This is a genomic window from Streptomyces sp. WM6378 (assembly GCF_001279695.1).
In the GTDB taxonomy this organism is placed as follows: domain Bacteria; phylum Actinomycetota; class Actinomycetes; order Streptomycetales; family Streptomycetaceae; genus Streptomyces.
Genome location: NZ_LGDD01000070.1, coordinates 57,672 through 115,342, shown reverse-complemented (window position 1 = coordinate 115,342; position 57,671 = coordinate 57,672). Strand labels below are relative to the sequence as shown.

Here is a 57,671-nt window from a genome sequence, read left to right as displayed (position 1 = left end):
CATCGGCACCGACAAGCGCACCGGCGCGGGCAACGAGGGCTACGGCGACGCGGGCAGCGAGGGCCACGCCGACACCAACATCCTCTTCCACGTCTCGGCGGACCGGACCAACGCGACCGCGATGTCCATCCCGCGCGACATGGTGATCGACATCCCCGCCTGCCCGACCAAGCAGAAGGACGGCACCACCAAGACGGTGCCGGCGGAGAAGAAGGTGCGGTTCAACACGAGCCTGGGCCAGGAGGGCCGCGACCCGGGCTGCACGATGCGTACGGTCAAGCAGATCACCGGGCTCAACGTCGACCACTTCATGATGGCCGACTTCAACGCCGTCAAGGAGCTGTCCACGGCCGTCGGCGGCGTCAAGGTCTGCCTCACCAAGGCGGTGGACGACCCGAAGTCGCATCTGAAGCTCCCGGCCGGCGAGAGCGTCGTCAAGGGCGAGCAGGCCCTCGCGTTCGTACGGACCCGGCACAGCTTCGCCGGCGAGAGCGACCTCTCGCGCATCAAGCAGCAGCAGCAGTTCCTCGGCTCGATGATCCGGCAGATGAAGTCGGACGACACCCTCGGCAGCCCGACCAAGATGTACGGGCTCGCGGACGCCGCGACCAAGGCGCTCACGGTCGACTCCGGAATAGGCAGCATCAAGAAGCTGACCGACCTCGCCCAGGTCATCGGCAAGATCGACGCGAAGAACATCACCTTCACCACGCTGCCGGTCATAGACAATCCGGCCGAGGGGAAGAAGCACATCACCGTCGTGCCCGACCCGACGAAGGCCGACGCGCTGTTCGCGATGATGCGCGCCGACACCTCGCTCACCGAGGTGAAGAAGAAGGAGGCGGACGCCCAGAGCTCGGCCGCCGCCGAGGAGGCCGCCCGCCTCAACGGCCCCCGCGCCAAGGCCTCCGACGTACGGGTCACCGTGCTCAACGGCGGCGCGGCGGCGGGCTCCGCCGGGGACGTGGTGACCTGGATGCAGAACCAGGAGGGCGTGCTCAAGTCGAGCAACGGCTCGAACGCGCCGGCGAAGGTGCCCGCCACGGTCCTGGCCTACGCGCCGAACCAGGCCGACCAGGCCCGCAAGCTCGCGGATCTGCTCGGCCTGTCCGCCTCGGCCCTGAAGCCGGGCACGAAGGACGCCGTGGGCAAGGAGCCCATGGTGCTGACCCTCGGCCCCGACTTCAAGCAGGCGGGAACACCCATAGCCGCTCCGGCCAAGGCACCGGAGGGCATTCAGAAGGTCGAAGCCGACAAGTCGGTGTGCGCCAAGTAGACGGACTCACGGCCCATCCGGGGCCTCAGGGGGAGTCGATACAACAGGGGGTAGTGGGGTGGGCAAGAACAGCGTGCGCGGGGAGGGGACGCAGGGACGCGTCGAACGCGCGGGCGAACTCGGCTGGGACGAGAGCCTGTACGAGGACGACGCGTCCGGTGGGCCCAAGTCGCCGACGGATTCCGGCAGTTCAGGCCCGCCGGGCGAGTCCGGCGCGGCCGAGGGCACAAGCCTGCCCGAGGACCCCGCCGCGGCCGGCCGCGGGCACCGCAGGGGCGGCAGCCGCAAGCGGGGCAGACGCAAGCACCGAATACTGAGATGGACCGCGATCACACTCGCGGTCCTCATACTCGGGACGGCCACCGCCGGTTACCTGTACTACCAGCACCTGAACAACAGCATCCGCAAGGGCGAGCGCAGCGCGGGCGGCAGCGACGCCAAGAAGACCGCGCCGAACGCCGACGGCCAGACGCCGCTGAACATCCTGCTGATCGGCTCGGACAGCCGGGCCTCGGACGACAACGTCAAGCTCGGCGGCGGCAAGGACATCCGGGACGGCGACGCGCACGCGGACGTACAGATGTTGCTGCACGTCGCGGCCGACCGCAAGAACGCCTCGGTCGTCAGCATCCCGCGCGACACCCGGGTGGACATGCCGCAGTGCAAGGACACCGAGAAGAACAAGACCTACCCGGCCACGAACGCCATCATCAACGAGGCGCTCGGACGCGGCGGGGCGGGCTGTGTCCTGGACACCTGGGAGAAGCTGACCGGCATCTACATCGACCACTGGATGATGGTCGACTTCGCCGGTGTCGTGGCCATCTCGGACGCCGTGGGCGGCGCCGACGTCTGCGTGAAGCAGAACATCGACGACCACTCCACGAAGCTCCAGAAGGGCGGCTCGGGTCTGCACCTCACCGCGGGCAACCACACGGTGAAGGGCGAGCAGGCCCTCCAGTGGCTGCGCACCCGGCACGCCTTCGGCAGCGACATCGGCCGCTCCCAGGCCCAGCACATGTACATGAACTCGGTGATCCGCAACCTCAAGGACCAGGACGCGTTCAGCGACACCGGCCGCCTGATGGGCATCGCCGACGCCGCGATCAAGACGCTCAAGGTCTCCTCGGAGCTCGGCACCGTCAAGAAGCTGTTCGACCTGGGTATGGAGCTCAAGGACATCCCCATGGACCGCATCAACATGCTGACCATGCCGCGCCTGCCCGACCCCAAGGACCCGGATGCCCACGTGGTGCCGGACAGGGCGAAGGCCGACGCGCTGTGGGCGATGCTGCGGGACGACAAGCCGCTGGACGGCAAGAGCGACGGCAAGCCCGCCGCCCCGCCTTCCAAGGGCCCGGCCGCCGCGGCCCCCGACTCGCTCGCGGTGAGCGTGGTCAACGGCACCGGCACGGGCGGCCGCGTCGCCGCCAAGGGCCGGGCCACCGAGGTGGTCACCGCCCTCAAGGCCAAGGGCTTCAAGAAGGCCGAGACGGGTTCCAGCAACCCCGCCTCCACCAGTGAGGTCGACTACCCCAAGGCCGCGGGCGAGCAGGGCAAGGCGGACGCGGAGTCGATCGCCACGGCGCTCGGCCTGCCCGCCTCCGCGGTCAAGGCCGCCGACGTCAAGGGCCTGACCCTGGTGGTCGGCGGCGACTGGCGCACCGGCGACAGCTACCCGAAGCAGGACGCCAAGGCGAGCGACCCGCTCAAGGACGCCGAGACGGTCAACGGAGCCGACAAGGGCGCCTGCATGGAGGTGTATGCGCCCTACCGCTTCTAGCCCGCGTACGTAGCCGAAAGGGGGCGCCCGGTGCCGCAAAGCACCGGGCGCCCCCTGTTGCGTACGTTCAGACAGACGTGGTCCGCACGGCCGGGCGGCGGCTCGCGATGACCTTCTTGGCCAGCGCCTTCGGGCTGGTGAGGAAGCCGAAGCCCCACGACATGTGCATCGTGGCGAGCGCCACCGGGATCTGGGCGCGGGCCCTGAGCGAGAGCCCCTTGCCGGCCGGCAGCGAGCCCGCGGCGATCGCGGCCAGGTATCCGGCCGGAACCACGAACCCCCAGGGCGTGACGAGCGCGCCCACCACGACGCCCGCGGCGATCGCGCAGACGGCGGTCGGCGGCGCCAGATAGCGCAGGTTGATGGAGCCCTCGTGGTAGCGGGCCACCACATGGCGCCAACGGCCGTAGTCCTTGTACTGCTTGGCCAGTGCCTTCACCGACGGCCGGGGCCAGTACTGGACCTTGAGCTCGGGCGAGAACCAGATGAGGCCGCCGGCCTCCCTGATCCGGAAGTTCAGCTCCCAGTCCTGGGCACGGATGAACTCCTCGTTGTAGCCGCCCTGTTGCTCAAGGGCCTCACGGCGGAAGACACCCAGATACACGGTTTCGGCGGGCCCGGCCGCGCCTCCCGTGTGGAAAACCGCGTTGCCGACGCCGATCTTCGAGGTCATCGCGGCGGCGACCGCGTCCTCCCAGGCGTTCTCGCCCTCGGCGTGCATGATGCCGCCGACGTTCTGCGCGCCGGTCTCCTCCAGGAGCCGTACGGCGGTCGCGATGTAGTTCGGCGACAGCATGCCGTGGCCGTCGACGCGTACCACGATCGGGTGGCGGGAGGCCTTGATGGCGGCGTTCAGGGCCGCGGGCGTGCGCCCGGTGGGATTGGGGACCGTATGGACCCGGGGGTCGTCGGCCACCAGCTCGGCGGCGATCTCGTCGGTGCGGTCCGTGGACGGGCCGAGCGCGATCACCACCTCCATCTCGCCCGCGTACTCCTGCTCCAGGATGTGACGGACCGAGTTGCGCAGATGCCGCTCCTCATTGAGGACCGGCATGATCACGGAAACAGCAGGCGTGGCGTTCATCGGTGGTCACGTTACCGCGAATGGGGGACACGGTCGCGCGGCGGCCGGGGCGGTGCACGGGGTAGCTGATCGTATGGGCCTACGGTGCTCAAGATCCCCCTGTCACCCGCGGAGGTCCCCGTGCCCACGCCGCCCCGCCCGCGCCCCGTACGACCCGGTCAGCCCCGCAGCAGACAGCACGACGAGCGCCCCCGCTGGGGCTTGCGGCTCGCGACCACGCTGTCCGTCCTGGTGCTCGGCGCGGGCGGGGTCGGGCATGCGGTGGTGACCAGCCTGGACGGCGGGATCGGCCGGGTCGACCCGTTCCGGGACATGAAGAACCGGCCGCAGGGCAGCCGGGGCACGAACATCCTGCTCGTCGGCACCGACGGGCGGGACAAGATCACGTCGGAGGAGAAGCGGAAGTACCGGCTCGGCGGGGCCCCCTGCCACTGCACGGACACGATCATGATGGTGCACGTGTCGGCGGAGCGGGACCGGGTCAGCGTCGTGAGCCTGCCGCGCGACTCCTACGCCGAGGTCCCCGAGCACACCGACGAGGCCGGCCAGCACCACGTCAAGCACCCCGTGAAGCTGAACGCGGCCTACGCCGAGGGCGGGCCCGCGCTCTCCGTGCGCACCATCGAGAACGCGACGGGGCTGAAGATCGACCACTACCTGGAGGTCGACTTCACCAGCTTCATGAAGACGGTCGACGTGGTCGGCGGGGTGCAGATCTGCACGGCCCGCCCCCTGAAGGACTCCTTCACCGGCCTCGACCTCACCGCTGGCACCCACCAGCTGAACGGCGGCGAAGCCCTCCAGTACGTGCGCTCCCGGCACACCGACGGCTCCGCCGACCTCGGCCGGATGCAGCGCCAGCAGCGCTTCCTGGCCGCCCTGATCGCGAAGGCGACGAGCAACGGGGTGCTCCTGAACCCGGTGAAGTTCCGCGAGGTCGCCTCGTCCCTGCTCTCCTCGGTACGCGCCGACGAGGGCTTCGGGGTGGAGGAGATGCTGAACTTCGCCTCCGCGATGAAGGGGTTCTCGCCCTCCTCGTCGGACTTCACCACGGTGCCGCTCGGGCAGCTCAACATCCAGGTCAAGGGCGTCGGCTCGACCGTGAAGTGGGACGACGCGAAGGCGAAGAAGCTGTTCCAGCTGCTCCGCGACGACAAGCCGCTGGCCCCGCACGCACCCCCGCCGAAGGCGGCCCCCAAGGACGCGAAGCCGCCGCGCAAGAACCCTGGCTCGATCGTCGAGGTCGACCCCGCGCGGATCAAGGTGCAGGTCTACAACGGGACCCGCACCGACGGGCTCGGCCAGCGCGTCGACGACGCCCTGCAGGCCACCGGCTTCAAGACCACCGGCTCCCCCCGGCCGAGCGCCAACCTGGCCATGCGCCGCACCTTGATCGAGTACGACCCGCGCTGGGACCGCTCCGCCGGGTCCCTGGCGATCGCCCTGCCGGGCAGCGAGCTGCGCCCGGTGAAGGGGCTCGGCGCCATGATGAAGGTGACGGCGGGCGCCGACTTCAAGGACGTGGTCCCGGTCCGGGCGGAGGAACAGCCGCAGGGCGACTTCGGAACGGTGACGGGGGACAAGGTGGTCTGTCCCTGAGCCCCTGATGGGGGCTAGTCGTCCAGGCCCTCCGCCGCCCTCTTCTCCCGGAGCTCCATGATCGCGCGGCGCCGCGCGAGCCGGTGGGTGCGGCGGATCTGGGCCTCCTGGTAGCGGCGCTCGTCGCGCTCGGTCTCGGGGACCACCGGGGGCACCGGGCGGGGCTTGCCGTCGGCGTCGACCGCCGCGAAGACGAGGTAGGCGGAGCCCACCTGCTGGGCCGGCGTCGACTCGTTCCAGCGCTCGGCGAGGACCCGTACGCCGACCTCCATCGAGGACCGGCCCGTCCAGTTGACCTGCGCCTTCACATGCACCAGGTCGCCGACCCTGACCGGCATCAAGAACACCATCTCGTCCATGGAGGCGGTGACGGCCGGGCCGCCCGAGTGGCGTCCGGCCACCGCGCCCGCGGCGTCGTCCACCAGCTTCATGATCACGCCGCCGTGCACCGTGCCGAGGAGGTTGGTGTCGTGGGTCGTCATGATGTGGCTCAGGGTGGTTCGGGAGGCCGAGGTCGGCTTGCCCGGAAGATCAGTCATGCGTTCCACTTTAGGCGGCGGCGCGCCGAAGCTCTTTGCATCAGCCTTGCAACAGCCCTGCCCCGAATTCCCCCCTGCCCTGTCAGCGGCCCGGGGCCGCCGTGCATGCTGGTCGGCATGAACGAATGGCCCGACGCCCGCAATGGCAACGCCCGCGGTAACGGCGAGGACGCCTACGGCCGCGGCAGCTCCGCCGCGCGGCCCGAGGGCGCGCGCCGGATGCGGCACGTCCAGCGGCCCGCCCCCGTCCCTCCCCCGCAGCGTCCCGTCCCGCAGCAGCAGCCCGGGTACGACGACGGCTACGGGCAGCCGCAGTACGGCCAGGGCACGGTGCCCGGGCAGGGCTCCTACGACAGCGGGTACAGCGAGGGCCATGTCTACGGCAGCCCGGCGGGCCGGGGTCCGGCCGGGCCCGGCGGCCCCGAGGGCCCGCGCCGGGGCGGCGGGCGCAGGCCCGGGGCGGCGCCGAACTGGCGCAAGAGGATCACCATCGGGGTGCTGTCCCTGGTCGTCGTGCTCCTGGTCACCTCGGTCGCCACGTACTTCTGGGCGGACGGCAAGGTGCGCCGCGAGGTCGACCTGTCCAAGGTCATCGACCGGCCCGCCGAGGGCAAGGGCACCAATTACCTGATCGTCGGCTCCGACTCCCGCGACGGCATGTCCGACGCGGAGAAGAAGAAGCTGCACACCGGCTCGGCCGAGGGCAAGCGGACCGACTCGATGATCCTGCTGCACGTCGGCGACAACGGGAACACGATGGTCTCGCTGCCCCGCGACTCCTGGGTGACGATCCCCAGCTTCAAGGGCTCCGACTCCGGAAAGTCGTTCCCGTCCAAGGGCAAGGACAAGCTGAACGCGGCGTTCTCCATCGACGGCCCCGAGCTGCTCGTGCGTACCGTCGAGGCGAATACCGGACTGCACATCGACCATTACGCGGAGATCGGCTTCGCGGGATTCGCGAACATCGTGGACGCGGTCGGCGGCGTGGAACTCGATATTCCGCAGGACATCAAGGACAAGGACTCCGGCGCGGACTTCAAGAAGGGCAAGCAGACCCTCGACGGACAGCAGGCCCTGGCGTTCGTCCGCAACCGGCACGGTTACGCGGCCGGCGACCTGGAGCGCACGAAGAACCAGCAGAAGTTCCTGTCCGCCCTGGCCAGCCAGACGGCGACGCCGACCACGATCCTCAACCCGTTCAAGCTGTACCCGGTGATGGGCGCGGGCCTGGACACCCTGATCGTCGACAAGGACATGAGCCTGTTCGACCTGGGCTCCATGTTCTGGGCGATGAAGGGCATCACCGGCGGCAACGGCATCTCGATGAACATGCCGGTCGCGGGCGACGGTCCGCAGACCTCGCTCCTGTGGGACAAGCCGAAGGTCACGCAGCTGGTGAACGAGCTGAAGAACGACGAGACGGTCACCGTCAAGTAGCCGCCGGGGCGCGGGCGTTGGCCGGTGCCGCATGACATGAGTCACAGAGAAACCACAGCAACCGTGGGCAACTGCCCCCAGTTGCTGTGATTTGCCCGCCGCCGGGCGCCTGACGGGCGCCCGGCGGCGGGCGTTTTTCCGCTTCCCCCGCACCGCATTGCGGCCCTACGATCACGGCCTATTTCTTTTGCGTTCTTTTGGACCGTTCTTTTGGACTCACAAAGGGCCCCAGTGAAGATAAGCCGTACTCTCGCGACGGCCGTCGCCGCCGCCGTCACCACCCCCGCCCTGCTGCTTTCCGTGACCCCGGCATTCGCCGACGGAAAACCCGCGGCACATACCGAGAAGAAGCCCACGATCGCCGAGCTCGAAAAGGCGGCGGCCGACGCCCAGAAGGCGTACGACAAGGCCGTCACGGACGAGAGCGGCGCCCGCAAGGCGCTCGACGACCTGGACTCGGCGCCGGCCGTGGTCGCGCTGAAGAACGCCCAGAAGGACGCCGACGAGGCAGCCCGCGTGAAGGCCGCCGCCGACCAGGAGCTCACCGACGCGAAGACCTGGCAGAACGCGCTGCCCGCCACCGCCGGCCCGGTCGACAAGGACCTCGCGGCCCAGCGCGTCGCCAAGGCCGAGGCGGCCGTCACGGCCGCGGACACGGCGAACGCCACCGCGGCCGGCAAGCTCGCCACCGCCAAGAAGGCGGCCGACCAGGTGCAGAACGCGGCGAAGGCCGAGCTGGAGCGCACCAAGGGCGCCAAGGCCAAGGCACTCGCCGACAAGCAGGCCGCCGACAAGGCGCTCGCCGACGCGAAGGCGGCCGGCGGCGGGGGCGGCACCGGCGGCCAGGGCGGCAAGTGCTCGCAGGACATGGCCCTCACGGCGGTCCTGAACGGCTTCCCGTCCCAGATCGCGGCGGGTTCCAGCGCCGACTTCTCGGTACGGGTGACCAACGGGACCGGCAAGCAGCTGGACCGGCTGTGGCCGTTCGTCTACGCGTACGTCAACGGCAAGGGCGGCGGCAAGGACATCGACAAGCTGGTGCACCTCCAGTGGTCCGACGCCGGCTCGAACGGCTGGAAGGACCTGCCGCTCAACCAGGCGGGCCCCGTGACCAACCTCGCGGCCGGCAAGAGCGCCGATGTGAAGCTGCGCCTGAAGGTCGACGGCTCCACGCCCGTCGGCCGGGCCGACCTGTTCGTGGCCGCCGACTACCGCAACGCGGACGGCACCTGCGGCGGGACGCCGAGCCAGGCCAGGTACGAGTTCGACGTCCTGGCCGTCGGCGCCAAGCCCACGAAGACCGGCGAGTCGAAGCCGACCACGGCCCCCCGCCCCCAGGGCGGCGCCGCGGCGACCCCGCTGTCGGCCACCGCCACCGCCCCCAAGAGCGGCGCCCTCGCGGAGACGGGCTCCTCCTCGGCACTCCCGCAGCTCGCCCTGTCCGGCGGCGCGGTGGTGCTCGGCGCCGGAGCGATCGCGCTCGTACGCCGCCGCAAGGCCGCGCAGCACTGACGCACAGCACAGCACGCCACAGCGCGGAGGAGGGCCCGCACCCGTACGCAACGGCTGCGAGCCCTCCTCAACTCCCGTACCGCTACGGCAAGTTGCGGGACATGACGATGCGCTGGACCTGATTCGTGCCTTCATAGATCTGCGTGATCTTGGCGTCGCGCATCATGCGCTCGACCGGGTAGTCGCGGGTGTAGCCGTAGCCGCCGAGGAGCTGGACGGCGTCGGTGGTGATCTCCATGGCGACGTCGGAGGCGAAGCACTTGGCGGCGGCGCCGAAGAACGTCAGGTCGGAGTCGAGGCGCTCGGACTTGGCGGCGGCCGCGTAGGTGAGCTGGCGGGCGGCCTCCAGCTTCATGGCCATGTCGGCCAGCATGAACTGGATGCCCTGGAAGTCGGCGATGGCCTTGCCGAACTGCTTGCGCTCCTGGACGTAGCCCTTGGCGTAGTCGAGGGCGCCCTGCGCGATGCCGAGGGCCTGGGCCGCGATGGTGATGCGGGTGTGGTCCAGGGTCTTCATGGCGGTCGCGAAGCCCGTGCCCTCCTCGCCGATCATGCGGTCGGCGGGGATGCGGACGTTGTCGAGGTAGACCTCGCGGGTCGGCGAGCCCTTGATGCCGAGCTTCTTCTCGGGGGCGCCGAAGGAGACGCCTTCGTCCGACTTCTCGACGACGAAGGCGCTGATGCCCTTCGAGCGCTTCTCGGGGTCGGTCACGGCCATGACCGTGTAGTACTCGCTCTCACCGGCGTTGGTGATCCAGCGCTTCACGCCGTTGAGGACCCAGAAGTCCCCGTCGCGGACGGCCTTCGTCTTCATGCCGGCCGCGTCCGAGCCCGCGTCCGGCTCGGAGAGGCAGTACGAGAACATGCCCTCGCCCTTGGCCAGCGGGCCCAGGTACTTCTTCTTCAGCTCCTCGGAGCCGGAGAGGATCACCGGGAGCGAGCCGAGCTTGTTCACGGCCGGGATGAGGGAGGAGGAGGCGCAGACGCGCGCGACCTCTTCGATCACGATGACGGTCGCGAGCGCGTCGGCGCCTGCGCCGCCGTACTCCTCCGGCACGTGCACGGCGTGCAGGTCGTTGGCGACGAGCGCGTCGAGCGCCTCCCGGGGGAAGCGGGCCTGCTCGTCGACCTCGGCCGCGAACGGACCGATCTTGGCCTCGGAGAGCGAGCGGATGGCGTCGCGGAGCATGTCGTGCTCCTCGGACGGGCGGTACAGGTCGAACTCCGAGTTGCCAGCCGTTCCGGCCAAGGTCTCTCACTCCCCAAGGGACGCTAACTACCGTTAAGTAACCTAATTTTAGGGGGCTGTGCCGCCGTAGGCATACGTGAGCTTGGCGACAGCCCGAAAAGGGGGCCCGCCCAGGGCCCGACTATGCTCGGTCAGCGCGTTCGTCGCCCGTACGCTGCCCGCCTCCCGAGCCCGCACTTCCAGGAGCACCGCATGGCCCTCAAGATCACTGTGATCGGCACCGGATACCTCGGAGCCACCCATGCCGCGGCCATGGCGGAGCTGGGGTTCGAGGTGCTCGGCCTGGACGTGGTCCCCGAGAAGATCGAGATGCTGGGCCAGGGACGCGTGCCGATGTACGAGCCCGGTCTGGAGGAGCTGCTCCGCAAGCACGTCGCGGGCATCGAGGGCGCGACCGGGCGGCTGCGCTTCACCACCTCCTGGGAGGAGGTCGGGGCGTTCGGCGATGTGCACTTCGTCTGCGTGAACACCCCGCAGAAGCACGGCGAGTACGCCTGTGACATGAGCTTCGTCGACTCCGCCTTCGGCTCGCTCGCCCCGCACCTGCGGGACGGCGCCCTCGTCGTGGGCAAGTCGACGGTGCCGGTCGGCTCGGCGGCCCGGCTCGCGGCCGCGCTGCCCGAGGGCGTGGAGCTGGCGTGGAACCCGGAGTTCCTGCGCGAGGGCTTCGCCGTCGACGACACCCTGCACCCGGACCGGATCGTGGTCGGCGTGGAGAGCGAGCGCGCCGAGAAGCTGCTCCGCGAGGTGTACGCGACCCCGGTCGGCGAGGGCTCGCCGTTCGTCGTGACCGACTTCCCGACCGCCGAGCTGGTCAAGACCGCGGCGAACTCCTTCCTCGCCACGAAGATCTCGTTCATCAACGCCATGGCCGAGGTGTGCGAGGCCGCCGACGGCGACGTGGTGAAGCTGGCCGAGGCCATCGGCCACGACGAGCGGATCGGGAAGAAGTTCCTGCGGGCCGGCATCGGCTTCGGCGGCGGCTGCCTGCCCAAGGACATCCGGGCGTTCATGGCGCGGGCCGGCGAGCTCGGCGCCGACCAGGCGCTGACCTTCCTGCGCGAGGTCGACTCGGTCAACATGCGCCGGCGCGGCCACATGGTGGAGCTGGCCCGCGAGGCGGTGGGCGGCGAGACCTTCCTCGGCAAGCGGGTCGCCGTCCTCGGCGCCACCTTCAAGCCCGACTCCGACGACGTGCGCGACTCCCCCGCGCTGAACGTCGCCGGGCAGATCCACCTCCAGGGCGGCCAGGTCACGGTGTACGACCCGAAGGGCATGGCCAACGCCCGCCGTCTCTTCCCCACGCTCGGCTACGCCGACTCGGCGTACGACGCGGTGCGGGGCGCCGACGTCGTGCTGCACCTGACCGAGTGGCGCGAGTTCCGCGACCTCGACCCGGCCGAGCTCGCGAAGGCGACCGCCGGCCGGATCATCCTGGACGGGCGCAACGCGCTGGACCCGGTCAAGTGGCGCGAGGCGGGCTGGACGTACCGCGCGATGGGGCGCCCGCGCGCCTGACGCACCCCGCGGCCAAAGCCCCGTTCAGGGCCCGTCGAGGTCCTCGATGGTGGCCTTCGACGGGGTCCTGCGCGGTGCCGTGGCGCGGGCAGTGAACTCCACGTCGCGGACGACCCGGGCGAAGTTCTCCCAGGTCAGCGCCGCGATTTCGGGATCGGTCCAGCCCCGGCCGAGGAGCTCGGCGATCAGCGTCGGATAGCAGGAGGCGTCTTCGAGACCGGCGGCGCGCGGGGCACCCCTGACCAGCCCGTACGTCCCCGCGAGGCCCACGTGGGTGGGCCCGGCCACATCCCGCACCCGCTCGATGTGATCGGCCACATCGCGTACGGAGACGGCCTGACCGCCCTGCTCGATCTGCTCGGGGGCGAAGCTGACCAGGCAGACCCCGCCGCTCGCGCCGAGCTCGGCGAGCAGCTCGTCGGAGGCGTTCAGCGGGTGCTTGGTGAGGGAGGCCGCCGCCGAGCGCGAGAGCAGCGCCGGGGCCCTGGAGTTGTCGATGGTGCGGCGCCAGGTGCCCGGGGCCGCGCCCGAGAGGTCGAGCAGCATCCCGAGCCGGTTCGCCTCGCGCACCACTTCCAGGCCGAAGCGGGTGAGCCCCGGCTCGGTCCAGCGGGTGCCCGGGCCCAGCGCGAGGATCCGCACACCGAGGACGTGGTACGCCCGCAGCGTGCCCAGCGAGTCGCCGAGCGCGTGCGCGGTCACGGGGCCGAGGAACGAGGCGATGCGGCCGCAGTTGCGGGCGTCCGCGAGGTCCCCGCCGGTCAGGGCGAGCCGCAGCCACTCCGGGTACGAGGCGATCAGCGAGCGGATCCGGTCCAGCCGTTCCAGGGTGACCCCGGCGGGGTCCGGGCAGTCGGCGTCCGCGGTCAGTGCCCAGAACTGCGCGCCTACCCCGCCGGCCCGCAGCCGCGGGATGTCCGTGTCCAGCCCGTTCTCGCCGACCTCCAGATCGTGCCAGGGGATCTGCCCGAGGGCCTTCGCCAGGGTGTTGTGCCCGTCGGCCACGGGGTGCGCGGCGAGCAGGTCCCGGGCCCGGGCCAGGCTGTCGGCGCTGTATTCCGGTACGGGTGGGGCGTCGGGGGGTGCGGGGATCGACGGATCGAGCTCGCCGGCCGCCGAGGTGTCCTCGGGGGCGTCCTGCAGGTCTGCCATGACGGGCTCCCGGCGTGTCGGCTGTGGCGGCAGGTACGGCCACGGTGGCACGCGGGGGCGGCGGGGTCACGGCGGGTGGGCCATTCGGGGCCCCTGCCCGACCCCGGGGCAGCTACTGGGGCTCCGCCCCAGATCCCGGGAGGCCCCCACCCCACCCCTTCCCTAAACCCGCCGGGGGTGAGGAAGAGGTGGGAAGCCGGTTTCCTGGGGCTCCGCCCCAGACCCCGTTCGCGCCTTGAGGGCGCTCGTCCTCAAACTCCCCCAAGGTCTTAAGGGCCAGGGGGGACCCCATGACGGGCTGGGGTTGCCCGTACCGCATGCTGCCAGGGGCGCGGGGAACTGCGCGACCCGCCGTCCACGGTCCGCAGCCGATCAGCGACGTACTCAGCCCCTCCGGCTTTGGAGGAGCGGGGGCCCGGGGGCAGCGCCCCCGGAGGCACCCCGGGTTACGCGTCCAGGTCTGCCAGCACCGCGTTCGACGGACCCCGCTGAGCGCGCAGCTCCCTGGAAACGGACTCCGCGTCGCGCAGCACCCGCACCGCGTTCGACCACGTCAGCTTCGCCAAGTCCGTCGAGGACCAGCCTCGGGACAGCAGCTCGGCCACCAGGTTCGGGTAGCCCGAGACGTCGTCCAGGCCGGACGGGGTGAACGCCGTGCCGTCGAAGTCGCCGCCGATGCCGATGTGGTCCACGCCCGCCACCTCCCGCATGTGGTCCAGGTGGTCCGCCACCGTCGCGGCCGTCGCGATGGGCCGGGGGTTGGCCGCCTCGAACGCCTCGTGGAGCTTCATGGCCTCGGGCGAGGTGTCCAGGTGGTGGTGCCCGTGCGCGCGCAGGTTCTCGTCGGCCGCCTGGGTCCAGGCCACCGCCGCCGGCAGGATGAACTTCGGGACGAACGTGGCCATGGCCACCCCGCCGTTGGCCGGCAGCTGGGCCAGCACGTCGTCCGGGATGTTGCGCGGGTGGTCGCAGATCGCCCGCGCCGAGGAGTGGGAGAAGATCACGGGGGCGACGGACGTCGACAGCGCGTCCCGCATCGTCGTCGCCGCCACGTGCGACAGGTCCACCAGCATGCCCGTGCGGTTCATCTCGCGTACGACCTCGTGGCCGAACGGCGAAAGGCCCCCCACCCCCGGCTCGTCCGTCGCCGAGTCCGCCCACGGCAGGTTGTCGTTGTGGGTCAGGGTCATGTAGCGGACGCCCAGCGCGTACAACGCCCGCAGTGTGGCGAGGGAGTTGTTGATCGAGTGGCCGCCCTCGGCGCCCTTCAGCGAGGCGATGCGGCCCTCGGTGCGGGCCGTCTCCATGTCGTCCGCAGTGAGCGCGGGCGCCAGGTCGCCGGGGTAGCGCGCCAGCATCTGGTCGACGCAGTCGATCTGCTCCAGGGTCGCGCTGACCGCCTCGTCGCCCGCCAGGTCGGTACGGACGTACACGGACCAGAACTGCGCGCCGACCCCGCCCGCCCGCAGCCGGGCGAGGTCGGTGTGGGTGCGGCCGGTCAGGTCGGTCGCGAGGTCGCAGCGGTCGAGGTCGTAACGGGCCTTGGCACGCAGTGCCCACGGCAGGTCGTTGTGGCCGTCGACGACGGGGTGGGCGGCGAGGAGAGTCCTGGCTTCTTCGAGGAAGGTCATGGGACTCACTTTCCGAATCCGAAGGCGCCCGAACCCTCGACCTTCGCCCGCAGCCGCTTGCCCTTCTCGGTGGCCTGGTCGTTGAGCTCCTGCTGGAACTCCCGCATGCGGGCGAGGAGTTCGGCGTCGTGCGTGGCCAGGATGCGCGCCGCGAGCAGGCCCGCGTTGCGCGCCCCGCCGACCGAGACGGTGGCGACCGGCACCCCGGCCGGCATCTGCACGATGGAGAGCAGCGAGTCCATGCCGTCGAGGTACTTGAGCGGGACCGGGACGCCGATGACCGGCAGCGGGGTGACCGAGGCCAGCATGCCGGGCAGGTGGGCGGCGCCGCCCGCGCCCGCGATGATCGCCTTCAGGCCGCGGTCCGCCGCGTGCTCGCCGTACGCGATCATCTCGTGCGGCATCCGGTGCGCGGAGACGACGTCGACCTCGTACCGGATCTCGAACTCGTCAAGCGCCTTGGCGGCGGCCTCCATGACCGGCCAGTCGGAGTCCGAGCCCATGACGATGCCGACGACAGGTCCGTTGACAGGGGTCGCGCTCATTCGGTGATCGTTCCTCTGAGGTAGTCGGCTGCGTGGCGGGCCCGCTCGCGGACGTCCGCGAGGTCGTCGCCGTAGGTGTTGACGTGGCCCACCTTGCGGCCGGGCTTCACGTCCTTTCCGTACATGTGGATCTTGAGCTGCGGATCCCGGGCCATGCAGTGCAGGTACGCGTAGTACATGTCCGGGTAGTCGCCGCCGAGCACGTTGCACATCACGGTCCACTTCGACCGCGGGCGCGGGTCGCCCAGGGGGAGGTCGAGGACGGCGCGGACGTGGTTGGCGAACTGCGAGGTGATCGCGCCGTCCTGGGTCCAGTGGCCGGAGTTGTGCGGGCGCATCGCCAGCTCGTTGACCAGGATGCGGCCGTCGCGCGTCTCGAAGAGCTCGACCGCGAGGTGGCCGACCACGCCCAGTTCGGAGGCGATGCGCAGGGCGAGCTCCTGTGCCTCGCCCGCCAACGCGTCGGCGAGGTCGGGCGCGGGGGCGATCACCGTGTCGCAGACCCCGCCGACCTGGATCGACTCGACGACCGGGTAGGCCACCGCCTGGTCGCTGGGGGAACGCACGACATTGGCCGCGAGCTCGCGGACGAAGTCCACCTTCTCCTCGGCCAGGACCGCGACCCCGGCCTTGAAGGCGTCCGCCGCGTCCGCCTCGGAGCGTACGAACCACACGCCCTTGCCGTCGTAGCCGCCGACGACGGTCTTGAGGATGACCGGGAAGCCGTCCCCTTCCGCCGCGAACGCCGAGACGTCCGCCGGGTCGGCCACGATGCGGTGGCGGGGGCAGGGCGCGCCGATCTCGCTGAGCCGGGCGCGCATCACCCCCTTGTCGTGGGCGTGCACCAACGCGTCGGGCCCCGGCCGGACGACGATGCCGTCCGCTTCCAGGGCCCGCAGGTGTTCGGTGGGGACGTGCTCGTGATCGAAAGTGATCACGTCACAGCCGCGCGCGAAGTCACGCAGCGTGTCCAGGTCGCGATAGTCGCCGATGACGACGTCGCTCACCACCTGGGCCGCCGAGTCCTGCGGGGTGTCACTGAGGAGCTTGAATCTGATGCCGAGGGGGATGCCCGCCTCGTGGGTCATGCGGGCGAGCTGACCGCCGCCGACCATGCCGACTACCGGGAACGTCACGCCTCCAGGGTATCCGCCGCCTCCGTGGGCCCTCCATGGCCGGGTTCCGCCCGGGGGAATCCGGATGCCCGGGGGCGTCGCGCGGAGGGGGTGGTTAGCATGGGCGGGTTGACTGGCACGAAAAGCACACCTACTCGGACGGGGCTGGGCGATCACCATGAGTGCACAGGGCGCGTCGCCATCGCGACTGCGACTGCTCGTCCGCGAGGTCGCCAAGTTCGGCGCCGTCGGCGGGCTCGGCGTGCTCGTGAACATGGGCGCCTTCAACCTGCTGCGGCACACGACCGACCTCCAGGTCGTGCGGGCCAGCCTGCTGGCCACCGCGATCGCGATCGCCTTCAACTACGTGGGGTTCCGCTACTTCACCTACCGCGACCGCGAGAAGAGCGGCCGGGCCCGTGAGCTCACCCTGTTCCTGCTGTTCAGCGTGGTCGGCGCGGTGATCGAGAACGGCATTCTGTACGCGGCGACGTACGGGTTCGGCTGGAACAGCCCGTGGCAGAACAACTTCTTCAAGTTCGCCGGCATCGGCATCGGCACGCTGTTCCGGTTCTGGTCCTACCGCACCTGGGTCTTCCGCGCGCTGCCCGCCCGGGAGGCCGTACAGACGGCGGAATCGTTTCTCGACGCCCCCCGGCCCGCCGTCCCCGCCAAGCGCTGACCGCGTGCGCTGAACCGGGACGGGTTCAGCGGATCGTCTCCGTACGCTCCGGCTCGCGGCGCCCCCGCGCCTCCCTGCTGAGGAACAGCGCGAACACCGCCGGCTGCTGCTGGAGCATTTCCAGTCGGCCCCCGTCGGCCTCCGCGAGGTCACGGGCTACGGCGAGGCCGATGCCCGTGGAGTTGCGGCCGCTGATGGTCCGCTCGAAGATCCGCGCGCCGAGGTCGGGACGTACGCCCGGACCCTCGTCGGTGACCTCGACCACGGCCTGGTTGCCGGTGACGCGGGTGCGCACCGCGACGGTGCCGCCGCCGTGCATCAGCGAGTTCTCGATCAGCGCGGCCAGTACTTGGGCGACCGCGCCCGGCGTGCCGACCGCCTTCAGACCGGTCTTGCCGGAGCGCACGATCGCGCGGCCCGCGCTGCGGTAGGCCGGGCGCCACTCCTCCAGCTGCTGCTTGACGACCTCGTCGAGGGAGAAGACCACGGCCGAACCTGTGCGCGGATCACGGTTGTTGGTGAGCAGGCGCTCCACGACGTCGGTGAGCCGCTCGACCTGGGTGAGCGCGATCGTGGCCTCTTCCTTGACCGTGTCGAGGTCGTCTGTGAGGGCGATCTCCTCCAGGCGCATGGAGAGCGCGGTCAGCGGCGTGCGCAGCTGGTGCGAGGCGTCCGCGGCGAGGCGGCGCTCGGCGGTGAGCATCCGGCCGATCCGGTCGGCCGAGGAGTCGAGCACATCGGCGACCCGGTCGAGCTCGGGCACCCCGTACCGCTTGTGGCGCGGGCGCGGGTCGCCGGAGCCGAGCCGCTCGGCGGTCTCGGCGAGGTCGGTGAGCGGGGATGCCAGCTTGTTGGCCTGGCGTACGGCCAGGAGCACCGCGGAGACGATGGCGAGCAGGGCCACCGCGCCGATGATCAGCAGTGTGCGCCCGACCTCCTTGGTGACCGTGGAGCGGGACTCCTCGACCAGGACGGCCTCGCCGCGCTCGCCCACGGCGGTGCCCTTGATGACGCTGCCCTCGGGCTTCTGGCCGATCTCCATCACCGGGCGGCCCGGGATCTCGATGCGGGCGTACCGCTTGGGGTCGATCTGTTCGTTCAGGACCTGCGCGTTGATCGTCTCGTTCGCCAGGGTGCGGCTGTCGACGACGGAGACCAGCCGCAGCGCCTCGGAGTTGACGCTCTCCTGGGCGCTGCTGCTGATGGTCCGCGTCTCGACGATGACGAGGGAGACGCCGAAGACCGCGATCACCACGAGAACGACCGCGAGTGTGGAGTTGATCAGTCGACGGCGCATGTGCGGAGGTGCTCTAGCTCTTCTCGAAGCGGAAGCCGACTCCGCGAACGGTGGCGATGTAGCGCGGGTTGGCCGCGTCGTCGCCGAGCTTCTTGCGCAGCCACGAGATGTGCATGTCGAGCGTCTTGGTCGAGGACCACCACGTGGTGTCCCAGACCTCGCGCATCAGCTGGTCACGGGTCACGACCCGGCCGGCGTCCCGCACCAGGACCCTGAGCAGGTCGAACTCCTTGGCGGTGAGCTGGAGCTCCTCGTCGCCCATCCAGGCGCGGTGCGACTCGACGTCGATCCGCACGCCGTGGGTGGCGGGCTGGGGCACCGGCTCGGTGGCGCCGCGGCGCAGCAGCGCCCGGACCCTGGCGAGCAGTTCGGCAAGGCGGAAGGGCTTGGTCACGTAGTCGTCGGCGCCGGCGTCGAGGCCGACCACGGTGTCCACCTCATCGGCGCGGGCGGTGAGCACGAGGATGGGGACGGTGTGTCCCTCGGAGCGCAGCCTCCGGGCGACTTCGAGGCCGTCCATGCCGGGGAGCCCCAGGTCGAGCACGACCAGGTCGGCGCCCCCCTGCAGTCCGGCGTCGAGGGCGGTCGGGCCGTCCTCGCGCACCTCGACCTCGTAACCCTCCCTGCGCAGGGCGCGGGCCAGTGGCTCCGAGATGGACGCGTCGTCCTCGGCGAGCAGTACACGGGTCATGGAGGTGATGGTAGTCCGCGGCGGCGACAATGCGTCAGGTGATCCACCCACCCTGCGGGTCTACCAAGCGATCTTGATTAACACCTTCGAATCAGGGTCAGTGGTTCCAGGTATGCCTGTGATCCATCTCTCAAGTCCTTCCATATGCCGCAGTCTGGTGACGTATGGTGTGCCAACGCCTATAGCACTACACGGGGACCTTTGGCTTGCTTGGCGCGCCAAGGGTCTCTTTTCTGCACAAGACGGGCTTTGCCAGTCTTGAGACCAGTGAATGACCTACGGGCCGGGCCCCAGCGCGAAGAAGCGCAAGGGGTGTGGATCCCGGTGTGGGCTGTCCTTCCCGCGCTCCCCCACGGAGCCGGACCCCAAAGGCGTTGGGGGGACAGTAGCCATGCCGGTGCCGGCCCTCCCCCACCGGGCGCGACTCAACGCTCACGAAGCGCGCGTCCCGAGCAAGCAAGGATCGACCATGGCGTCCAGCCTGACGAAGGACTCCGCCAGTACCACTGGCACCGAGAAGACCTTCCTCGGCCACCCCCGCGGCCTGGCCAACCTCTTCATGACGGAGATGTGGGAGCGCTACAGCTTCTACGGCATGCGGGCCCTGCTCGTGCTCTACCTGGTCGCCCCGGCGTCCCAGGGCGGGCTCGGGTTCAACATGGCCACGGCCACCGCGATCTACTCCGTGTACAACGCGATGGTGTACCTGCTCGCCCTGCCGGGCGGCTGGCTCGCCGACCGCGCCTGGGGTGCCCGCAAGACGGTCGCCGTCGGCGGCACGATCATCATGATCGGCCACTTCCTCCTGGCCGTTCCGGTCGAGATCTCGTTCTTCATCGGTCTCGCGGCCATCGCGATCGGCTCGGGTCTCCTCAAGGCCAACATCTCCACGATGGTCGGCCACCTGTACCCGGACAAGAACGACCCGCGTCGCGACGGTGGCTTCACGGTCTTCTACATGGGCATCAACCTCGGTGCCTTCGCCGCCCCGCTGACCATCGGCACCGTCGGCCAGAACGTCAACTGGCACTTCGGCTTCGCCCTCGCCGGTGTGGGTATGGCCCTTGGTCTGCTGTTCTTCTTCCTCGGTACCCGCCACATGTCGGCGGACAGCGACGTCGTCCCGACGCCGATGTCCGAGGCCGAGCGCGCCGGGATCATCAAGAAGGTCCTGCTGTGGCTGGCCGTCGCGGTCGTCGCCTACGGCGCCCTCGCGGTCTCGGGTCACTTCACGGTCGACTGGGCCATCTGGCCGCTGACCATCGCGGGCCTCGTCATCCCGGCCTGGTACCTGATGCGCATCAAGCGTGACAAGGACCTCGACCAGGTCTCGCAGTCCCGCATGTCGGCGTACGTCTGGTTCTTCGTCGCCGCGGCCGTCTTCTGGGGCATCTACGACCAGACCGGCTCGACGCTGAGCGTGTTCGCGCAGGACAAGACCGCGAACAACCTGTTCGGCCTGAACTTCCCGTCCAGCTGGTTCCAGTCCCTGAACCCGCTGTACGTGATGGCCCTGGCGCCGGTCTTCGCCTGGCTCTGGGTGTACCTGAGCAAGCGCCGCCAGGAGCCGAGCACGCTGTCGAAGTTCGCCTTCGGCCTCACGCTCATCGGCGCCTCGTTCTTCGTGATGATGCTGGCCCAGGCCGCCGCGTCCGGCGACGTCAAGGTCACCCCGCTGTGGCTGTGCAGCGTCTACCTGATCCAGACCATCGGCGAGCTGACGCTCTCCCCGGTCGGGCTCTCGCTGACCACCAAGCTGGCGCCGGAGAAGTACGCCTCCCAGATGATGGGCGTCTGGTTCCTGGCCGTCACGGCCGGCGACTCGGTCATCGCGCTGCTCCAGCTGATCGGTGCGCCGACCGACTCTACGTACTGGTTCGCCAGCCAGGGCGGGCTCGCCGTCCTCGCGGGTGTCGCGATCTTCATGTTCCGCAGGAAGGTCAAGCCGCTCATGGGTGGCGTGCACTAAGCACCGCCTGCCCGATCGTCCGTACGCGAAGAGCCGCCGCACCTTTCCGGTGCGGCGGCTCTTCGCGTTCCCCAGGGGCGTCAGCGGGTGCCGCGCAGGCGCCTCCACGGGGTGAAGGTGAAGATCGCGCCGCCCAGTAGGATCACCGTGCCGGCGACCAGGCCGAGTGCGCGCAGGGCACCCGTGTCGCTCGCGCCGGTCTGGGCGAGGCCGCCGGAGGTCGAGGAGCCGGTGGCTCCCGACGTGCCCGTGGTGCCCGCCGTGCCCGCGGAGCCGCTGCCGCCGGCCGCGCCCCCGGGCTGGGCCGCCGTGTCGAGCTCCAGGGAGACCGGCGCCGAGCCGGAGACCTTGCACGGGATGTGGATCGGCGAGCCGCCCAGGGTGACGTCGATGGACAGGTCGCCCGGGCTCAGCGTGGACTTGCCGGAGGCGCCCGGCTTGTAGGTGCCCGTCATGTCGGTGAGGCTCACCGGGGCGCCCGCCTTGATCGGGTCGGGGTTGGCCGGGCCCGTGACGGCCACCGAGCCCTTGTCGGCGCCGCCGACGACGACCTGCATGGACGGCTTGAGCGCGCCCGCCGGAAGGTCGGCCGGGCTGTTCATGACGCCCTTGGCGGTCTTGACGGTGAGGTCGTAACTCCCGCCGTTCTTCTTGGCGTTGATGGTCACCTTGGACTGGATGCCGGCCGGGCCGGGCGACGTGCAGGCGAAGTTGACGGCGACTTCCTTGCCGGGGAAGTCGCTCTGGCCACCGCTGCCGCCGGTGGTTCCGCCGGCCGTCGAGCCGCCGGAGGTGGAGCCGCCTGTCGCGGTGCCGCCGCTGGTGGTGCCGCCCGAGGTCGTCGTGCCGCCGGTGGTGGACCCGCCGGTCGTCCCCCCGGAGGTCGTCGTGCCGCCCGACGTGGACCCGCCGGTCGTGCCACCGGCCGTGGTGCCGCCGGAGGTCCCGCCGGACGTGCCGCCCGCGTCCGTCACCTTGATCGTCGCACCGACCCCGACGGCCGCCTTCGGCGTGCACTTGGTGTCCGTCGACATGATCTGGTTGACGTTGATGTTGTACGCGTCCGGCGTCAGGGTGACGTCGCCCGCCTTGGTCAGCTTCAGCTTGGCCGTCATGTCCGACAGGATCATCGGGCTGTTCTTGGGGATCGGCGGGTTCTGCCGGGGGCCCTTCATCGGGATGTCGGCGCTCTGCGCGCCGCCCGCCTTGAGGGTGCCGGTCGGCAGGACGACGTCCTTGTTGAGGTCGAGGACGTTCGGGTTGTTCGACGCGGCCTGGGTGAACTTCCAGACGACGTCGACCACGTCGCCCACCTTGGCCGTGGCGGGCGCGGTGATCTGCACCTTCGTCGTCCCCTCGACCGGCGGCAGACCGGAGATGGACGGCGGTATGCACTCGGTGGCGTACGAGACTTCGGCTGCTTGTGCGGGGCCTGCGGCCAGCATGATCCCCGCGCCGCCGAGCATCAGCGCGAGACCGGCCGCGCTCATCCTCCGTTGCGTGGTCACGGTTTTCCCTTCGTCGTGGGACGTTGTGGACGGTTGGGGTGGTTCTCGGTCGGTGCGGAGTCGGGGGTGAACCACGGCAGCGCGGCCGTGGTCCCGTTCGGGGCGCCGCTCCTGTCCGGCCCCGGCTCGGCGGGCGGCCTCTTCCGCTCGCCCGGCGCGGGCCCCGACTTCGGGAGCCGCAGGGTCACTTCGGGCAGCCGCACGCCGCGGTGCCGGGCCGGGCCGACCCGCTTCGGGTCGCGCGGGCGCAGCCGGTCGACCACGGCCATGCCGATGCGGAAGACGGCGGCGGGCACCACCAGGCAGAGCAGCACCCAGAAGAAGGTCACCCCCCAGGGGCGGTCCACCCCCCACGGCTCGGTCGCGAGCAGCTTCTTCGCGTACTGGAGCGAGACCTGGTAGTCGCCGTGGGCGCCGGCCGACAGCTCGAAGTCGAGCTTGATCTCGGCCTTCTGGCCGGGCTGGACGGTGCCCTTCCACTGCCGGTCCTCCCACTGCGGCGCGAACACGCCGTGAGAGGTACCGAGCTGGAAGACGGGATCCTTGACGGGGGCCGAGCCCAGGTTGCCGACGGTGAAGACCAGGGTGCGGCTCGGCGGCGCGCCGAACCAGGTCAGCAGGGAGCTGCTGCCGTCGAGGCGGGGCTCGGCGAGGACGGCGAGCTTCCCGTCGCCGGTCTGGGTCGGCAGCGGCGCCACCGGATGCCCGGTGATCTTCAACTCGGCGTCCACGACGGCCTGTTCGCCCTGCACGGTCGCCACGTGGACGACGCAGGGGCAGGGCTTGGGCGGCGGTGCGGCGAGGAGCACCTTGCTGAAGGAGCCCTTGGCGTCGGTGGTGACGGCCTGGCCGTCCGCGTTGGAGCAGGAGTTGGTGCCGCCGATGACGCCGTTGTCCGGGTCGGACTGCCCGCAGACGAGCAGCATGAGCAGCGCGCCGGGCCGCCAGCCCTGGCCGGTGACGGTGATGTCGGCGCCCTTGGCGGCCTCGGCCTGGGAGAGCGCCACGGTGGGCGCGGGCTTGTCGGCGTCGGCGTACGAGGGTCCGGTCATCGGCAGCGCGAGCAGGCCGAGCAGCAGCAGGACGAGGGCCGGGCCCCTCCGGCGTGGCTTCACTGAAGAGCTCCTGTCTGCGCCAACTCGCGTTCTGCTACGGGTAGTTCATCGATCCCGGCGACGCGGCGTCCGCGCCGCCGTACGAGCCGGAGGGCCCCGGCCGCGCCGCCGAGCAGCACCAGGCCCGCCACCGCGACCGCGACCCGCGGCACGAAGGCGGCGCTCGCCTCGGCGGTGGAGCGGGCGCCGCCGTCCGCGGTGACGTCGAGGCGGACGGTGACCCGGTCGAGGGCGGGCGGGTGCGCCCAGGGTTCGCTCAGCTCGACGCGCTGGCCGGGCAGGAGCTCGACCGGCAGGGTCCGGGCCGGGCGGTCCAGGGCGCGGCCGAACACTCCGTCGGCGCGCAGCGCGAGGCGCGGGGTCAGGGCGGTGTTGCCCCGGTTGACCAGGGCGTAGCGGATGAGTCCACGGGCCTTGTCGATGCGTACGGACTCGACGGTCAGGGCACTCAACGTCGGCCCGGCGACCCGGAGTTGGAGGCGTACGCCGACCTCGCGGCCGCCCGCCGTGGCGACCAGGGCCGCGGGGTGGTCGCCGGGCTGCGCGCTCGCCGGGACGGTGACCGCGAAGGGCACGTCGGCGCGGGTGTGCGGCGGGACCTTCACCTCGGGCGCGGCGAGGGCGATCCAGGGGTCGGGCGCCCGGCGCACGGCGAAGGCCCCGTCGGCGGTGTTGTACGCGGCGGCGCCGCGCAGCTTCAGCGTCAGCGGGGTGCCGGTCGGGTTGCTCAGCGAGACCTTGTCCTCAAGGACCGTGCCGGGTGGGCCCTCCAGGTAGAAGTAGGGCCTCCCATCGGCGCTCGGGCGGGTCCCGCCGCCGGATGCGGGCGCGGCGGTCCAGTCCTCGCTCGCTGCCGGTGCGCCGTGCGCGGCGGGCGCCGAGAGCGCGCACAGCAGCAGGGCCGCGGCCGGCAGGGCCAGGCGGATCGGACGCATCGGCGGCTCCTCGGGTGCGAGGGGTTCCCCTTGCGGGGGCGTACGGGAGTGGGCGGTCAGGCCCGCTGGCCCCGGCGGGTCAGCCACAGCACTCCGGCCGCGCCGACCAGGACCACCGTGCCGCCGAGGGTGCCGAGCGCCACGGCCGAGTCCAGGGGGCCGGTCTTGGGCAGGGCAGCCGGGGCCGGGGTGCCGCCCGAACCGCCGCTGGTGCCGCCCGAGCCACTGGCTCCGGTGACGTCGAGTTCCAGGGAGGGCCCGGGGCTGTTGCTCGCGGTGCAGGTCGTGGTGGTGCCGAGCGCCTTGATGGTGAGGACGCCGGCGGTGAAGGTGACCTTGCCGTTGGCCTTGGGGACGTAGGTGCCCGACAAGTCGCTGATCTTGATGGGCGTATTGGCGGGTATCTCCGCGGAGTTGGCGGGGCCCTTGACCGCGAGGGTGCCCTTGTCGGCGCCGCCGAGGTTGATCACCGCGCTCGGGTTCATCGCGCCAGCGCCGAGCGCGACCGGGCTGGAGGAGACGCCCTTCTGGAAGGTCATGGTCACGTTGTAGGAACTGCCGCTCTTGACCGCCTTGATGTCGATGGGCGACACCGCGCTCTTGGCGCCGATCGGGGTCTGGCAGTTGTAGTTGACGTCGACGACGGAGGCCTGGGCGGCCGGTGCGGTGATCAGCACCACCGAGCCCGCGACCGCTGCCGCCAGCGCGAGAGCTGTCCTCTTCTGGTACGACACCTCTGGTTCCCCTCATACCGGTTCTGCCGGAGGCCGCCAAGTTACTGACGGCACATCAGATTGGGCGCTCAAGGTACGCCGGGGAGGTTGTCGAGGGAAGACAAAGAACAGGGTGGGATCGAGGTGTGGACATGCCTGTGGACCGGCGGCCCGAACCGCCGGTAACCGTGAACAGGAGTTACGCGGGTGCCGCGAGTTCCGCCCAGACCGTCTTGCCGGCCACCCCGGGCGTGCGCACCACGCCCCAGTCGAGGCACAGCCGCTGCACGATGAACATCCCGTGCCCGCCGGGCCGCCCCGCGCGGTGCGGGGTGCGCGGCGCGGGCTGGCCCGTACCGAGGTCGCTGACCTCAAGGCGCAGCACCTTGGAGGTGTGCGAGACGCGCAGGCCTTCGGGGCCCTCGGCGTGCAGGCAGGCGTTGGTGACCAGCTCGGAGACGACGAGCAGCACGTCCTCGCAGGCGGCCCGGCCCTCGGCGGTCGCCGCCGGCAGCCAGCCCCAGTCGTAGAGGGCCTGCCGGGTGAAGTCGCGGGCCATCGGGACGATGCCGCTCGCCCCGTTCAGCGCGAGGACGCGCGAGGACACGGCGGGTCCCGCACCGTCGGATTCCGACGGCACGGCACCGGGCCGCGCGCCATGGGGCTCGGGCCCGCGGTCGCCCGGAGCCTGCTCCCGGGTGGTGCTCATCAGCGCTTCACCTCACCGATTCGCCAATGTCTTCAGTCTGCTCTCCTGCCCGGACGAATCGGGGTCAGTCACACAGAGCGGTATCGAGCGAATCATGCACGGTGAAGACCGCCTCCGCCCCCGTGATCTCGAATACTCGCGCCACGACGGGCTGCATCGCCACCAGATGGACCCCGCCGCCGAGCTCCTCCGCCTTGAGGCGGGCGCCGAGCAGCACGTTCAGTCCGGTGGAGTCGCAGAATTCGAGCTGCGAGCAGTCGACGACGAGCCGGGTGCGCCCTTGGGCGATGGCTTCTTCCAGGGGCTCCCTGAGCAGATCCGCGGTGTGGTGATCGAGCTCACCCGCCGGAGTCAGGATCTCGCTGCGACCCACGGTGCGGACTCCGACCCGGAGCCGGCCCCGATTCGTGCTGCCGACCGTGCCGCGGTCCATGCCGTCCCTCTTCGCCGAATCGTCGTAACTTCCCAAGAACACTACGCCTTCCCTACGCCTTCCAGAACCCGAACATCCCATCAAAGCGGACATAGCGGGGCAAAGAAGCCTTGCGGGAGCGTGCTCAAAGCGGGTAGGGGTAGTAGGGACAGCTATTCAACACGACCGGCCACGGAGGCGCCGCACACCGCGGACAACACGTATGGGCATCGGCAGCCATATGCCGAGAACGATGGAGGAGACCCATGTCACCCCGGCTCGACGAATCGCAAGCGGATACGTCGATCAAGCAGGATCCGCAGGACATCCGCCCCCCGCATGCACGATCGCACGAACCGGAAGGCCTTGAGGGCCTTCCCGAGATTCCACCCTTCACCGAGGTCGGCCCCGTCGACGCGCGGGCCCTTTCGAAGACGCTCTTCGCCCGCCTCGACGCCCTCGAAGAGGGCACGCACGAGTACGCGTACGTACGCAACACGCTCGTCGAACTGAACCTGGCCCTGGTCAAGTTCGCCGCATCGCGCTTCCGCTCCCGCAGCGAGCCGATGGAGGACATCATCCAGGTCGGCACCATCGGCCTGATCAAGGCGATCGACCGGTTCGAGTTCGACCGCGGCGTGGAGTTCCCCACCTTCGCGATGCCGACCATCGTCGGCGAGATCAAGCGCTTCTTCCGCGACACCTCCTGGTCCGTGCGCGTCCCGCGCAGGCTGCAGGAACTCCGTCTGGACCTCGCCAAGGCGGGCGACGAGCTCGCCCAGCAGCTGGACCGCTCGGCCACGGTGGGCGAGCTCGCCGAACGCCTCGGCATCACCAAGGAAGAGGTCGTCGAAGGCATGGCGGCGAGCAACGCGTACACCGCGAGCTCGCTGGACGCGCAGCCCGAGGAGGACGACTCCGAAGGCGCGCTCACCGACCGCATCGGCTACGAGGACCACGACCTCGAAGGCGTCGAGTACGTCGAGTCGCTGAAGCCGCTGATCGCCGAACTCCCCGCCAGGGACCGGAAGATCCTCTCGCTGCGCTTCGTCGCCAACATGACGCAGTCCGAGATCGGCGAGGAGCTCGGCATCTCCCAGATGCACGTCTCCCGGCTGCTCTCGCGCACCCTGCGCAAGCTCCGCAAGGGGCTGACACTCGAAGAATGAGACCGGTCGGCCCACGAGTGCCGCACACCTGTCCGAAGGGCCCGTTCCGTCAAGGTACGGGCCCTTCCGCATTGTTGACGAAGCGGTGCGGACTGGGTCACATTGAGCGCTGGGGATGCGGGGGGTCTGGGGGGACTTCATGGCGTACGAAGAGCTCGAAGCGTCGATGCGCGAACGGCTGGGGCGCGAGTGCCTCTATGTGCCGTCCTGCCGGCTCGGCCTGTACGTGGCGCTCAGACACTGGTGCCCGCCGGGCGGCCGGGTGCTGATGTCGCCGGTCAACGACGACGTCATCTTCTTCGTGGTGCTCGCGGCCGGGCTCCGCCCGGTGCAGGCGCCGCTCGACCCGCACGACGGATCCATCGACCTGGCGGCCGTACCGGACGAACTCTGGCCGCGGCTGTCCGCCGTCCTCACCACCAATCTGTACGGCAACCCCGATTCGGCACCCGAACTGGCCGCCAGATGCGGTCGGTTGGGGATCCCGCTCATCGAGGACGCGGCGCATGCCATCGGCAGCGAGATCGCCGGGCGCAGGGTCGGCACGTTCGGGCAGGCCTCCGTCTTCAGCCTCTCCAAGCACACCGCGGCCAAGGCGGGCGGCTTCCTCTCGATCGCCGACCCGGGCCTGCGCGAGGCCCTCGCCAAGACCCGCGACGCGCTCCTCGCGCCACGCCGCCCGGGCGCCGAACTCGCCTACTGGGCACGGCCGTACGCGGAGGCGACCGTGCGCGGCCTGCGGCTGGCGCCCGCCGCCTGGGCGGTCCTGCGCATGCTCGGGCAGCAGGAGCGCGAGGACATCCGGATGCCGCTGCGTCCCGGCGAACTGCGCCGCGCGATCGAGGCCGCGCCGGGCCTCGCCCCCTTCCACTCCTGGGCCCGGGTCGACATGCACGACTACCGGGCGACCCCGGGGAAGGGCCGACTCGCCCGGATCCAAAGGAAGTTGGACAAGCTCGACTCCGTACTCGACGCGCACCGCCGAGGCGCCGAGCGGCTGCTCGCCACCGAGTGGGCACGGCCGAAACCCGGGCCCGCCCAGCCGCTGTTCCGGGTGCCGCTGCTCGTCGAGGACCGGGACGCGGCCCGCGCGGCGCTGGCCCGGGAGCGGATCACGGTGGGCTATCTGTACGACCCGCCGCTCGACGACTACGCGGGCGACGCCTTCACCGACCTCTCCCCCGCGCCCGAGGCGGGCCGGTGGTTCGCCCGGCACGCCCTGCCCGTCGACCCGTTGAAGGCCGCGCGCACCATGGAGGTGCTGCGTGCGGCGGGCACCCGGCCCGCGAGGGGCGGCCCCGCCGGTGTCTGACACGGCCAGATCCGAGATCGAGGACATCGCCGCCGTGCCGTCGGAGCAGGCCGTCACGGACGGCCCCCCGCCCGCGGGCGGCGGCGACTCGATGTTCCGCAACGCCTACGCCCTGATGCTGTCCACGGCCGTCTCGGCCGCCCTCGGCCTCGGCTTCTGGCTGGTCGCGGCCCGCTACTACAGCGAGGAGGCGGTCGGGCAGGGCTCGGCGGCCATCGCCGCGATGAAGCTGCTCGCCTCGATCACCGCCACCACCATGATCGGCGCGGTGGTGCGCTACGTACCCCGCGCCGGCCGCTCCACCGGCCCACTCGTGCGGCGCGCCTACGTCGCCAGCACCGTCGTGGTGGCCGTGGCCTGCGTCGTCTTCCTGTTCTCGCTGCCGCTGTGGGGGCCCTCGTACGCGCCGCTGTCCGGGCTCACCGCCGGGGTGATCTTCACGGTGTCGTCGGTGGCCTGGGCGGTCCTGACCCTCCAGGACGGCGTCCTGACCGGCCTGCGCAAGGCGATCTGGGTGCCGGTCGGCAACGCCGTGTTCTCGCTCGGCAAGCTGCTCCTGCTCGCCGTGTTCTCGGCGCTCGCGCTGGGCGTCTTCCTGTCCTGGGCCGCCGCGATGGTCCTTTCCATCCTGCCGCTCGGCTGGCTGATCTTCCGCCGGCTCATCCCCGCGCAGGCCGCCGCCGACCGCGACCGGCCCGTCCCGGAACTGCGCGAGATCGGCCGCTTCCTGGCCGGGGACTCGGTCGGCGCGCTGTTCTCGCTCGCCATGATCAACCTGCTTCCGGTGATGGTCGCGGTGCGCTTCCCGGCCGCGCAGAACGGCTTCTTCTTCATCGCGTACACGGTCGGCGGGACCATGGAGTTCATGGCCATCAACATGGCCTCCTCGCTCACCGCGCACTCCTCGCACAGCCCCGACAAGCTCGCCGACGGGGTGCGCGGGGCGCTGCGCCGGATGGCGCTCCTGCTGATCCCGGTCGTGCTGTTCCTCGTCCTGTTCGCCCCGCAGATCCTCGGCCCGTTCGGCGGCGACTACGCCCAACACGGCACGCTCGTACTCCAGTTGCTGGCCGCGGCCGCGATCCCGCGGGTCGCCGTCGAGCTGTACATCGGGGTGCTTCGCGTCCAGGGCCGCACCGGCATGCTGGCGATCCTCCAGGGCGCGATGTGCACCCTGGTCCTCGGCAGCGCCGCCGTGCTGCTCGGCGTGTTCGGCATCTCCGGCGCCGGCTGGGCCCAGCTGTGCGCGATGACCGTGATGGCACTGTGCTGCGTGCCGGGACTGCGCGCCGCCCTCGCGGGCCGCGCCGCCGTCCGGCCCCCGCGCCCCTCCAAGGCCGCCGAGTTCGGCACCAGTTGGGCCATGCTGGCGCAGGCCGCCCGGACCGAGGAGGCCCAGGAGTACGGCACCCGCTGGGCCACCCAGACCGCGTACCTGCGCGGCGGCATGGACACCGCGACCCCCGCGCTCGGCATCCCCGTGTACGTCCCCGGCGCCCACCATCCCGAACAGGGCTCCGCGACCACCCTGCGGCTGCGCACCCTGCCCGACCCGGCGGCCCGCGAGAGCGACGAGTCGCTCCTGACGACCGCCCTGTGGCTGCTGCTCGGTCTCGCGGCGGGCCTGTTCTGGGTGCCGCTGTCGCGAGCCGCCGACGTCCCCGGCGGCAACCTCAACGGCACCGGGCTGCTCCACCACCTGCCGCCGGTGAGCCTGACCGCCGGGGTGCTGCTCATCGTCGTGTGCAGCGCGGCGGTATCGCTGTACCGGCCGCGCCCGGGGCTGCTCGTGGCCGGGCTCTGGGTGACGGTGGCGGGCCTGCACACCGCGCCGGTCATCCTCGGCGTACCGCCCGATCCGGTGGCGGGCCCCTGGCACACCCCGCTGGTCCGCTTCCTGACCGAGACCGCCGGGCTCGCCTCGCAGAACGGAATCGAGCGCTGGCTGCCCGGCGCGCTGCAACTGCTCTGCCTGGCCCTGGCGACGGTGGCCCTGCGGGCGCTGCGGGTGCACTGGCGGATCGCCGCGGTCGTGGTGTGGGTGCTCGCGGTGGCAGGCTGGGCGGCGCAGCGCACGTTCGCCGAGGCCGCCCTGCCGGTCTTCGCCGGCCTGTGCGCGGCGACGGCGGCGGCCCTGGTGAACCGCTGGTTCAGCGACCGGGAACGGGCTGCTTGAAGTACCCGTCGGAGCCGGCGCTCTTGTAACCGGCAAGCGGTGGACCGGAGTTGACGGTGAGGTCACAGCCCTTCCCCGGCACGGACCGATTCCACATGACCATGGCCTTGGCATCGGGCAGAGCGGACCTGGCGGCGTCGGGCACCTGCTCGTACCACTGCCGTGCCCGCTGTGGCCGCTGCGGATCAGGGGCGGTGGCGAACTCGGAGAGCATGATCGGCTTGCGGTCGGAGATGTTCGCCCGCAGCCAGTCGTAGGTGGGCTTCTGGCTGCGCGAGAAGTCCTTCCAGTCGGTCGTGTTGTGACAGAGGAAGTAGTTGTACTGGTCCATGCCGATCCAGTCGACGTAACGGTCGCCCGGATAGAGCCGCTTGAAGAGATCACCGTTGGCGAGATAGCCGGAGACGGTCCACACCCACACCACGTTGTCCACGCCGAGCCGCTCGAAGCGGTCGTGGAGATGGCGGTAGGCGGCGACGTACTCCTCGGGCGTCCCCGCGTCCGGGGTGCGCGCGTCGACCTCCTGGTCGAAGGAGAGGAAGACCCGCTTGCCGTACGCCTTGATGCGGCGGGCCTGCGGATCGACGACCGATTCGTCGTACGCGCCCGAGGCCAGCTTCGCCCACCCCAACTGGTCTTCCGTGTACCCCTCGTGGTGCGGCTTGCGCCAGACCGTGGACTCCCAGGCCAGCATGAGCAGCCGGTCCCGGCCGAGCGCCTGCTCGTCGGGGGTGAGCAGCTCGCCGTCGAGCGGCTTGTTCGACATGTCGTGGTACGTGTACAGCAGGTCGAGCCTGCGCCCGATCTTCCCCTCGAAGTCGAGCACGGCGTCCTTCAGGGAGCCGTTCTCCGCGTACGGGACGTACGCGCCCCACCAGGCCCCGCACGGCGGCGTGAGCTTCGCGTCGGGGGCGCAGCGTCCGCTCGGCGCGGGGCCGGAGGCGGCGTTGGCGGGCAGCGCGTTCCGCTTCTCGGGTTTGTCGAGCCAGACCGCGAACCCGGCGACGAGCCCGGCCACGACCAGCAGAGTGGCCGCGGTGACCGCACGCCGGGTCACCGCGCGGGCCCGGGTTTGGCCCGTTTCGTACGCTCCACGGCGCCCCGGGTCGCGGCCGGCAGGGGCAGCCCCGGGAAGGCGCAGGCCACGGTCGAGAAGGCGGCGAGCGAGACCAGGAACGCGGTCGCCGAGAACCCGTGCACGAGGAAGAGGCAGGTGGACACGAGCGCCCCGAACGAGAGGCTGAGCGGCGCGACGAGCGCGAGTGCCTCAAGGCGGGCCCCGGGCCGCAGGGTGCCGCGCTGCGGGTAGAGCAGCGCGAAGCCGGGCCCGAGCGACACGAAGAGCAGTACGGGGATCCATCGGGCCGGGCTCGCTGCGGGCAGCGCGGTTGCCGCTAGCGCCAGCCAGCCGGAGAGGGCGACGGTGACTCTGATGTGGCTCTGGCTGAGGGTCATTTCGACGACCTCCGGGTCGGTGAGGGTGGTGATCCTGAACGTGCGTTGCTGTTGGGCTGCGAGCAGAGCCTTTTGCGCAGTTCCCCGCGCCCCTAAACCCGCCTTCGGCCGCGGACCGTGCGTGGCTGATCGCACAGTTCCCCGCGCCCCCAACCCTCCTTCGGCCTCGGACCGTGCATGGTGCTCGCGCAGTTCCCCGCGCCCCTAGCAGGGTTGGCCTGGGCAGGATGTCCATGCGCGCATCCCCGGCCGGTCGACGATCACGGACCTGCGCCCACCTCCAGCCCGTCATTGGGGTCCCCCCCTGGCCCTTAAGGCCTTGGGGGAGTTTGAGGACGAGCGCCCTTGAGGCGCGAACGGGGTCTGGGGCGGAGCCCCAGAAACGGCCACCGGGCCGCACCCGGACATCAACCCCCGGAGGGTCTAGGGAAGGGGCGGGGTGGGGTCAGCTCGGGCGCGGGGCCACGTACTGCAGCACCGTTCCGTACGCATTCCCATCGATTACCCGGAACCTCGGCGAAGCCTCAAGCTTCGACTTCAGCTCCGCGAAGCCCCCCGCCGGAAGCAACCCCTCCCCCGCCGTATAGAAGTCCTGCGTCCGCGTGAGGATGAAGTACACGGGCCGCCCGTCCTTGGGCAGCTGCGGCTCCAGGTAGCCCACAGGATCCCGCAGCATGATCGCGTTCTGTGGCTCCTCCTGCTCGGCGACGTACCAGTGCTCCAGCTGGTCGTACCGGTGCAGCGCCTGCGGGAAGGACCCGGTGACGGCCAGGATCATCGAGCCCTTGGGCGCGTTGTCGAGCACCTTCGTCACCATCGCCGTCTCGGCCGGCGGCGTGTAGTACATGCGCTCCTTGCCGTAGTACGCGGGGATGAACCCGGCCACCAGCAGGACGAGCACCAGCGGCAGGGCGACGGCCGCGATCCGCCGTCGCACCACGGGTCTGATCCGCCCCTTGCCCTGCCCCGCCGCCGCGGGCACGAGCGCCGCCGCCGCGAAGAACGCCGCCCCGGGCAGCCCGAACAGGTAGACGCGGAAGAGCATTTCGCCGCCGTAGTCGTTGACGGCGAACAGCGGCACCGGCGCGATCGACACCAGGAGCAGCGGCAGCGCGCTCTTGACCAGCTTCCGGCGCAGGACCACGGCGACGGCCGCGAGGCCCGCGATCACCAGGACCATCACCACGTCCGCCCGGCCCTGCAACACCGGCCCGGGGCCGGTGAGTTCACCCGCGTACCCCGCCCGCGAGTTGTTGAGGAGGTTGCCCACCGACTCCTTCAGCGAGGCCAGCGTCTCCACGAACAGCGGCCGGCCCATCGTGACGTCCCAGATCAGCATGATCACGGCGGTGACGACGAGCAGCCCGGGGTTGCGGTAGCGCCGGGTCAGGTTGAGGGCGACCAGGGCGACGCACAGCATCACCGGGGTGAGCTGGTGGGTGAAGTTGATGGCGGCGATCATCGGGGCCAGGATCGCGATGCAGACCGCGCGCTGGCGCCCGGTCGTCGGCGGCGGGACACTGGCCGCCGCCGGGTCGAGGTTGGCCCGCGAGCGCAGCTCGCCCGCGGCTCCGGGACGCACGAAGTGCCGGAAGACCACGGCCAGTACGGCCAGGTCGAGGATCAGCGCCATGCCCTGGGGCGAGAAGTAGTCCTGGCCGACCCAGTTGGCCACCTCGAAGATCCACACGCCGGTCCACACGAGGCGCCAGTCCTCGGCGAAGGTGCGGTAGATCAGGACCAGTACGGGGATGAGGACCACGCCGTAGAAGAGCGAGGCCCAGTTGAGGTACGAGGCCGCGGTGTCCACGCCGAAGGCGCGCACCAGGCCCGCGTTGAGCGTGAAGAAGCCGGGCCACTGGTCGTACGCCGCCATGTTGCCGGACAGCGGCACGCCCGGCCGCAGCTCCTGGTTGGCGAGGAGGTGGTTGACCACCGCGTCGTGCTTGGAGGACCAGGGGTAGCGCACCGAGTTGTACAGGATCGCGGTCGGCGCCTTGAGGGCGAAGAGCAGGGCGACGCTGTAGAGGCCGGGCCACCAGGGCGCGGTGCCCGCCCGCCGCAGGCTGACGACGAAGCCGCCGGTCAGGACCGCGAGCGAGAGGTAGAAGGCGGCGGGCAGCTGGTCGAGCAGGCCCCAGTCGTCCATGTGCCGGTAGTCGATGTGCGGCAGCGAGTACACCCATAAGGCGGTCGCGACCACCAACGGAAGCCAGGTGAACAGGATTTGAGGCTGTATCAGATCTGGTCTCGACCAGCGCCGCGCGCCCTTCGTCGGCGCGTCCGCCGCCTGCTCCTTGGCCGGATCGTCGGGGGGCTGCTGCTTGCTCCCCCGGACCGGCGTGGGCACACGTTGCTGCACAGTGCGACTCCCCCCACAGATGTGGTCACGGCCGTCACGCCGCTGTCCCCTGGCTGTTCTACTGGCTGTCCCCTTGAGCGAAGTATAGGAACACTCTTCGCGTTTGTGTGGCTACACCGCAGACCGCCCCCGCTCCCGTCACCCCGCGAAAACAGGCCCCTTCACGAGGGCCCTGGTCCGCCGGTAGAGCCGCCAACCGACCGTCCGCGGCGAGTCGTTGTACGGGGCGACCCGTGCCCCCTCCCCGCGCATCCACGCCTCGACGTCGGCGACGGTGTGGGTGCGGCGCAGGATGAGCCGGGCGATGCGGTACGCCTCGTCGCACTCCGAGCTGAGCGCGTGCCGCACCGCGACGGCGCTCTCGTACCCCGCCGCGCGCGCGGCCCGGCGCACGGCGCGGCTGTTGTAGCCGTGCGGGTAGGCGAGGTGGTTGATCCGGTGGCCGAGGGCGTCCTCCAACTCGGCTTTGGATTCGGCGAGTTCGAGCCGGAGGGCCCGCGCCGTGAGGGTGTCGAGCTGGGGGTGCGAGACGGTGTGGCCACCGACCTCCATGCCGTACTCCTCCAGGAGTTTCGCCTGGTCGAGCGTCATCATCGGCGCGGGCGGCAGCAGGCTCTGCCGACCGGGCGTGATCGCGCCGGTCGTGAGGTACGCGGTGGCGGGCATGCCGCGCTCGGCGAGCGCCTCGGCGGTGCGGCCCGGCAGGTCGGCGAAGCCGTCGTCGAAGGTGAGCGCCACGGGCCTCGGCGGCAGCGGGGCCCGCCCGGCGAGGTGCGCGGCGAGCGTGCTCATGGTCACCGGCGTACGTCCGCTGTCGCGGATCGCGTCGAGCTGGGCCTCGAACTCCCTTGGCGCGACGGTGAATTCGGCGATCCAGCCGGGCGGGTCGTCCATCACCGCGTGGTACAGGAGCACCGGGATGCGGGGCGCGTCGGTGCTCATCGGGCCGCCTCCCAGGGCAGTCGGTGGCCGCGCACCCGGCGGCGGGCGCGGAGGTAGCCGAGCGGCCCGTACAGCATGCCCCGGCGCTCCAGGCGGGACAGCGAGCGCGGCCACGGGTAGCTCTGCGAGCCGTGCTCGCCCGGCACGGACTGCTCGCCCGCGTCGCGGTGGGCGCTGATGGCCAGCGCGTGCGCGAGGCCGCGCGGCACCCGGGCGAGCAGCGCGGGCAGCAGGGCCGGGCGGCGCACGATGATCGCGGTGAGGTAGGCGGTGAGCCCGGCGCCGTATCCGTACGCCTGGTTCTCCAGGTCCTGCCAGGTCTCGCGGTGGTGGTGCCACACCAGCGCCTCGGGCGTGTAGCTGAGCCGGTGGCCGGCGACGACGATCCGGGCGAAGGCGTACAGGTCGTCGCCGCCCCTGGCCGGGGTTCCGGTGCCGGTCGCCGGGTCGAAGCCGCCGACCGCGCGGAGGGCGCTCGCCCGGAAGGCCATGTTGGCGCCGGAGCCGAACCGGCCCGCCGTGAAGGGGAACAGCGGCTCGTCGGCCGGGGGCCTGCGCGGGTCGAAGTGGCGCGGCGCGAAGCCCTTGGTGAAGCCGCCGTGGCTCTCCAGGAGGATCTGCGCGGGAGTGGTGAGGCGGGCGGGCAGGATCAGACCGGTGACACAGCCGAGCCGGGGGTCGCCGACGAAGGGCGCGGCCAGCGAGGACAGCCAGCGCCGGTCGGCGAACACGTCGTCGTCGGTGAACGCGAGGATCTCGCCGTGCGCGGCCGCGACGCCCCGGTTGTGGGCAGCGGCGAGCCCCGGCACGGGTTCGGCGACGTAGCGCACGCCGCGCGCGGCGTAACTCCGCTCGACGAGCTCGCGGGTCTGGTCGGTGGCCGGGTTGTTGTCGACGACGAGGATCTCGTAGTCGGGGTGGTCCTGGCCGAGCAACGAGTCGAGCGCGCGGGCGAGTTGGCCGGCCCGCTCCCGCGTGGCGACGACGACGCTCGCGCGCGGCAGCCGGGGCGCGGGCGCGGGCCGCTCCTCGGGCACGAACCCGGTGAGCTGCTTGCGGGCCGCCGTCGCGAGCACCTCGGACGCGTCGTCGCCCTCCCTGACCTGCCCGAGCACCGTCCCGACCGGCCGCCCCCGCAGCCTGACCAGGACGTACACCTCGCCGGGCCCGACCGGCGGCCCGCCCGGCGCGGGCGTGAGCGACAGCACGTCCCCGTCCAGGCCGTCGAGATCCAGCTCCCCCACGCTGATCCCCTGCCCGATGCCCTGCGGTCTCACGAGGCTCTGGGCCTCCGGCCCCTGCGATGCGTGCGATGACCTGTCCGACACTGTGCTTTTCCCCCCGCGCTCCGGGTCTTCTGATGTGCTCAGCCCCCTCGCGGGGGCTACTTTCCGGCGCCGCGCAACCGCCCGGCCCGCTTGAGGCTGCGCTGCGCGAACTCGGCGAGCCTCGGCCGCTTCCGGACGAATCCGTGTGCCCGGCGGGACGGCTCGCGCCCGATCCAGTGCAGCACCGCGCCCGCGCCGGGCCGGGTGGACGCCCCCTCGTACACCGGTATCTCGCCGGTCTTCAGCGCGTCCTTGTACTCGGCGGCCCCCCGCCCGAGGTCGAGCATCCCGATGCCCCCGGCCGCGGCCGCCTCGGCCATCCGCAGATGGAGCACCAGGCCCGGCGAGAACTTGGCGAACTCCGGGTCGTACGCCGGGAACCAGCAGGCCAGGACGGTGCGCGAGCGCAGCCCGAAGTGGGCGGCGACCGGCTTGTCCCCCGCGTACAGCACGGAGAGCACCCCCGAGCAGCCGGGCGCGCGCGTGTGGGCGAGCTGGTGCACCAGGGTGTTGATCCACTCCTGCGCGAACCGGTCGCGCCGCCCGGTGCGGCGGTACTGCGCGGACTTCCACTCCATGAGCCGGGCCAGCGCCGCCGGGTCCCGCTCGTCGAAGACGAACCGCACCTCCCCCGCCTGCCGGCCGAGCCGGCGCTCCTTGGCGGTGGTGGTCTTGAAGAACTTCGGCGACTGCCGGCGCAGGATCGTTTCGTACGCCTCGTAACCGGCCCCCACGTCGATGACGAAGGAGGCGTACTCGGCGGCCGCGTCCGGAGCGAACAGCGACTGACCGGCCTCCAGGTTGTCGAACTCCCAGGAGGACAGGCCGCACGCCCGCATCAACTCGTCGCGTTCCAAGCCGAGTTCGACTCTCCCTATGAGCCCCTGGCAGTCGGATACCCCGAACCCGATGGCTCGCCCCTGCCCCAACTTCCCCTTCTCATAAGGGAAGAAGGCGGATGGCTCGCCACCCTCGTACACCACGGCGACCCGCGCCGAGGACCGCACTCGCCCCACGGCCAGAGTGAACTCCGGCTCCATGAAAGGATTCTCCGGCGTCTGCGACTTGGCTCGCAGCTCGCGCCAGACCTCCAGTTCCCCGGCATTCAGATCGCCGGGCCTCGCCACTCGTATCCGTCCCCGTGCGCCCTCGGCGGCGCCGCTCCCGCGCAGACTGCTCAACTCTCGACCCCCCGGTCTACCCCTGAGCCACGCTGAACCTGGACGGTACCGGTCGATTTCACCCGACGGTAGGTACCCTCCCGCAGTTTGTGACCGTACGGTGAAGGTTGGTACGCCGTCGTCGTTTTGACCCCGTCCTGGCCGTGCCGACGCCCGGGGCGGACGGGCCCGGGCGTACGGGTGGGGCGCTCGGCGTGAGCTAATGCACGGTATGAGCTACTTCATGACCGACCTGTCGGGCACCTCCGTCGACGAGCCCGACGAGGCGACGATGCGCACGATCCTCGACGGCCTGGCCGACGCCGACGACGAGCACCCCGACGTCTCCCTGACCCACGAGAACGGCTGGTCCCTGAGCGCCTTCCCGAGCGGCGAGCTGCTCTGGCTCCTCTGGGAGAACCTGGACGACCCGGACGCGCCCCCGCGCCAGCTGTCCGGCGTGTCCAAGGACGAGGTGCTGCGGCTCTTCGGGCTGCTCGCGACGGGCGACACGGCGGAGATCGAGCGGCTGGCCAGCTCTTGATCGCCAGTTCTTGATCGCCTGTGCTCGGGGCCGGTGCTTGGGGGCCGGTGCTTGGGGGCCGGTGTCTGAGGGGCGGCGCCTGAGGGGCGCGCGGCGCATATCCGTCGGGCAATCTCGCTCCCATGCGCCGCCCACGCGCCGGAACCTTCTCCTCGGGGTCGTGGCGTCCTAGGACTCGTAACCGGGAGGCGGAACGGTCCGGGGAGGGCCGTGCGGATCCAAGGGGGCACAGCCGATGGAGAAGAGGCTGTGGAAACGGGGTTCATGCGTGGCGGTGTGCACGGCGGCAGTGCTGCCGGCCATCATCGGGGTGCCGGGTCCGGCGGCGCCCGAACGCATGGTGACCACGGCGGCGACGGCCGCCGCGGTCGGCTCCGCACCCGCGGGATCCACGCCGGGGCCCGGCCCTTCCACGCCACTGGCCGGGCCCACATCTCCTACGCCGACGCACGGCGGAAACCCGAAGCCGTCAGCCACCACCCCGCGGCCACGGCCGTCCGCGAACCCCGTGTTCGAGGTGTACCCGACGGCCAGCCAGAAGGGGCCCCTCCACGTGAACGGGAGCGGCTTCGACTGCGCGGGAAACGGCGACGGGTTCGCCGGGCCACTCACCCTGACCAGCGACCTCTTCCCGCCGGTCAAGGGGTGGACCGACGCGTCGGGTGCCTTCACGTACCGGTACGTCGTGCCGGCGAACGCGGCGCCGGGGACGCACACGGTCGTCGCGACCTGCGCCTCGCGCCCCTCGGTGAGCCGGAGCGGAACCTTCCGGGTGCTCGCGCCGGAGCCGCCTCCGCCACCGGTTCTGCCACCGCCCGCGGTCTCGCTCGACCCGGGATCCGGCACACCCGGCAGCACCGTGCACGTCCTCGGTACGGGCTTCCAGTGCGGTGCGGCGGCCCGCGTCCTGTGGGACGCGACAGCCGTCGCCTCCGGGGCCGTATCGAGGGCGGACTGGACGCTCAGGGCCTCGTTCGCGGTGCCGGCGGGGGCCGCGGCGGGGCCGCACAAGGTGACCGTGACCTGCCAGGGGCTGCCCGTCGCCAGTACGGGGGGCCACACCACGCCCGGGGAGCAGCTCACGGCCTCGGCGCCGTTCACGGTGACCGCGGTGGCGGTCACCCCGCCCGTGTCGCCGACACCGCCCACGCCCACGCCCACGCCGACGCCGGACGACACGGACTCGCAGACCCCGTCCACCGGCCACGACAAGGTCTCCGGCCAGCAGACGGACCCGGGCCCCAGCCCGACCCCGCGCACGACACCGGACAACCCCGGCACGAAGCTCGGATCGCCGGACCCGACCTCCTCGCACAAGGACTCGGGCGTCGTCCCCGTTCCTTCCCCGTCCTCCACACCCCCGCCGAAGGCCGGGGGCGGCCACGGTCACGGAATCGGGCTCGTCGGAAGTCTGCGTACGCCCGCCGAAGTGTCGTGGGCGCTCAAGGACCTGGCCGGTTCGGCGGGTCTTGCCGCCTGGTTCCTGCTGATGGTGCTGCTCCTGGAGAAGGCGTTCCCCTCGCAGCTCGCCGACAACGCGCTGACCCGCTGGTGGCGCAGGCGGCGCCGGGACAGCGGTCCCGCCCGGGTGCCCGGCTGGCTGCGGATGGGCGGCTACGCGCTCGGTGGCGGGGCACTCGTCGTGTGGGCCGACGCCACCACCCACTGGAGCGCGCAGACCGTCGTCAAGGTGATCGGGGCGGCGGCCGGGATGCTGCTCGTCCTCATGACGTACGAGAAGACGAAGGATTCCCTGCTGCGGCCGGGCCGGGGCGGTCTTCCGGCCGAACTCCGCGTGGTTCCGGCCGGGTTGATGCTCGCCGTGGTGATGGCCGCGCTGTCGAGGTGGCTGGAGTCCCCCGTGCCGTACGTCTACGGGCTCGTGGCGGTGTACCTGGTGCTCGGCACGCCGCCGCGCGTCCTGGGCGGCGTGCCGAAGGGGCAGGCCGTGCTGGTCGGCGGGATCTGCACGCTGGCGGCCTCGCTGCTGGTCTGGACGCTGGGCACGCCCCTGGTCGAGGCGGGGCGCGACGCCGATCCCGGGAGCATGCCGTACGTGCTCGCGTACACGGTCGGCCTGGCCGTGGTGGGCGGGGTCGAGGTGGTGGTGTTCGGGATGCTGCCGCTGTCCGGCATGGACGGGCGGGTGCTCAAGGAGTGGAACAAGCCCGCCTGGTACGCGCTGTATCTGGTCGCGCTGACCTTCTTCTTCCACGTGCTGCTCAGCCAGGTGCACCCGGGCGCGGGCGCGCACCTCCTGGTCTCGAAGGACCTGCGCTGGCTGACCGTGGCCATCGCGACGGGCCTGTTCGTCCTGGCCGGGGCGTTCTCGCTGGGCCTGCGGCGCTGGGTGGCCCGCCTGGAGCGGCGGGCCGCGGCAGCGTGAACGGTCCCGGTCAGGCCCTGCGGCCCGCCCGCCACACCTCGCTCACCAGCGGGACGCCGGGCCGGTAGGCGAGGTGGACGTGCGAGGGCGCGTCCAGGAACGCCAGGTCGGCGCGGGCGCCCGGAGTGAGGCGGCCGATGTCGGTGCGGCGCAGCGCGGCGGCGCCGCCCGCGGTGGCGGACCAGACCGCCTCGTCCGGGGTCATCTTCATGTCCCGTACGGCGAGCGCGATGCAGAACGGCATCGAGGACGTGAAGGACGACCCGGGGTTGCAGTCGGTGGACAGCGCGACGGTCACGCCCGCGTCCAACAGCCGCCTGGCGTCAGGCCATTGGGCCCGGGTGGAGAACTCGGCGCCGGGCAGCAGGGTCGCGACGGTCGCGCTGTTGGCGAGGGCGTCGACGTCCGCGTCGGTGAGGTGGGTGCAGTGGTCGGCGGAGGCCGCACCCAGCTCCACGGCGAGCTGGACGCCGGGCCCGTGGGTGAGCTGGTTGGCGTGGACCCGCGCGAGCAGCCCCTTGGCCTGGCCCGCGGTGAGGATCGCCCGCGCCTGGTCCCCGTCGAAGGCCCCCTTCTCGCAGAACACGTCGATCCAACGGGCGTACGGGGCGCAGGCGTCGAGCATCTCGCCGGTGACCAGGGCGACGTATCCGGCCGGGTCGTCGGCGTACTCCGGGGCCACGATGTGCGCGCCGAGGTAGGTGACCTCGTCGGTGTGCTCGGCGGCGATGCGCAGCGCGCGGGCCTCGTCCTGGACGGTGAGCCCGTACCCGGACTTGGTCTCCAGCGTGGTGGTGCCCTGCCGCAGCGCCTCGGCGAGGTACCGGGCGACGTTGTCCCCCAGCTCCTCGTCGCTCGCGGCGCGGGTGGCGGCGACGGTGGTCCGGATGCCGCCGGCGGCGTACGCCTGGCCGGACATGCGGGCGTTGAACTCCGCGGTTCTGTCGCCGGCGAAGACGAGGTGGGAGTGGGAGTCGACGAAGCCGGGGATCACGGCTCGGCCCTGGGCGTCGTGGGCGGTGTCGGTGGGCGGGGCGTCCGTTGCCGGGCCCACCCAGGCGATCTTCTCGTCTTCGACGACGAGGGCGGCGTTCTGGATGAGGCCGAGGGGGCCGGGTCCCCTGTCGGGGTCGTTGGTGACGAGGGTGGTGATGTTGTGTACGAGGGTGCTGCTCATGGTGTCCTTTCCTTGTTCCCCACCCCGCCCCTCCCCGAGACCCTCCGGGGGTTGGGGGAAGGGAAGCCGGGTTTCCTGGGGCTCCGCCCCAGACCCCGTTCGCGCCTGAAGGCCGCTCGTCCTCAAACTCCCCCAAGGCCTCAAGGGCCAGGGGGGACCCCCATGACGGGCTGAAGATGCCAGTACTGGCCGCCACCAGCCCTGCTAGGGGCGCGGGGAACTGCGCGACCAGCCCCCACCGGACCGCAGGCAACCGACCCCTTCTGAGGAGCGGAGTCTGGGGCGGAGCCCCTGGGGCGCTTCAACCCCCGGAGGGTCTCGGGGAGGGGCGGGGTGGGGGAACTTCTACGATCTCAGCGTTGCGATCGCCGCCGTCAGTTCCGACGCCACGTCGGGTATCAGGGCGTGGGACCCGTCCCGCACCACCTGGCGGCCGCCCACCACCACGTGGCGGACGTCGGCCGACGACGCCGCGAACACCGCCGTCTCGGCAGCCAGCCGAGGGGCCGGCCCCGCCGTCCGGACGGAGTCGAGCGCGATCGTGGTGAGGTCCGCGAGAGCGCCCACCTCGATCCGGCCGGCGTCGGCCCAGCCGAGCGCCGCCTGGCCGTCGGCGGTCGCGGCCCGCAGCAGCGCCGCCGCCGTCCAGTGCCCCCGCGTCCGCGTACGGAGGCGCTCGTCGAGCTCCATCGCCCGCGCCTCCTCCAGGATGTCGATCACGGCATGGCTGTCGCTGCCGAGGGAGAGCGGGGATCCGGCCCGCTGGAGGGCGAGCGCGGGACCGATGCCGTCCGCGAGGTCGCGCTCGGTGGTGGGGCACATGCAGGTGCCCGTACCGGTGGAGCCGAGCAGCGAGATGTCCCCGTCAGTCAGGTGCGTGTTGTGGACGCCCGTCGTGCGCGGCCCCAGCACCCCGTGCTCCGAAAGAAGCTGAGTGGGCGTCAGACCGTACGCGTCCAGGCAGGCGTCGTTCTCCGCCGTCTGCTCGGACAGGTGCACGTGCAGCGGAGCCCGCCGCGCCTCGGCCCACTGGGCGACCGTGCCCAACTCCCTTGCGGGGACGGCCCGTACGGAGTGGATGGCCGCGCCGATCCTGGCGTGCTCACGGTCCTTGAGGGCCGAGCAGCGTGCCCCCCAGGCCTCGGCCGTGCCGTCCGAGAAGCGGAGCTGGTGCCGGTCGGGGGCGGCGCCGAAGCCGGAGGAGAGGTAGGCCGTGTCGAGCAGGGTGATGCGGATGCCTGCCTCGGCGGCCGCGGCGATCAGCGCCTCGCCCATCGCGTTGGGGTCGTCGTAGGGGGCGCCGCCCGGCGCGTGGTGGACGTAGTGGAACTCGCCGACCGCGGTGATCCCCGCCAGTGCCATCTCCGCGTACACGGCACGGGCGAGGGCGTGGTACGTGTCCGGGGTGAGCCGGGACGCGACCTCGTACATGGTCTCGCGCCAGGTCCAGAAGGTCCCGGAGCCGACCTGCACGGTGGAGCGCAGCGCGCGGTGGAAGGCGTGCGAGTGGGCGTTGGCGAGCCCGGGGACGGTGAACCCTCGCAGCACCACGGCACCGGGCGGCGGCGCATCGACTCCCTTGCGGACAGCGGCGATTCGGCCGTCGTCGGCGACCTCCACGGCCACGCCCGGCTCGACCTCGGGGTCGAGCCAGGCGTGTTCCAGCCAGTACGTCACCTGCACGCCAGGCCCTCCAGTACATCGGCGAGTGCGAGCACCCCGGCGACGCAGTCGTCCTCGCCGGCGAACTCGGCCGGGGAGTGCGAGACGCCGGTGGGGTTGCGTACGAACAGCATGGCGGTCGGGATCGAGCCGGACAGGATTCCGGCGTCGTGTCCCGCCCCGGTCCCCAGGACCGGGGTGTGGCCGCCGAGGATCTTGGCGATCTCGTCCCGCAGCGCGTGCTCGAACTCCACGACGGGCGTGAAGGACTCGCGCACGACTCTGAGGTCCACGCCGTCCCGCTCGGCCCGCTCCTTGGCGGCCTGCTCGATCGCGGCGACGACCGTGTCCAGAGTGGACTGGTCGGCGGCGCGCGAGTCCAGCCAGCCGCGCACCAGGGAGGGGATGGCGTTGACGCCGTTGGGCTCGCAGGAGATCTTGCCGAACGTCGCGACGGCGCCCGCGAGTTCCGCCTCGCGGCGGGCGGCGAGGACGGTCTCGGCGTACGTCAGCATCGGGTCGCGGCGGTCGACCAGGCGGGTGGTGCCGGCGTGGTTGGCCTCCCCCGCGAAGTCGAACCGCCAGCGGCCGTGCGGCCAGATCGCCGAGGCGATGCCGACGGCGTCCCCGCTGAGGTCGAGCGCCCGCCCTTGCTCTACGTGCAGCTCCACGAACGCGCCGATGCGGGCGAGGCGTTCGGGGTCCGGGCCGATGGTGTCCGGGTCGTACCCCGCGCGCTCCATGGCCTGCGGAAGGCTCACGCCGTCCGCGTCGCGCAGGCGGTGCGCGGCGTCGACGGTGAGCTGTCCCGCGGCGAGCCGTGACCCGACGCAGGCGAGCCCGAACCGTGCGCCCTCCTCGTCACCGAAGTTGGTGATGGCGAGGGGGCGGGTCAACTGGGCGCCCCTGCGCCGGAGTTCATCAAGTGCGGCGAAGGACGACACGACGCCGAGAGGGCCGTCGAAGGCGCCGCCGTCGGGTACGGAGTCGAGGTGCGACCCGGTGACGACGGCGTCCCCGGCCTCCGGGTCTCCGGCCCAGGCCCACTGGTTTCCGTTGCGGTCCAGCTCGTAGGTGAGCCCCCGGGACTCCGCCTGGGCCTGGAACCAGGCGCGGCAGTCGGCGTCGGCGGCGGTCCAGGCGTGCCGGCGGTACCCGCGGGTTCCGCTGTCGCGGCCGATGGGCGCGAGCGTTGCCCACATCTCCTGGAAGGAGGATCCCCCACCCCGCCCCTTCCCGAGACCCTCCGGGGGGAATGTTTCGGCCGCGGACCGTGCGTGGCCGGTCGCGCAGTTCCCCGCGCCCCCGGCGGGGTTGGGGGCGAGCATCCCCGCGGCCCCGGCGGGGTCAGGAGCATTGTCTTCGGCTGCGGACCGTACGTCGTTGCTCGCGCAGTTCCCCGCGCCCCTGGCAGCGCCGGGTACAGCGGCGTCTTCAGGCCGTCCGGCGATTGAGGACGAGCGCCCTTCAGGCGCGAGCGGGGTCTGGGGCGGAGCACCAGCGGCGCCGGGTACGGGCACGCCCTTGGCGGGGTCGATCCCGGTGGGGTCGGGCGTCTTCAGCCTCTGGGGGTACCCCCTCAACGAAGTCCTTGGGGGAGTTTGAGGACGAGCGCCCTCAAGGCGCGACTGGGGGTCCGGGGGCGGTGCCCCCGGGGTGAGTCCTGGCGGGGTCACTCGCCCTCCCGCATCGGGATGCGGACCCCGCGCTCGTCCGCCACCCGCTCCGCGATGTCGTACCCGGCGTCGACATGCCGGATGACGCCCATGCCGGGGTCATTGGTGAGGACGCGCCGGATCTTCTCGCCCGCCAGCTTCGTGCCGTCCGCCACGGACACCTGGCCCGCGTGGATGGAGCGGCCCATGCCGACGCCGCCACCGTGGTGGATCGAGACCCAGGACGCACCCGACGCGACGTTCACCATCGCGTTCAGGAGCGGCCAGTCGGCGATCGCGTCGGAGCCGTCCAGCATCGCCTCGGTCTCGCGGTACGGGGAGGCCACCGAGCCGCAGTCCAGGTGGTCGCGGCCGATCGCGAGGGGGGCGGCGAGGGTGCCGTTGGCGACCATGTCGTTGAACATGTCGCCCGCCTTGTCGCGCTCCCCCTGGCCGAGCCAGCAGATGCGCGCCGGGAGACCCTGGAAGTGGACGCGCTCGCCGGCCATCTTGATCCAGCGGTGCAGCGACTCGTTCTCGGGGAAGAGGTCGAGGAGCGCCTTGTCCGTCTTCGCGATGTCGGACGCCTCGCCCGACAGGGCCGCCCAGCGGAAGGGGCCCTTGCCCTCGCAGAACAGCGGGCGGATGTAGGCCGGCACGAAGCCGGGGAACGCGAACGCCCGCTCGTAGCCCGCGAGTTGGGCCTCGCCGCGGATGGAGTTGCCGTAGTCGAAGACCTCGGCGCCGGCGTCCATGAAGCCGACCATCGCCTCGACGTGCTTGGCCATCGACTCTCGGGCCCGGGTCGTGAAGCCCGCCGGGTCCTTCGCCGCGTACGACGCCATGTCGTCGAAGTCCACGCCGACGGGGAGGTACGCGAGCGGGTCGTGGGCCGAGGTCTGGTCGGTCACGATGTCGATCGGGGCGCCTTCGGCCAGCATGCGCGGGAGCAGCTCCGCCGCGTTGCCGAGCAGGCCGATGGAGAGCGGGCGGCGGGCGTCGCGGGCCTCTACGGCGAGCTGGAGGGCGTGCTCCAGGGAGTCCGCCTTCACGTCCAGGTAGCGGTGCTCGATGCGGCGCTCGATGGCGCGCGGGTCGACGTCGATACAGATCGCGACGCCGTCGTTCATGGTCACGGCGAGCGGCTGGGCGCCGCCCATGCCGCCGAGGCCGGCGGTCAGCGTGATCGTCCCGGCGAGCGTGCCGTTGACCCCTTTACCGATTGAATGCAGCTTGGCGGCGACGGCGGCGAACGTCTCGTACGTGCCCTGGAGGATGCCCTGCGTGCCGATGTAGATCCAGGAGCCGGCCGTCATCTGGCCGTACATGGTGAGGCCGAGGGCCTCCAGACGGCGGAACTCCTCCCAGTTGGCCCAGTCGCCGACCAGGTTGGAGTTGGCGATCAGGACGCGCGGCGCCCACTCGTGGGTCTGCATGACGCCGACGGGGCGGCCGGACTGGACCAGCATCGTCTCGTCCTGCTTGAGCGTGCGCAGCGTACGCACCATGGCGTCGAAGGAGCGCCAGTCGCGGGCGGCCTTGCCGGTGCCGCCGTAGACGACGAGCTGGTCGGGGTGCTCGGCGACCTCGGGGTCGAGGTTGTTCTGGAGCATGCGCAGCGCGGCTTCCTGCTGCCATCCCAGGGCGCTCAGTTCCGTGCCGCGCGGTGCCCGTACGGGGCGGGGTCCTGACATGGCGGTGCCTCCTCGTGACCTGATCCAGATATTCACATCCTGTGTCACTGAATAGAACTAGTCAATAGATGCGTACCCTCTGCGCTCGGGGCCACCCGGTGATTGGCTTGATCGCATGACTTCCCAGGCAACGTCCCGCGCCGCCGGGACCGCCGCGGCGGAGCGCCGCGAACAGGCCGTACGGGCCGCGGTGGAGCAGGGCCTGGCCGGGCCCGACGTCCCCATCGTCGCCCTCCTCGACACCGCCAGCATCCGCGCGGGCGCAGCCGCCCTGCGAGCCGCCTTCGCCGCCGTCACCGACGCCCCGGTGCTGCACGCCTTCGCGGTGAAGGCCTGTCCGCTGGTCCCGGTCCTGCGGCTGCTGCTCGCCGAGGGCCTGGGCGCCGAGGTCGCGAGTCCGGGCGAGCTCGCGCTGGCCAGGGCCGCCGGGATCCGCCCCACCGCCACCGTGCTCGACTCCCCCGCCAAGACCCCGGCCGAGCTGCGCGAGGCGCTGGCCCTGGGCATCGCCGTGAACGCGGACAATCCCCAGGAGCTCGCCCGCCTGGACGCCCTCGTGTCCTCGGCGCCGAGCGCCTCACCCCTGGGCATCCGGGTCAACCCGCAGCTCGGCGCGGGGTCCATCGACGCGCTGTCCACGGCGACGGCCACGTCCAAGTTCGGGGTCGCGCTGCTCGACGACGGCGCCCGGGACTGGGTCGTAGGGGCGTATGCGGAGCGCCCCTGGCTGACCCGGCTGCACACGCACTCCGGGTCGCAGGGCGTGGCGCTCTCCCTCATGGCGCGGGGCGTGCGGGCCGTCTACGAGCTCGCGGAGGAGATCAACGCGGCGGTGGGCCGACAGCAGGTCGACACGATCGACATCGGCGGCGGCCTCCCCGTCAACTTCGGCTCCGACGAAGAGACGCCTACGTACGCCTCTTACGCACGCCTTCTTAAGGAGGAGGTGCCGGGACTGTTCGACGGGCGGTACGGCCTGGTGACGGAGTTCGGCCGCTCACTGCTCGCCAAGCACGGTCTGGTGCTCGCCCGGGTCGAGTACGCGAAGAGCTCGGGCGGCCGCCCCATCGCGGTCACCCACGCAGGGGTGCAGATCGCGGCCCGCACCGTGTACGCGCCCGCCTCCTGGCCGCTGCGGATCGAGGCGTACGACGCGAAGGGCCGCCCCAAGCAGGGCCCGCCCGTCGCCCAGGACATCGCGGGGCCCGCCTGCTTCGCCGGGGACCTGCTCGCCGAGAACCGCCCGCTGCCCCTGCTCGAACAGGGCGACTACACGGGAGTCCTGGACACGGGCGCGTACTACTTCGCCCACCACTACTCCTACAACTCCCTTGCCAGGCCCGGGATTTACGGCTTCACGGCCACGGCGGACGGGGTGGGATTCGCGACGGTGCGCGACCCGCAGCCCATCGCGGACCTGGTCGAGGAGGCGGGCGGCGCCCACGCGGACGCCCTGCTCTGAGAGAGCTCCGAGTTCAGCGGCGCCGGGCCCCGCCGGGCGCCGCATCCCCCGCGCCGAGCCCGGTCGCCCGGAAGCCCCGCACCTTCTTGCCCACCGGCACGCCCTTCGGCACCCAGTCCGTGCGGACCCACATCAGCGCGTCGCCCGCACGCTCCAGGCGCCCCAGCCAGCCCGCCTTCACCCAAAGCCCCGCGCCCGCGCCCGCCATCAGCAGGCCGCCCGCGCCGGGCAGCGCGAAGGAGGAGCCCGCCGCCGCGAGGAAGCCGAGCAGCAGCCACCAGCGCCAGGCCCGCCGCCAGGTGCGTACGGTCACGACACGGTCCTGGAGGAAGTCCGCCTTGGCGGCGCGGGACGCGGCCTTCGCGAAGTGCGTGTAGCGGCGGCGCCGGGCCACGAAGACGACGGCCGCCGCGACGAGGAACAGCGCGGCCCCCGCGAGCAGCCCGATCCGGCGGCCCGTCAGGCTCACCGGGAGCACGGCCCCGAGGCCCGCGGCCAGCAGGCCCAGCCACCACAGCGGGGCCGCCCCGGCCCGTACGACCACCGCCACGCGCGCCAGCGCCTGCCCTCCGCGACCCACGTCCCACCTCCATGCCTCGAATTACTGGCGCGGACGTTAGCCGGGCAATCTGAGCGGTTTCTTAGAGCGACCCGGGTGGGACTACTCGACGAACAGACCCCGCGCCGCCGCCTTCGCGTCGAACTCCTCCAGGCGGGCCTGCGCGTCCGGCAGGTCGTCACACATGGCTTCCAGGAGGACCCGGCCAAGCAGCATCGGCGCGCACGCCGTGTCGAAGGCGAGGCCGGTGCCGACGGCCGCCGGGATCAGCAGGTCGCTGTACTTGGCGACCGGCGCGAACGCCGAGTCGGCGACCGTGACCACGGTGAGCCCGGCCGACTGCGCGTACGCGAGCGCCTCGGCGACCTCCTTGGGATGGCGCGGCAGCGCGAAGCACAGCAGGGCCGAGGCCCCGGCCCGCAGCGCCGCGTCGATCCGGTCGGCCAGCATGGTGCCGCCCTCGTCGAGCAGGCGGACGTCGGGGTGCACCTTGGCCGCGAAGTAGGCGAAGCCGCGGGCCTGCGAGGAGGCCGCGCGCAGGCCGAGCACGGGCAGCGGCCGGGAGGCGGCGAGCAGCCGGCCCGCGTCCTCGACCGGGCGCGGATCGGCGAGCAGACCGGCCAGGTGCTGGAGGTTCTCGATCTCGGCCTGCACGGCCTGCTGGTACTCGTTGTACGAGGTCTCGGCCTCCTGGCCGGTCGCGGCGGGGGCGACCTCGCGCAGGTGGCGGCGGAGCGCCGGGTAGCCGTCGAAGCCGAGGGCGACCGCGAACCGGGTCACCGACGGCTGGCTGACGCCGGCGAGTTCGGCGAGTTCGACGCTGGACAGGAAGGGCACGTCGGCGGCGCGGCGCACCATGCAGTGCGCGATGCGCCGCTGCGTCGGGGTCAGCCTGCGCCCCTCGAAGAGCTGTTGCAGCCGTGCGGCAGGGCCCTCGCTCATGCCGTCCCCCTTCATGCGTACAGATCCTTGAACCGGTCGAGCAGTGCGGCCGCCCGGTCGACGTCCGCGGTCAGCGGCCGGTCGGTGACGTCCTCGTCGAGCACGGCCTCGGCGAGCGCGAACGCCCGCCCGACCGGAAGTTCCGGGTCCGGACGCAGATCGCGCTGGCGCAACGCCCGTACCGCCGCGACGAGTTCGCACCCCACCACCAGCCGCAGCGCCCCGCCCAGCCGCAGCGTCTGACGGGCAGCGAGCGAGGCGAAGCTGGCCTGCTCCTCGACGCCCCGAGAGAGTACAGCGTGGCCCAGTGAGGCCGGGGCGGCGAAGGCCCGCAGATCACCGAGGGCGGCGCCGGCCGCGTACTCCAGGATCATCACCCCGGACGAGGCGGGCTCGGCATCCGCGAGGAAGGGCTTCAGGCGGGTGTAGGCGGGCTCGTTGAGGGCGGAGAGGCGCGAGGTGGACAGGCGGGCGACCTGGGTGACGGCGAGCCTGAAGTGGTCGAGCGCCAGGGCGAGTTGGGCCAGGTAGAACCCGCCGTGGTGGTAGGCGGCGAGGTCGTCGGGCGAAATCAGCGGGTTCTCGGCGGCCGCGTTGATCTCGATCGCGAGGACCCGCTCCAGGGCGTCGGCGGCGTCATGCGCGGGCCCGTGGATCTGCGGCAGGCAGCGGAATCCGTACGGGTCCTGGATGCGGCCGAGCGGCGGGGTCGGCCGCTCGGGGGCGCCGAGCAGCTCGCGCATGCGGGCGGCGGTGGCGTACGAGCCGGGGTGCGGGCGCGCCGCGTGCACGGGCTCCGCGTACGCCTCGTAGGAGCCGTCGACGGCGAGCAGCGAGAAGGCGCCCACGATCTCGGTGGCCGACACCAGGCGGCGCAGCTCGTCCAGGGCGAGCGCGGACTGGCCCAGGGTCAGGGCGTTGGAACTGATCAGCGCCAGCGCGTCGTTGTTGTCGAGGGGCTGCGCCTCGGGCTCGGGGCCGCCCTGCCAGGGGTGTTCCCCGGCCAGCGCGAGGCCGACCTGGGCGAGGGCGGCGATGTCCCCGGTGCCGACCGAGCCGAACTCGTTGACCACCGGCTGCGCCCCGGCCTCCAGCGCCTCGCACAGCGCGGTGACGACGGTCGGGCGGAGGCCCGCACCGCCCGCGAGCAGCTGGTTGGCCCGCACGGCGAGCATCGCGCGGACCTCGCGGGCCGGCAGCGGGTCGCCGATCGCCCCGGCGTGGCTGCGCAGCAGGCGCAGACCGTGGCCCGCGGCGGCCTCGGTGGGCACGGCCTCGGTGCGGTTGGCGCCGACTCCGGTCGAGCGGCCGTACACCCGCCCGGAGGCGGCGAGTTCGCGCGCGGTGTGCCAGGCGTGCTCGACGCGTCGCATCGCCTCGGTGCCGGGCACGGGGCGCGCGGTTCCGTCGGCGAGCCGGACGACGTCGGCGACGGGCAGGGTCTCGCCGTCGAGCACGACGATCCCGGTCGGCGAATCCTGCGAGGCGTCCACGACGTGGGACGACAACATGCGCGAACACCACCATTTCCGGACGCGGCGCCAAGGACCCGGACCCGAGCCATTGACAAGTTATTCAGACACCCAGAACTCTGCATGACGATATACAGCCGGGCAAGCCTGCACCGCCTCCTCGTCGCGAAGGAGCACCCCCATGACCGCATCCCCCGAACCCTCAGGGCCCGGCGCCTCCCTCGTCGAGCGCCGCTCCATCGACGTCGTCCCGGACGCCGAGCGCCACGGCAGCGCCTTCAGCCAGTTCACGCTGTGGCTCGGCGCCAACCTCCAGATCACCGCCGTCGTGACCGGCGCCCTCGCGGTGGTCTTCGGCGGCGGCGCGTTCTGGTCGCTGATCGGCCTCGTCGTCGGCAACCTGCTCGGCGGCGCCGTGATGGCCCTGCACTCGGCGCAGGGCCCGCGCCTGGGGCTGCCGCAGATGATCTCCTCGCGGGCCCAGTTCGGCGTGCGCGGGGCGGTGGTGCCGCTGCTCCTGGTGATCGTGATGTACGTCGGCTTCTTCGCCAGCGGCAGCGTGCTCGCGGGCCAGGCGACCGGCGAGCTCACCCACCTCGGCGAGACCCCCGGCATCGTCATCTTCGCCCTGGTCACCGCCGTGACGGCGACGATCGGCTACCGGGTGATCCACGCGCTCGGCCGGGTGGCGAGCGTGATCTGCGCACTGGCCTTCGTCTACCTGGGCATACGTCTGCTTGACCGGATCGACCTGACGGCGGTCCTGCACGACCGCGCCTTCCACCTCCCGATGTTCCTGCTCGCGGTCTCCCTCTCGGCGTCCTGGCAGCTCGCGTTCGGCCCGTACGTCGCGGACTACTCGCGCTACCTGCCCCGCACGACCAGCACCCGCGCCACCTTCTGGTGGACGCTGGCGGGCTCGGCACTGGGCTCCCAGTGGTCGATGGCCTTCGGCGTGCTGGTCGCGGCGACCGCCGGCGACGCCTTCCTCGCCAACCAGGTCGGGTACGTCGTCGGGCTCGGCGGCACCGGCCTGATCGCCTCGTTCCTGTACTTCACGATCGCGCTGGGCAAGCTCACGATCAACGTGCTCAACACCTACGGCGGGTTCATGTCGATGGTGACCAGCGTCAGCGGCTTCCGCGCCCAGAAGACGATCGGGCCGCGCGCCCGCGCCCTCTACATCGGCGGCATCATGGTGGCCGGCACGGCGGTGGCGCTCGCGGGCAAGGACTCGTTCCTGACCTCGTTCAAGGACTTCCTGCTCTTCCTGCTGACCTTCTTCACGCCGTGGTCCGCGATCAACCTGGTCGACTACTACCTGATCTCCCGCGAGCGCTACGACATCCCGGCCCTCTTCGACCCCCGCGGCCGCTACGGCACTTGGCGCTGGGACGCGCTGTCGGTGTACGTGATCGGGGTGCTCGCCCAGCTCCCGTTCCTGGCCACGAGCTTCTACACGGGCCCGCTGGTCGAGCGGCTCGGCGGCGCCGACGTCTCGTGGATCGTGGGCCTGGCCGTCCCGGCGGCGCTCTTCTTCGTGCTGGCACGAGGAAGAAATACGGGGGGTACCCCCCGTGCGGACGAGGCCTCCGCTCCGTACCGTCAAGTGCATGGATGCCCGTGACACCGAGCCCCGGCCCAGCCTCCTGAAGGACGCCGAGCTCAAGAAGGAACTCGACGCCACCCTGCATGCCCGTCGGGACCTCGGCCCCGAGTACGAGTCCGCGCTCGTCGACTCCTTCCTGGAGAAGGTCGAGCAGCGGGTCGACGGCTCGGTGGACCGGCGGGTGCGGCGGCAGCTGGCGGAGCAGCAGATGGTCGTGGCCCGCGGCGGCCGCCCGGCCCGGGGCGGCCCGGAGAGCCACTTCGGCGAGCGCTTCGGCTTCGCCATGATCTCGCTGATCCTCGCGATACCGCTGTCCGCGATCGGCGCGGTCAACGCCGGTTACCCCGGGCTGCTCACCACCTGGCTCGGCATCGTCGCCGTGAACGCCGTGCACGCGGCACACCGCTGGCCGTGGCAGCTCTTCCGGCGGCCCCGCGAGGACGACTGAGCCACAACTTCCGCACGGAGGTGGTGAGTTGGGCCACAGCGAGCCTGGAAACAGGGTGGGCGCCGACTCCGAAAAAAGAGTGGGCGCCGGCCCCGGAAAAAGGTGATCGCGGGGACCGCCGCACCCCCGGTCGCCCGGGGGGCGGGACGACGGCGGTCCCCGCGAGGGACACGGTCCCGGGTCAGGGCCGGTCTCCGCGTCCTGGGCGTCCGTGGAAGTCCGGGAGCCGCTCCGGAAGTTCCTCGACGCCGCTGGTGGCGCCGGCCGGGGCCCCCTGCCCGGGTTCCCCTGCCGACATCCACCACTGTGCACGAGCCGTGTTAAGCGGGTGCTGCGCGCACATGTCGCGCTCGTACCGGTTGCGCGACTTCGTCTGCCTCGGCCGCTCCCGCCCCCGTGGGGGAGTGGGAGCGGCCGCCGGCCTACTGCGGGGTGCGGGCCAGGAAGGCCAGCAGGTCCTGGCGGCTGACCACCCCGGTCGGCTTGCCCTCGACGATCACGATCGCCGCGTCCGCCTTGCCGAGCACGGACATCAGGTCGCCGACCGGCTCGCCCGAGCCGACCTGCGGCAGCGGCGCGCTCATGTGCTTCTCCAGCGCGTCGTCCAACAGGGCCCGCTGGGTGAACAGGGCGTCGAGCAGCTCGCGTTCGACGACCGAGCCGATGACCTCGGCGGCCATCACATCGGGGTGACCCGCGCCCGGCTTCACGATGGGCATCTGCGAGACGCCGTACTCGCGGAGCACCTCGATGGCCTGGCCGACCGTCTCCTCGGGGTGCATGTGCACCAGCGAGGGAAGGTGACCGGCTTCCTTGTAGCCGAGCACGTCGGCGACGCGCGCGGAGGGGCCGGCCTCCTCCAGGAAGCCGTAGTCCGCCATCCACTCGTCGTTGAAGATCTTCGACAGGTAGCCGCGGCCGGAGTCCGGAAGGAGCACGACGACCACGTCGTCGGGGCCGAGGCCCTCGGCGACCTTGAGCGCGGCCACGACGGCCATGCCGCAGGAGCCGCCGACCAGGAGGCCCTCCTCCTTGGCCAGCCGCCGGGTCATCTGGAAGGAGTCCTTGTCGGACACCGCGACGATCTCGTCGGTGACGTCCTGGTCGTAGGCGGTCGGCCAGAAGTCCTCGCCGACGCCCTCCACCAGGTACGGACGCCCGGAGCCGCCGCTGTAGACGGAGCCCTCCGGGTCCGCCCCGACGATCCGCACCTTGCCGTCGCTGGCCTCCTTGAGGTAGCGGCCGGTGCCGGAGATGGTGCCGCCGGTGCCGACGCCCGCGACGAAGTGGGTGATCTTCCCCTCCGTCTGCTCCCACAGCTCGGGACCGGTGGTCTCGTAGTGCGAACGGGGGTTGTTCGGGTTGCTGTACTGGTCCGGCTTCCAGGCCCCCGGCGTCTCGCGCACCAGGCGATCCGAGACGTTGTAGTACGAGTCCGGGTGCTCCGGGTCGACCGCCGTCGGGCAGACCACGACCTCGGCGCCGTACGCCCGCAGCACGTTGATCTTGTCCGTGGAGACCTTGTCAGGGCAGACGAAGATGCACTTGTAGCCCTTCTGCTGGGCCACGATGGCCAGGCCCACGCCCGTGTTGCCGCTGGTCGGCTCCACGATCGTGCCGCCGGGCTTGAGGGCGCCGGACTGCTCGGCCGCCTCGATCATGCGGACGGCGATCCGGTCCTTCACCGAGCCGCCCGGGTTGAAGTACTCGACCTTGGCCAGGACTGTCGCCTGAATGCCCTGGGTCACACTGTTGAGCCTCACCAGCGGGGTGTTGCCTACGAGGCTGATCATCGAGTCGTGGAATCGCACCGTTGTCTCCGGGTCTCCGATTAGGTACCGCCAGCGTATGCGGACCACGATGGCGTGTTCACCTTTGCACTGGATTGAGCGGCACCCGCTACCGGGCAGTTAGCTGTTGTACGACTGCAAGCTCCAGGGAGGTGGCGGTGGCGGGGACTCTGTCGAGAGCGAGGGTGGCACGGCGGATCGCGACGGGCGCGGCGTTCGGCGGCGGCGGCATCGGGCTGCTCGCGGGGGCCGCGGTGGGCGTCGTCCTGGCCGAGCTGGCGCTCGCGAAACGCTCGGTGGGCGGCGGCTCCCCGCAGGCCCCGAACGCGGACGGCCTGTACGGAACGGCCTTCGCCGACGGTACGCAGCCGCTCAGGCTCGGCATGCTGGGCGACTCCACGGCGGCCGGCCAGGGCGTGCGAAGAGCGGGCCAGACCCCGGCCGCCCTGCTCGCCTCGGGGCTCGCGGCGGTCGCCGAGCGCATGGTTACGCTGCGGAACGTGGCGCTGCCCGGGGCCCGCTCCGACGACCTCGAACGCCAGGTGTCCCTGCTGCTCGCCGACCCGGCCCACCTCCCCGACGTCTGCGTGATCATGATCGGCGCGAACGACGTCACCACCCGGATGGCACCCACCACCTCGGTGCGCTACCTGTCGACCGCGGTACGCCGGCTGCGGACCGCCGGGGCCGAAGTGGTCGTCGGGACCTGCCCCGACCTCGGCACCATCGAGCCCGTCTACCAGCCGCTGCGCTGGCTGGCCCGGCGGGTCTCGCGCCAGCTCGCCGCGGCGCAGACGATCGTGGTGGTGGAGCAGGGCGGCCGCACGGTGTCGCTGGGCCATCTGCTCGGCCCGGAGTTCGAGGCGAACCCGCGGGAGCTGTTCGGGCCCGACAACTACCACCCCTCGGCCGAGGGGTACGCGACCGCGGCGATGGCGGTGCTGCCCACGCTGTGCGCCGCGCTCGGCCTGTGGCCGGAGTCCGACCACCCCGACGCCTCGCGCGACGAGGACATCCTGCCGGTGGCGAAGGCGGCCTCGGCCGCGGCGGCCCAGGCGGGCACGGAGGTCACGGCGGCCCGCGCGCCCTGGGCCCTGCTCAAACACCGGCGTCGGCGGCGCCTGCCGGACCCGGTGGAGCCGACCCGCAACGGCTCGCACACGAGACGGTGACGACGGGCGCCCCGGGGTGTCCCGGGGCGCTGGGCGACCAGTCGGCCGGCGCCGGGCAGGCCGCCGAGAACTCCACGGGGCGGCCACTGAGCAACCGCTTAGAAAAGAGTCCCGCATCACACGCCACCCCGGATGACCAATCCAGTACGTGCGGGTAACTTCCCAAGGAGTCCTGCCTTCCCATCCCCTGGAGCCGTGATGCCCGAAGCCGTGATCGTCTCGACCGCCCGCTCCCCCATCGGCCGCGCCTTCAAGGGCTCGCTCAAGGACCTCCGCCCCGACGACCTCACGGCCACGATCATCCAGGCCGCCCTCGCCAAGGTCCCCGGCCTCGACCCGCGCGACATCGACGACCTGATGCTCGGCTGCGGCCTCCCCGGCGGCGAGCAGGGCCACAACCTGGGCCGCATCGTGGCCGTGCAGATGGGCATGGACCACCTGCCGGGCTGCACGATCACCCGGTACTGCTCGTCCTCGCTCCAGACCTCCCGGATGGCGCTGCACGCCATCAAGGCGGGCGAGGGCGACGTGTTCATCTCGGCCGGTGTCGAGATGGTGTCCCGCTCGGTCAAGGGCAGCAGCGACGGCCTCCCCGACACCCACAACCCGTTCTTCGCCGACGCCGAGGCGCGCACCGCCGCCGTCGCGCAGTCCGAGGGCGCCAACTGGCACGACCCGCGCGAGGACGGTCTCGTCCCGGACGCGTACATCGCGATGGGCCAGA

At 71.7% G+C, this 57,671-nt stretch carries 47 protein-coding genes (2 of these 47 cut by a window edge); 18 read left to right on the top strand and 29 right to left on the bottom strand.

Annotated features, from left to right (window positions below):
- Positions 1–1,276: the 3' portion of an LCP family protein gene (locus ADK54_RS09445; protein WP_078966237.1), read on the top strand. The gene continues 458 nt to the left of window position 1, outside the view; only the last 1,276 of its 1,734 coding nucleotides appear in the window; the start codon falls outside the window, past its left edge; the stop codon is at positions 1,274–1,276.
- 58 nt (positions 1,277–1,334) lie between these two features.
- Entirely contained in the window at positions 1,335–3,059 is a 1,725-nt protein-coding gene (locus ADK54_RS09440; protein ID WP_078966236.1) for an LCP family protein, read from the top strand.
- Positions 3,060–3,126: 67 nt separating this feature from the next.
- On the opposite strand, the gene ADK54_RS09435 is transcribed toward ADK54_RS09440, so the two are convergent.
- Positions 3,127–4,143, bottom strand: coding sequence for a glycosyltransferase family 2 protein (locus ADK54_RS09435; protein ID WP_053725092.1), 1,017 nt, complete (start codon positions 4,141–4,143; stop codon positions 3,127–3,129).
- A 201-nt stretch (positions 4,144–4,344) separates the two neighbouring features.
- Between ADK54_RS09435 and ADK54_RS09430 the strand changes: the two genes are divergently transcribed.
- Positions 4,345–5,742, top strand: coding sequence for an LCP family protein (locus tag ADK54_RS09430; RefSeq protein WP_053725091.1), 1,398 nt, complete (start codon positions 4,345–4,347; stop codon positions 5,740–5,742).
- A gap of 14 nt (positions 5,743–5,756) precedes the next feature.
- On the opposite strand, the gene ADK54_RS09425 is transcribed toward ADK54_RS09430, so the two are convergent.
- Positions 5,757–6,281 carry an acyl-CoA thioesterase gene (locus ADK54_RS09425; protein WP_053725090.1) on the bottom strand — a complete coding sequence of 175 codons (525 nt, stop codon included), beginning with the start codon at positions 6,279–6,281 and terminating at the stop codon, positions 5,757–5,759.
- Positions 6,282–6,398: 117 nt separating this feature from the next.
- Between ADK54_RS09425 and ADK54_RS09420 the strand changes: the two genes are divergently transcribed.
- A complete protein-coding gene (locus tag ADK54_RS09420; protein WP_053725110.1) occupies positions 6,399–7,718 on the top strand; it encodes an LCP family protein in 1,320 nt (439 codons plus the stop codon).
- Between the two features lie 231 nt (positions 7,719–7,949).
- Entirely contained in the window at positions 7,950–9,230 is a 1,281-nt protein-coding gene (locus ADK54_RS09415; protein WP_053725089.1) for a hypothetical protein, read from the top strand.
- An 82-nt stretch (positions 9,231–9,312) separates the two neighbouring features.
- Here ADK54_RS09415 and ADK54_RS09410 read toward each other — a convergent pair whose 3' ends face one another.
- Positions 9,313–10,479, bottom strand: a complete 1,167-nt coding sequence (locus ADK54_RS09410) for an acyl-CoA dehydrogenase family protein (protein ID WP_267886987.1) — start codon at positions 10,477–10,479, stop codon at positions 9,313–9,315.
- Positions 10,480–10,671: 192 nt separating this feature from the next.
- Between ADK54_RS09410 and ADK54_RS09405 the strand changes: the two genes are divergently transcribed.
- A complete protein-coding gene (locus ADK54_RS09405) occupies positions 10,672–11,997 on the top strand; it encodes a UDP-glucose dehydrogenase family protein (RefSeq protein ID WP_053725088.1) in 1,326 nt (441 codons plus the stop codon).
- A 24-nt stretch (positions 11,998–12,021) separates the two neighbouring features.
- Here ADK54_RS09405 and ADK54_RS09400 read toward each other — a convergent pair whose 3' ends face one another.
- From ADK54_RS09400 to ADK54_RS09385, 4 genes are all read right to left on the bottom strand, one after another.
- Positions 12,022–13,149, bottom strand: coding sequence for a dipeptidase (locus ADK54_RS09400; protein ID WP_053725087.1), 1,128 nt, complete (start codon positions 13,147–13,149; stop codon positions 12,022–12,024).
- Between the two features lie 446 nt (positions 13,150–13,595).
- Entirely contained in the window at positions 13,596–14,780 is a 1,185-nt protein-coding gene (locus ADK54_RS09395) for a dipeptidase (protein ID WP_053725086.1), read from the bottom strand.
- Between the two features lie 5 nt (positions 14,781–14,785).
- Positions 14,786–15,325 carry a 5-(carboxyamino)imidazole ribonucleotide mutase gene (gene purE, locus ADK54_RS09390; RefSeq protein WP_053725085.1) on the bottom strand — a complete coding sequence of 180 codons (540 nt, stop codon included), beginning with the start codon at positions 15,323–15,325 and terminating at the stop codon, positions 14,786–14,788.
- Positions 15,322–16,461, bottom strand: coding sequence for a 5-(carboxyamino)imidazole ribonucleotide synthase (locus ADK54_RS09385; RefSeq protein WP_078966235.1), 1,140 nt, complete (start codon positions 16,459–16,461; stop codon positions 15,322–15,324). The genes purE and ADK54_RS09385 overlap by 4 nt, the downstream gene beginning before the upstream one ends.
- A gap of 157 nt (positions 16,462–16,618) precedes the next feature.
- Here ADK54_RS09385 and ADK54_RS09380 point away from each other — a divergent pair, with 157 nt between their 5' ends.
- Positions 16,619–17,122 (top strand): GtrA family protein, encoded by a 504-nt coding sequence (locus ADK54_RS09380; protein WP_053725084.1) that lies wholly within the window; start codon positions 16,619–16,621, stop codon positions 17,120–17,122.
- A 25-nt stretch (positions 17,123–17,147) separates the two neighbouring features.
- Here the strand turns inward: ADK54_RS09380 and ADK54_RS09375 are convergent, their stop codons facing one another.
- Positions 17,148–18,419: an ATP-binding protein gene (locus ADK54_RS09375; protein WP_053725083.1), complete on the bottom strand. Its 1,272-nt coding sequence runs from the start codon at positions 18,417–18,419 to the stop codon at positions 17,148–17,150.
- Positions 18,420–18,432: 13 nt separating this feature from the next.
- A complete protein-coding gene (locus ADK54_RS09370; RefSeq protein ID WP_053725082.1) occupies positions 18,433–19,110 on the bottom strand; it encodes a response regulator transcription factor in 678 nt (225 codons plus the stop codon).
- A 469-nt stretch (positions 19,111–19,579) separates the two neighbouring features.
- On the opposite strand from ADK54_RS09370, the gene ADK54_RS09365 reads away from it, so the two are divergent.
- On the top strand, positions 19,580–21,079 hold the full coding sequence (locus tag ADK54_RS09365) for a peptide MFS transporter (protein WP_053725081.1): 1,500 nt from the start codon (positions 19,580–19,582) through the stop codon (positions 21,077–21,079).
- A gap of 80 nt (positions 21,080–21,159) precedes the next feature.
- On the opposite strand, the gene ADK54_RS09360 is transcribed toward ADK54_RS09365, so the two are convergent.
- From ADK54_RS09360 to ADK54_RS09335, 6 genes are all read right to left on the bottom strand, one after another.
- Positions 21,160–22,569, bottom strand: coding sequence for a hypothetical protein (locus ADK54_RS09360; RefSeq protein WP_053725080.1), 1,410 nt, complete (start codon positions 22,567–22,569; stop codon positions 21,160–21,162).
- Between the two features lie 14 nt (positions 22,570–22,583).
- Positions 22,584–23,639, bottom strand: coding sequence for a hypothetical protein (locus ADK54_RS09355; RefSeq protein ID WP_234391983.1), 1,056 nt, complete (start codon positions 23,637–23,639; stop codon positions 22,584–22,586).
- A gap of 59 nt (positions 23,640–23,698) precedes the next feature.
- Complete coding sequence (locus tag ADK54_RS09350; RefSeq protein ID WP_053725078.1) at positions 23,699–24,637, bottom strand: hypothetical protein; 939 nt, start codon at positions 24,635–24,637, stop codon at positions 23,699–23,701.
- 56 nt (positions 24,638–24,693) lie between these two features.
- On the bottom strand, positions 24,694–25,371 hold the full coding sequence (locus tag ADK54_RS09345) for a hypothetical protein (RefSeq protein ID WP_053725077.1): 678 nt from the start codon (positions 25,369–25,371) through the stop codon (positions 24,694–24,696).
- A gap of 178 nt (positions 25,372–25,549) precedes the next feature.
- Complete coding sequence (locus tag ADK54_RS09340) at positions 25,550–26,059, bottom strand: ATP-binding protein (RefSeq protein ID WP_053725076.1); 510 nt, start codon at positions 26,057–26,059, stop codon at positions 25,550–25,552.
- Between the two features lie 64 nt (positions 26,060–26,123).
- Positions 26,124–26,492 (bottom strand): STAS domain-containing protein, encoded by a 369-nt coding sequence (locus tag ADK54_RS09335; protein ID WP_053725107.1) that lies wholly within the window; start codon positions 26,490–26,492, stop codon positions 26,124–26,126.
- 245 nt (positions 26,493–26,737) lie between these two features.
- Between ADK54_RS09335 and ADK54_RS09330 the strand changes: the two genes are divergently transcribed.
- The 3 genes from ADK54_RS09330 to ADK54_RS44755 all read left to right on the top strand — a co-directional run bounded on the left by ADK54_RS09330 (position 26,738) and on the right by ADK54_RS44755 (position 31,128).
- Positions 26,738–27,640 carry an RNA polymerase sigma factor SigF gene (locus ADK54_RS09330; protein ID WP_053725075.1) on the top strand — a complete coding sequence of 301 codons (903 nt, stop codon included), beginning with the start codon at positions 26,738–26,740 and terminating at the stop codon, positions 27,638–27,640.
- A gap of 139 nt (positions 27,641–27,779) precedes the next feature.
- The gene (locus tag ADK54_RS09325) at positions 27,780–28,952 is read left to right on the top strand and encodes a DegT/DnrJ/EryC1/StrS family aminotransferase (protein ID WP_078966242.1); all 1,173 of its coding nucleotides are present in this window, start codon (positions 27,780–27,782) and stop codon (positions 28,950–28,952) included.
- Positions 28,945–31,128 carry a lipopolysaccharide biosynthesis protein gene (locus ADK54_RS44755; protein ID WP_420717280.1) on the top strand — a complete coding sequence of 728 codons (2,184 nt, stop codon included), beginning with the start codon at positions 28,945–28,947 and terminating at the stop codon, positions 31,126–31,128. The genes ADK54_RS09325 and ADK54_RS44755 overlap by 8 nt, the downstream gene beginning before the upstream one ends.
- On the opposite strand, the gene ADK54_RS09315 is transcribed toward ADK54_RS44755, so the two are convergent.
- From ADK54_RS09315 to ADK54_RS09290, 6 genes are all read right to left on the bottom strand, one after another.
- A complete protein-coding gene (locus tag ADK54_RS09315) occupies positions 31,103–32,185 on the bottom strand; it encodes a glycoside hydrolase family 26 protein (RefSeq protein WP_053725074.1) in 1,083 nt (360 codons plus the stop codon). The genes ADK54_RS44755 and ADK54_RS09315 overlap by 26 nt on opposite strands.
- A complete protein-coding gene (locus ADK54_RS09310) occupies positions 32,182–32,583 on the bottom strand; it encodes a hypothetical protein (RefSeq protein WP_053725073.1) in 402 nt (133 codons plus the stop codon). The genes ADK54_RS09315 and ADK54_RS09310 overlap by 4 nt, the downstream gene beginning before the upstream one ends.
- A gap of 445 nt (positions 32,584–33,028) precedes the next feature.
- Positions 33,029–34,945, bottom strand: coding sequence for a hypothetical protein (locus ADK54_RS09305; protein WP_159047683.1), 1,917 nt, complete (start codon positions 34,943–34,945; stop codon positions 33,029–33,031).
- A 138-nt stretch (positions 34,946–35,083) separates the two neighbouring features.
- Positions 35,084–35,887 carry a polysaccharide deacetylase family protein gene (locus ADK54_RS09300; RefSeq protein ID WP_234391981.1) on the bottom strand — a complete coding sequence of 268 codons (804 nt, stop codon included), beginning with the start codon at positions 35,885–35,887 and terminating at the stop codon, positions 35,084–35,086.
- Complete coding sequence (locus ADK54_RS09295; protein ID WP_078966241.1) at positions 35,884–37,137, bottom strand: glycosyltransferase; 1,254 nt, start codon at positions 37,135–37,137, stop codon at positions 35,884–35,886. Before ADK54_RS09295 ends, ADK54_RS09300 begins: the two co-directional genes overlap by 4 nt.
- 134 nt (positions 37,138–37,271) lie before the next feature.
- Complete coding sequence (locus ADK54_RS09290) at positions 37,272–38,342, bottom strand: GNAT family N-acetyltransferase (protein WP_078966234.1); 1,071 nt, start codon at positions 38,340–38,342, stop codon at positions 37,272–37,274.
- A gap of 265 nt (positions 38,343–38,607) precedes the next feature.
- Between ADK54_RS09290 and ADK54_RS09285 the strand changes: the two genes are divergently transcribed.
- Together ADK54_RS09285 and ADK54_RS09275 are read left to right on the top strand one after the other, a co-directional pair.
- Entirely contained in the window at positions 38,608–38,919 is a 312-nt protein-coding gene (locus ADK54_RS09285) for a hypothetical protein (RefSeq protein ID WP_053725070.1), read from the top strand.
- A 235-nt stretch (positions 38,920–39,154) separates the two neighbouring features.
- On the top strand, positions 39,155–41,305 hold the full coding sequence (locus tag ADK54_RS09275; protein ID WP_159047682.1) for an FGLLP motif-containing membrane protein: 2,151 nt from the start codon (positions 39,155–39,157) through the stop codon (positions 41,303–41,305).
- Between the two features lie 10 nt (positions 41,306–41,315).
- On the opposite strand, the gene hutI is transcribed toward ADK54_RS09275, so the two are convergent.
- From hutI to hutU, 4 genes are all read right to left on the bottom strand, one after another.
- A complete protein-coding gene (gene hutI, locus ADK54_RS09270; RefSeq protein ID WP_053725067.1) occupies positions 41,316–42,482 on the bottom strand; it encodes an imidazolonepropionase in 1,167 nt (388 codons plus the stop codon).
- 345 nt (positions 42,483–42,827) lie between these two features.
- Positions 42,828–44,165, bottom strand: a complete 1,338-nt coding sequence (locus ADK54_RS09265) for a formimidoylglutamate deiminase (RefSeq protein ID WP_053725066.1) — start codon at positions 44,163–44,165, stop codon at positions 42,828–42,830.
- Positions 44,156–45,346, bottom strand: coding sequence for an allantoate amidohydrolase (locus ADK54_RS09260; RefSeq protein WP_053725065.1), 1,191 nt, complete (start codon positions 45,344–45,346; stop codon positions 44,156–44,158). The genes ADK54_RS09265 and ADK54_RS09260 overlap by 10 nt, the downstream gene beginning before the upstream one ends.
- A 470-nt stretch (positions 45,347–45,816) precedes the next feature.
- Entirely contained in the window at positions 45,817–47,493 is a 1,677-nt protein-coding gene (gene hutU, locus ADK54_RS09255) for a urocanate hydratase (protein WP_053725064.1), read from the bottom strand.
- A 115-nt stretch (positions 47,494–47,608) separates the two neighbouring features.
- Between hutU and ADK54_RS09250 the strand changes: the two genes are divergently transcribed.
- The gene (locus ADK54_RS09250) at positions 47,609–48,955 is read left to right on the top strand and encodes a diaminopimelate decarboxylase (RefSeq protein WP_053725063.1); all 1,347 of its coding nucleotides are present in this window, start codon (positions 47,609–47,611) and stop codon (positions 48,953–48,955) included.
- 13 nt (positions 48,956–48,968) lie between these two features.
- On the opposite strand, the gene ADK54_RS09245 is transcribed toward ADK54_RS09250, so the two are convergent.
- From ADK54_RS09245 to ADK54_RS09235, 3 genes are all read right to left on the bottom strand, one after another.
- Positions 48,969–49,535 carry a hypothetical protein gene (locus tag ADK54_RS09245; protein WP_053725062.1) on the bottom strand — a complete coding sequence of 189 codons (567 nt, stop codon included), beginning with the start codon at positions 49,533–49,535 and terminating at the stop codon, positions 48,969–48,971.
- An 81-nt stretch (positions 49,536–49,616) separates the two neighbouring features.
- Positions 49,617–50,456 carry a MurR/RpiR family transcriptional regulator gene (locus tag ADK54_RS09240; protein WP_053725103.1) on the bottom strand — a complete coding sequence of 280 codons (840 nt, stop codon included), beginning with the start codon at positions 50,454–50,456 and terminating at the stop codon, positions 49,617–49,619.
- A gap of 11 nt (positions 50,457–50,467) precedes the next feature.
- Positions 50,468–51,967 (bottom strand): aromatic amino acid ammonia-lyase, encoded by a 1,500-nt coding sequence (locus tag ADK54_RS09235; protein ID WP_053725061.1) that lies wholly within the window; start codon positions 51,965–51,967, stop codon positions 50,468–50,470.
- A 142-nt stretch (positions 51,968–52,109) separates the two neighbouring features.
- On the opposite strand from ADK54_RS09235, the gene ADK54_RS09230 reads away from it, so the two are divergent.
- Both ADK54_RS09230 and ADK54_RS09225 read left to right on the top strand, forming a co-directional pair.
- Entirely contained in the window at positions 52,110–53,555 is a 1,446-nt protein-coding gene (locus tag ADK54_RS09230) for a purine-cytosine permease family protein (RefSeq protein ID WP_053725060.1), read from the top strand.
- The gene (locus ADK54_RS09225; protein ID WP_053725059.1) at positions 53,542–53,985 is read left to right on the top strand and encodes a hypothetical protein; all 444 of its coding nucleotides are present in this window, start codon (positions 53,542–53,544) and stop codon (positions 53,983–53,985) included. The genes ADK54_RS09230 and ADK54_RS09225 overlap by 14 nt, the downstream gene beginning before the upstream one ends.
- Before the next feature lie 422 nt (positions 53,986–54,407).
- Here the strand turns inward: ADK54_RS09225 and ADK54_RS09220 are convergent, their stop codons facing one another.
- Positions 54,408–55,796: a cystathionine beta-synthase gene (locus ADK54_RS09220; RefSeq protein ID WP_053725058.1), complete on the bottom strand. Its 1,389-nt coding sequence runs from the start codon at positions 55,794–55,796 to the stop codon at positions 54,408–54,410.
- A 164-nt stretch (positions 55,797–55,960) separates the two neighbouring features.
- Here ADK54_RS09220 and ADK54_RS09215 point away from each other — a divergent pair, with 164 nt between their 5' ends.
- Positions 55,961–56,947: an SGNH/GDSL hydrolase family protein gene (locus ADK54_RS09215; protein ID WP_053725057.1), complete on the top strand. Its 987-nt coding sequence runs from the start codon at positions 55,961–55,963 to the stop codon at positions 56,945–56,947.
- Between the two features lie 198 nt (positions 56,948–57,145).
- A protein-coding gene (locus ADK54_RS09210; protein WP_053725056.1) for an acetyl-CoA C-acetyltransferase crosses the window boundary here: on the top strand, positions 57,146–57,671 show its start. Its footprint extends 695 nt past the window's final position; only the first 526 of its 1,221 coding nucleotides appear in the window; its start codon is at positions 57,146–57,148; its stop codon lies beyond the right edge, outside the window.

Excerpts from the sequence above, each read along its gene's own strand:
- ADK54_RS09395 (WP_053725086.1), bottom strand. The coding sequence starts at position 14,780 with ATGACCTTCCTCGAAGAAGCCAGGACTCTCCTCGCCGCCCACCCCGTC.
- ADK54_RS09405 (WP_053725088.1), top strand. The coding sequence starts at position 10,672 with ATGGCCCTCAAGATCACTGTGATCGGCACCGGATACCTCGGAGCCACC.
- ADK54_RS09380 (WP_053725084.1), top strand. The coding sequence starts at position 16,619 with ATGAGTGCACAGGGCGCGTCGCCATCGCGACTGCGACTGCTCGTCCGC.
- ADK54_RS09420 (WP_053725110.1), top strand. The coding sequence starts at position 6,399 with ATGAACGAATGGCCCGACGCCCGCAATGGCAACGCCCGCGGTAACGGC.
- ADK54_RS09230 (WP_053725060.1), top strand. The coding sequence starts at position 52,110 with ATGACCGCATCCCCCGAACCCTCAGGGCCCGGCGCCTCCCTCGTCGAG.
- ADK54_RS09225 (WP_053725059.1), top strand. The coding sequence starts at position 53,542 with ATGGATGCCCGTGACACCGAGCCCCGGCCCAGCCTCCTGAAGGACGCC.
- ADK54_RS09375 (WP_053725083.1), bottom strand. The coding sequence starts at position 18,419 with ATGCGCCGTCGACTGATCAACTCCACACTCGCGGTCGTTCTCGTGGTG.
- ADK54_RS09365 (WP_053725081.1), top strand. The coding sequence starts at position 19,580 with ATGGCGTCCAGCCTGACGAAGGACTCCGCCAGTACCACTGGCACCGAG.
- ADK54_RS09240 (WP_053725103.1), bottom strand. The coding sequence starts at position 50,456 with ATGAGCGAGGGCCCTGCCGCACGGCTGCAACAGCTCTTCGAGGGGCGC.
- ADK54_RS09250 (WP_053725063.1), top strand. The coding sequence starts at position 47,609 with ATGACTTCCCAGGCAACGTCCCGCGCCGCCGGGACCGCCGCGGCGGAG.
- ADK54_RS09360 (WP_053725080.1), bottom strand. The coding sequence starts at position 22,569 with ATGAGCGCGGCCGGTCTCGCGCTGATGCTCGGCGGCGCGGGGATCATG.
- ADK54_RS09370 (WP_053725082.1), bottom strand. The coding sequence starts at position 19,110 with ATGACCCGTGTACTGCTCGCCGAGGACGACGCGTCCATCTCGGAGCCA.
- ADK54_RS09355 (WP_234391983.1), bottom strand. The coding sequence starts at position 23,639 with ATGACCGGACCCTCGTACGCCGACGCCGACAAGCCCGCGCCCACCGTG.
- ADK54_RS09300 (WP_234391981.1), bottom strand. The coding sequence starts at position 35,887 with ATGAGCACCGACGCGCCCCGCATCCCGGTGCTCCTGTACCACGCGGTG.
- hutI (WP_053725067.1), bottom strand. The coding sequence starts at position 42,482 with ATGAGCAGCACCCTCGTACACAACATCACCACCCTCGTCACCAACGAC.
- ADK54_RS09275 (WP_159047682.1), top strand. The coding sequence starts at position 39,155 with ATGGAGAAGAGGCTGTGGAAACGGGGTTCATGCGTGGCGGTGTGCACG.
- ADK54_RS09435 (WP_053725092.1), bottom strand. The coding sequence starts at position 4,143 with ATGAACGCCACGCCTGCTGTTTCCGTGATCATGCCGGTCCTCAATGAG.
- ADK54_RS09260 (WP_053725065.1), bottom strand. The coding sequence starts at position 45,346 with ATGTGGGCAACGCTCGCGCCCATCGGCCGCGACAGCGGAACCCGCGGG.
- hutU (WP_053725064.1), bottom strand. The coding sequence starts at position 47,493 with ATGTCAGGACCCCGCCCCGTACGGGCACCGCGCGGCACGGAACTGAGC.
- ADK54_RS09310 (WP_053725073.1), bottom strand. The coding sequence starts at position 32,583 with ATGACCCTCAGCCAGAGCCACATCAGAGTCACCGTCGCCCTCTCCGGC.
- ADK54_RS09285 (WP_053725070.1), top strand. The coding sequence starts at position 38,608 with ATGAGCTACTTCATGACCGACCTGTCGGGCACCTCCGTCGACGAGCCC.
- purE (WP_053725085.1), bottom strand. The coding sequence starts at position 15,325 with ATGAGCGCGACCCCTGTCAACGGACCTGTCGTCGGCATCGTCATGGGC.
- ADK54_RS09325 (WP_078966242.1), top strand. The coding sequence starts at position 27,780 with ATGGCGTACGAAGAGCTCGAAGCGTCGATGCGCGAACGGCTGGGGCGC.
- ADK54_RS09335 (WP_053725107.1), bottom strand. The coding sequence starts at position 26,492 with ATGGACCGCGGCACGGTCGGCAGCACGAATCGGGGCCGGCTCCGGGTC.
- ADK54_RS09235 (WP_053725061.1), bottom strand. The coding sequence starts at position 51,967 with ATGTTGTCGTCCCACGTCGTGGACGCCTCGCAGGATTCGCCGACCGGG.
- ADK54_RS09350 (WP_053725078.1), bottom strand. The coding sequence starts at position 24,637 with ATGCGTCCGATCCGCCTGGCCCTGCCGGCCGCGGCCCTGCTGCTGTGC.
- ADK54_RS09425 (WP_053725090.1), bottom strand. The coding sequence starts at position 6,281 with ATGACTGATCTTCCGGGCAAGCCGACCTCGGCCTCCCGAACCACCCTG.
- ADK54_RS09400 (WP_053725087.1), bottom strand. The coding sequence starts at position 13,149 with ATGGCAGACCTGCAGGACGCCCCCGAGGACACCTCGGCGGCCGGCGAG.
- ADK54_RS09340 (WP_053725076.1), bottom strand. The coding sequence starts at position 26,059 with ATGAGCACCACCCGGGAGCAGGCTCCGGGCGACCGCGGGCCCGAGCCC.
- ADK54_RS09330 (WP_053725075.1), top strand. The coding sequence starts at position 26,738 with ATGTCACCCCGGCTCGACGAATCGCAAGCGGATACGTCGATCAAGCAG.